The sequence below is a fragment of the Roseateles sp. L2-2 genome (assembly GCF_050613215.1).
Lineage (GTDB): Bacteria > Pseudomonadota > Gammaproteobacteria > Burkholderiales > Burkholderiaceae_C > Roseateles > Roseateles noduli.
In genome coordinates this window covers 1,509,959-1,566,480 of record NZ_CP192509.1, presented here as the reverse complement: position 1 = coordinate 1,566,480, position 56,522 = coordinate 1,509,959, and the positions used below count along the sequence as shown (strand labels likewise).

49 protein-coding genes and 1 tRNA gene (1 of these 50 cut by a window edge) are annotated in these 56,522 nt (G+C 66.5%); 28 read left to right on the top strand and 22 right to left on the bottom strand.

Translation table 11 applies throughout. The annotated features are described in order from the left end of the window. Positions 1-25 precede the first annotated feature (25 nt). From ACQZ13_RS07170 to ACQZ13_RS07160, 3 genes are all read right to left on the bottom strand, one after another. The gene (locus tag ACQZ13_RS07170) at positions 26-1,009 is read right to left on the bottom strand and encodes a cytochrome d ubiquinol oxidase subunit II (protein WP_431050551.1); all 984 of its coding nucleotides are present in this window, start codon (positions 1,007-1,009) and stop codon (positions 26-28) included. Then, positions 1,006-2,391, bottom strand: coding sequence for a cytochrome ubiquinol oxidase subunit I (locus tag ACQZ13_RS07165; protein ID WP_431050549.1), 1,386 nt, complete (start codon positions 2,389-2,391; stop codon positions 1,006-1,008). Before ACQZ13_RS07165 ends, ACQZ13_RS07170 begins: the two co-directional genes overlap by 4 nt. A gap of 144 nt (positions 2,392-2,535) precedes the next feature. Continuing rightward, a complete protein-coding gene (locus ACQZ13_RS07160; protein ID WP_431050547.1) occupies positions 2,536-3,450 on the bottom strand; it encodes a LysR family transcriptional regulator in 915 nt (304 codons plus the stop codon). A gap of 90 nt (positions 3,451-3,540) precedes the next feature. Between ACQZ13_RS07160 and ACQZ13_RS07155 the strand changes: the two genes are divergently transcribed. The 7 genes from ACQZ13_RS07155 (at position 3,541) to ACQZ13_RS07125 (ending at position 8,902) form a co-directional block, all read left to right on the top strand. Continuing rightward, a complete protein-coding gene (locus tag ACQZ13_RS07155) occupies positions 3,541-4,548 on the top strand; it encodes an alpha/beta fold hydrolase (RefSeq protein WP_431050545.1) in 1,008 nt (335 codons plus the stop codon). Then, entirely contained in the window at positions 4,545-6,038 is a 1,494-nt protein-coding gene (gene leuC, locus ACQZ13_RS07150) for a 3-isopropylmalate dehydratase large subunit (RefSeq protein WP_431050543.1), read from the top strand. The genes ACQZ13_RS07155 and leuC overlap by 4 nt, the downstream gene beginning before the upstream one ends. After that, complete coding sequence (gene leuD, locus ACQZ13_RS07145) at positions 6,035-6,670, top strand: 3-isopropylmalate dehydratase small subunit (protein ID WP_431050541.1); 636 nt, start codon at positions 6,035-6,037, stop codon at positions 6,668-6,670. Before leuC ends, leuD begins: the two co-directional genes overlap by 4 nt. Before the next feature lie 91 nt (positions 6,671-6,761). Beyond that, positions 6,762-7,004 (top strand): hypothetical protein, encoded by a 243-nt coding sequence (locus tag ACQZ13_RS07140; RefSeq protein ID WP_431050539.1) that lies wholly within the window; start codon positions 6,762-6,764, stop codon positions 7,002-7,004. A 50-nt stretch (positions 7,005-7,054) separates the two neighbouring features. Next, positions 7,055-7,849, top strand: coding sequence for a hypothetical protein (locus ACQZ13_RS07135; RefSeq protein ID WP_431050537.1), 795 nt, complete (start codon positions 7,055-7,057; stop codon positions 7,847-7,849). A gap of 76 nt (positions 7,850-7,925) precedes the next feature. After that, on the top strand, positions 7,926-8,363 hold the full coding sequence (locus ACQZ13_RS07130; RefSeq protein ID WP_431050535.1) for a hypothetical protein: 438 nt from the start codon (positions 7,926-7,928) through the stop codon (positions 8,361-8,363). Positions 8,364-8,638: 275 nt separating this feature from the next. Continuing rightward, on the top strand, positions 8,639-8,902 hold the full coding sequence (locus ACQZ13_RS07125; RefSeq protein ID WP_431050534.1) for a hypothetical protein: 264 nt from the start codon (positions 8,639-8,641) through the stop codon (positions 8,900-8,902). Positions 8,903-8,946: 44 nt separating this feature from the next. Here the strand turns inward: ACQZ13_RS07125 and ACQZ13_RS07120 are convergent, their stop codons facing one another. The 4 genes from ACQZ13_RS07120 to ACQZ13_RS07105 form a co-directional block, all read right to left on the bottom strand. Next, a complete protein-coding gene (locus ACQZ13_RS07120) occupies positions 8,947-11,262 on the bottom strand; it encodes a molybdopterin cofactor-binding domain-containing protein (protein WP_431050532.1) in 2,316 nt (771 codons plus the stop codon). Positions 11,263-11,273: 11 nt separating this feature from the next. Then, positions 11,274-11,732: a (2Fe-2S)-binding protein gene (locus ACQZ13_RS07115; protein WP_088408356.1), complete on the bottom strand. Its 459-nt coding sequence runs from the start codon at positions 11,730-11,732 to the stop codon at positions 11,274-11,276. Then, on the bottom strand, positions 11,729-12,565 hold the full coding sequence (locus tag ACQZ13_RS07110) for a hypothetical protein (protein WP_431050530.1): 837 nt from the start codon (positions 12,563-12,565) through the stop codon (positions 11,729-11,731). Before ACQZ13_RS07110 ends, ACQZ13_RS07115 begins: the two co-directional genes overlap by 4 nt. 201 nt (positions 12,566-12,766) lie before the next feature. Further along, the gene (locus tag ACQZ13_RS07105; RefSeq protein WP_431050528.1) at positions 12,767-13,636 is read right to left on the bottom strand and encodes a DMT family transporter; all 870 of its coding nucleotides are present in this window, start codon (positions 13,634-13,636) and stop codon (positions 12,767-12,769) included. Between the two features lie 139 nt (positions 13,637-13,775). Between ACQZ13_RS07105 and ACQZ13_RS07100 the strand changes: the two genes are divergently transcribed. Then, positions 13,776-15,110: a PLP-dependent aminotransferase family protein gene (locus tag ACQZ13_RS07100; RefSeq protein ID WP_431050526.1), complete on the top strand. Its 1,335-nt coding sequence runs from the start codon at positions 13,776-13,778 to the stop codon at positions 15,108-15,110. 134 nt (positions 15,111-15,244) lie between these two features. On the opposite strand, the gene ACQZ13_RS07095 is transcribed toward ACQZ13_RS07100, so the two are convergent. After that, complete coding sequence (locus ACQZ13_RS07095) at positions 15,245-16,195, bottom strand: class I SAM-dependent methyltransferase (protein WP_431050524.1); 951 nt, start codon at positions 16,193-16,195, stop codon at positions 15,245-15,247. 128 nt (positions 16,196-16,323) lie between these two features. On the opposite strand from ACQZ13_RS07095, the gene ACQZ13_RS07090 reads away from it, so the two are divergent. The 6 genes from ACQZ13_RS07090 to ACQZ13_RS07065 all read left to right on the top strand — a co-directional run bounded on the left by ACQZ13_RS07090 (position 16,324) and on the right by ACQZ13_RS07065 (position 22,563). Further along, complete coding sequence (locus ACQZ13_RS07090) at positions 16,324-16,800, top strand: DUF4124 domain-containing protein (RefSeq protein ID WP_431050522.1); 477 nt, start codon at positions 16,324-16,326, stop codon at positions 16,798-16,800. A 209-nt stretch (positions 16,801-17,009) separates the two neighbouring features. Beyond that, entirely contained in the window at positions 17,010-18,134 is a 1,125-nt protein-coding gene (gene fic, locus ACQZ13_RS07085) for a protein adenylyltransferase Fic (protein ID WP_431050520.1), read from the top strand. A 76-nt stretch (positions 18,135-18,210) separates the two neighbouring features. After that, the gene (locus ACQZ13_RS07080; RefSeq protein ID WP_088408361.1) at positions 18,211-18,495 is read left to right on the top strand and encodes an EF-hand domain-containing protein; all 285 of its coding nucleotides are present in this window, start codon (positions 18,211-18,213) and stop codon (positions 18,493-18,495) included. A gap of 393 nt (positions 18,496-18,888) precedes the next feature. Further along, entirely contained in the window at positions 18,889-20,121 is a 1,233-nt protein-coding gene (locus ACQZ13_RS07075; protein ID WP_431050518.1) for an HlyD family secretion protein, read from the top strand. Continuing rightward, complete coding sequence (locus ACQZ13_RS07070) at positions 20,073-22,208, top strand: peptidase domain-containing ABC transporter (RefSeq protein WP_431050516.1); 2,136 nt, start codon at positions 20,073-20,075, stop codon at positions 22,206-22,208. Before ACQZ13_RS07075 ends, ACQZ13_RS07070 begins: the two co-directional genes overlap by 49 nt. A 115-nt stretch (positions 22,209-22,323) precedes the next feature. Next, positions 22,324-22,563 carry a hypothetical protein gene (locus ACQZ13_RS07065; protein ID WP_431050514.1) on the top strand — a complete coding sequence of 80 codons (240 nt, stop codon included), beginning with the start codon at positions 22,324-22,326 and terminating at the stop codon, positions 22,561-22,563. A gap of 159 nt (positions 22,564-22,722) precedes the next feature. Here the strand turns inward: ACQZ13_RS07065 and ACQZ13_RS07060 are convergent, their stop codons facing one another. Together ACQZ13_RS07060 and ACQZ13_RS07055 are read right to left on the bottom strand one after the other, a co-directional pair. Next, entirely contained in the window at positions 22,723-23,514 is a 792-nt protein-coding gene (locus ACQZ13_RS07060) for a transporter substrate-binding domain-containing protein (protein WP_431050512.1), read from the bottom strand. Positions 23,515-23,611: 97 nt separating this feature from the next. Next, the gene (locus ACQZ13_RS07055) at positions 23,612-24,724 is read right to left on the bottom strand and encodes a porin (protein ID WP_431050510.1); all 1,113 of its coding nucleotides are present in this window, start codon (positions 24,722-24,724) and stop codon (positions 23,612-23,614) included. A gap of 249 nt (positions 24,725-24,973) precedes the next feature. On the opposite strand from ACQZ13_RS07055, the gene ACQZ13_RS07050 reads away from it, so the two are divergent. After that, the gene (locus tag ACQZ13_RS07050; RefSeq protein ID WP_431050508.1) at positions 24,974-25,966 is read left to right on the top strand and encodes an Abi family protein; all 993 of its coding nucleotides are present in this window, start codon (positions 24,974-24,976) and stop codon (positions 25,964-25,966) included. A gap of 59 nt (positions 25,967-26,025) precedes the next feature. Here ACQZ13_RS07050 and ACQZ13_RS07045 read toward each other — a convergent pair whose 3' ends face one another. Then, positions 26,026-27,678 (bottom strand): CPBP family intramembrane glutamic endopeptidase, encoded by a 1,653-nt coding sequence (locus ACQZ13_RS07045; RefSeq protein ID WP_431050507.1) that lies wholly within the window; start codon positions 27,676-27,678, stop codon positions 26,026-26,028. 131 nt (positions 27,679-27,809) lie between these two features. On the opposite strand from ACQZ13_RS07045, the gene ACQZ13_RS07040 reads away from it, so the two are divergent. Both ACQZ13_RS07040 and ACQZ13_RS07035 read left to right on the top strand, forming a co-directional pair. Continuing rightward, a complete protein-coding gene (locus ACQZ13_RS07040; protein ID WP_431050505.1) occupies positions 27,810-28,073 on the top strand; it encodes a hypothetical protein in 264 nt (87 codons plus the stop codon). Positions 28,074-28,341: 268 nt separating this feature from the next. After that, positions 28,342-29,121 carry a substrate-binding periplasmic protein gene (locus tag ACQZ13_RS07035; protein ID WP_431050503.1) on the top strand — a complete coding sequence of 260 codons (780 nt, stop codon included), beginning with the start codon at positions 28,342-28,344 and terminating at the stop codon, positions 29,119-29,121. 144 nt (positions 29,122-29,265) lie between these two features. On the opposite strand, the gene ACQZ13_RS07030 is transcribed toward ACQZ13_RS07035, so the two are convergent. Beyond that, on the bottom strand, positions 29,266-29,763 hold the full coding sequence (locus tag ACQZ13_RS07030) for a hypothetical protein (RefSeq protein WP_431050501.1): 498 nt from the start codon (positions 29,761-29,763) through the stop codon (positions 29,266-29,268). Here ACQZ13_RS07030 and ACQZ13_RS07025 point away from each other — a divergent pair. After that, positions 29,726-33,823 (top strand): hypothetical protein, encoded by a 4,098-nt coding sequence (locus tag ACQZ13_RS07025; RefSeq protein ID WP_431050499.1) that lies wholly within the window; start codon positions 29,726-29,728, stop codon positions 33,821-33,823. The genes ACQZ13_RS07030 and ACQZ13_RS07025 overlap by 38 nt on opposite strands. 15 nt (positions 33,824-33,838) lie before the next feature. On the opposite strand, the gene ACQZ13_RS07020 is transcribed toward ACQZ13_RS07025, so the two are convergent. Next, on the bottom strand, positions 33,839-34,651 hold the full coding sequence (locus ACQZ13_RS07020) for a hypothetical protein (protein WP_431050497.1): 813 nt from the start codon (positions 34,649-34,651) through the stop codon (positions 33,839-33,841). 101 nt (positions 34,652-34,752) lie between these two features. Here ACQZ13_RS07020 and ACQZ13_RS07015 point away from each other — a divergent pair, with 101 nt between their 5' ends. Further along, positions 34,753-35,424: a restriction endonuclease gene (locus ACQZ13_RS07015; RefSeq protein ID WP_431050495.1), complete on the top strand. Its 672-nt coding sequence runs from the start codon at positions 34,753-34,755 to the stop codon at positions 35,422-35,424. 285 nt (positions 35,425-35,709) lie between these two features. Here ACQZ13_RS07015 and ACQZ13_RS07010 read toward each other — a convergent pair whose 3' ends face one another. Genes ACQZ13_RS07010 through dcm form a run of 4 tightly spaced genes read right to left on the bottom strand, consistent with a single transcriptional unit; the run spans position 35,710 to position 43,041 of the window. Then, complete coding sequence (locus ACQZ13_RS07010; protein ID WP_431050493.1) at positions 35,710-36,768, bottom strand: PD-(D/E)XK motif protein; 1,059 nt, start codon at positions 36,766-36,768, stop codon at positions 35,710-35,712. Continuing rightward, the gene (locus tag ACQZ13_RS07005; RefSeq protein WP_431050491.1) at positions 36,765-39,605 is read right to left on the bottom strand and encodes a Z1 domain-containing protein; all 2,841 of its coding nucleotides are present in this window, start codon (positions 39,603-39,605) and stop codon (positions 36,765-36,767) included. Before ACQZ13_RS07005 ends, ACQZ13_RS07010 begins: the two co-directional genes overlap by 4 nt. Before the next feature lie 11 nt (positions 39,606-39,616). After that, positions 39,617-41,515, bottom strand: coding sequence for a DUF262 domain-containing protein (locus tag ACQZ13_RS07000; RefSeq protein ID WP_431050489.1), 1,899 nt, complete (start codon positions 41,513-41,515; stop codon positions 39,617-39,619). Positions 41,516-41,568: 53 nt separating this feature from the next. Further along, positions 41,569-43,041: a DNA (cytosine-5-)-methyltransferase gene (gene dcm, locus ACQZ13_RS06995; protein ID WP_431050487.1), complete on the bottom strand. Its 1,473-nt coding sequence runs from the start codon at positions 43,039-43,041 to the stop codon at positions 41,569-41,571. A gap of 327 nt (positions 43,042-43,368) precedes the next feature. On the opposite strand from dcm, the gene ACQZ13_RS06990 reads away from it, so the two are divergent. Continuing rightward, positions 43,369-44,235 (top strand): HNH endonuclease, encoded by an 867-nt coding sequence (locus tag ACQZ13_RS06990; protein WP_431050485.1) that lies wholly within the window; start codon positions 43,369-43,371, stop codon positions 44,233-44,235. A gap of 10 nt (positions 44,236-44,245) precedes the next feature. Here ACQZ13_RS06990 and ACQZ13_RS06985 read toward each other — a convergent pair. Beyond that, a tRNA-Ile gene (locus tag ACQZ13_RS06985) sits at positions 44,246-44,322 on the bottom strand. Positions 44,323-44,448: 126 nt separating this feature from the next. After that, positions 44,449-45,486, bottom strand: a complete 1,038-nt coding sequence (gene hrcA, locus ACQZ13_RS06980) for a heat-inducible transcriptional repressor HrcA (RefSeq protein WP_088408375.1) — start codon at positions 45,484-45,486, stop codon at positions 44,449-44,451. An 80-nt stretch (positions 45,487-45,566) separates the two neighbouring features. Here hrcA and ACQZ13_RS06975 point away from each other — a divergent pair, with 80 nt between their 5' ends. From ACQZ13_RS06975 to ACQZ13_RS06960, 4 genes are all read left to right on the top strand, one after another. Further along, positions 45,567-46,442, top strand: coding sequence for an NAD kinase (locus tag ACQZ13_RS06975; protein WP_088408376.1), 876 nt, complete (start codon positions 45,567-45,569; stop codon positions 46,440-46,442). Beyond that, positions 46,442-48,199 (top strand): DNA repair protein RecN, encoded by a 1,758-nt coding sequence (gene recN, locus ACQZ13_RS06970; RefSeq protein WP_431050483.1) that lies wholly within the window; start codon positions 46,442-46,444, stop codon positions 48,197-48,199. The genes ACQZ13_RS06975 and recN overlap by 1 nt, the downstream gene beginning before the upstream one ends. Further along, positions 48,196-49,122 carry an RNase adapter RapZ gene (gene rapZ, locus ACQZ13_RS06965; protein ID WP_431050481.1) on the top strand — a complete coding sequence of 309 codons (927 nt, stop codon included), beginning with the start codon at positions 48,196-48,198 and terminating at the stop codon, positions 49,120-49,122. The genes recN and rapZ overlap by 4 nt, the downstream gene beginning before the upstream one ends. Positions 49,123-49,247: 125 nt before the next feature. After that, on the top strand, positions 49,248-49,922 hold the full coding sequence (locus ACQZ13_RS06960; RefSeq protein ID WP_431050479.1) for a hypothetical protein: 675 nt from the start codon (positions 49,248-49,250) through the stop codon (positions 49,920-49,922). Positions 49,923-49,990: 68 nt separating this feature from the next. Here the strand turns inward: ACQZ13_RS06960 and ACQZ13_RS06955 are convergent, their stop codons facing one another. Continuing rightward, positions 49,991-50,338, bottom strand: a complete 348-nt coding sequence (locus ACQZ13_RS06955) for a hypothetical protein (RefSeq protein ID WP_431050477.1) — start codon at positions 50,336-50,338, stop codon at positions 49,991-49,993. A 165-nt stretch (positions 50,339-50,503) separates the two neighbouring features. Here ACQZ13_RS06955 and ACQZ13_RS06950 point away from each other — a divergent pair, with 165 nt between their 5' ends. Both ACQZ13_RS06950 and ACQZ13_RS06945 read left to right on the top strand, forming a co-directional pair. After that, positions 50,504-51,439 carry a hypothetical protein gene (locus ACQZ13_RS06950; RefSeq protein ID WP_431050475.1) on the top strand — a complete coding sequence of 312 codons (936 nt, stop codon included), beginning with the start codon at positions 50,504-50,506 and terminating at the stop codon, positions 51,437-51,439. After that, a complete protein-coding gene (locus ACQZ13_RS06945) occupies positions 51,436-52,578 on the top strand; it encodes a hypothetical protein (protein WP_431050473.1) in 1,143 nt (380 codons plus the stop codon). Before ACQZ13_RS06950 ends, ACQZ13_RS06945 begins: the two co-directional genes overlap by 4 nt. Here ACQZ13_RS06945 and mutY read toward each other — a convergent pair whose 3' ends face one another. Continuing rightward, a complete protein-coding gene (gene mutY, locus ACQZ13_RS06940; RefSeq protein ID WP_431050472.1) occupies positions 52,579-53,634 on the bottom strand; it encodes an A/G-specific adenine glycosylase in 1,056 nt (351 codons plus the stop codon). 62 nt (positions 53,635-53,696) lie between these two features. After that, positions 53,697-54,575, bottom strand: coding sequence for a bifunctional DNA-formamidopyrimidine glycosylase/DNA-(apurinic or apyrimidinic site) lyase (mutM, locus tag ACQZ13_RS06935; protein WP_431050470.1), 879 nt, complete (start codon positions 54,573-54,575; stop codon positions 53,697-53,699). 99 nt (positions 54,576-54,674) lie between these two features. On the opposite strand from mutM, the gene ACQZ13_RS06930 reads away from it, so the two are divergent. Together ACQZ13_RS06930 and ACQZ13_RS06925 are read left to right on the top strand one after the other, a co-directional pair. Beyond that, complete coding sequence (locus ACQZ13_RS06930; protein WP_431050468.1) at positions 54,675-56,504, top strand: tetratricopeptide repeat protein; 1,830 nt, start codon at positions 54,675-54,677, stop codon at positions 56,502-56,504. Beyond that, positions 56,504-56,522, top strand: the beginning of a protein-coding gene (locus tag ACQZ13_RS06925; RefSeq protein WP_431050466.1) for a lipoprotein insertase outer membrane protein LolB. It continues 563 nt past the right edge of the window; 19 of the gene's 582 nt are visible here — the first part of the coding sequence; its start codon is at positions 56,504-56,506; the stop codon falls past the right edge of the window. The genes ACQZ13_RS06930 and ACQZ13_RS06925 overlap by 1 nt, the downstream gene beginning before the upstream one ends.

Sequence of the window (56,522 nt, the reverse complement as noted above, 5' to 3'; positions counted from 1 at the left end):
GCCCCAGTGAGAGCCGGGCGTTCGCTCAATACGCGAGCGCGCGCACCTTGCCCCGGAACACGCGGTACGAGAACAGCGAGTAGGCGAGGATCACCGGCATCGTCAGCACCGCACCGACCAGCATGAAGCGCAGCGATTCGTCCGCGGCGGCGGCATCCCAGATCGTGATCCGGTCGATGACGACGAAGGGATAGAGGCTGTAGGAGAGTCCGAAGAAGCTCAAGGTCAGGACGACCACCATCAGCGCGAACGGCGCCCAGCTCAGCTTGCCGAGCACGCGGTGCGAGTTGAGCATCCCGCGCAAGGCCGCCAGCGCCAGCAGAGCCGTCAAGGGCAGCGGCGCCAAAGCGATGAGGCCCGGCAGGTCGAACCAGCGCGCCCGCACGGTGGCGCTCAGCCAGGGCGAGGCGATGGACACGACCAGCAGTCCCGCCACGACCGCGGGCCATGCACGCCTGGCCCAGTCGACGGCACGGCGCTGCAGGTCGCCCTCCGTCTTGATCAGCAGCCAGCCGGCGCCGAGCAGCACATAACAAGCCGCGAGCGCGATCGCGATGCCTGCGGCGAAGACCTGCGCCGCGGCGCTGTCCTCGAAGCCGGTCACGTAGCGACCGAGCATCCATCCCTGCGACAGCGAGGCGAGCGCGGATCCGCCCGCGAAGGCCGCATCCCACGCCCGCTTGTGGGCCGGATCGCCCTTGGCGCGGAAGTCGAAGGCGGCGCCGCGCAGGATCAGCCCGAACAGCATCAGCACCACCGGCACGTAGAGCGCGGTGAGCACCGCGCCCTGCGCCTTCGGGAAGGCGATCAGCAGCAGACCGACGGCCAGCACCAGCCAGGTCTCGTTGGCGTCCCAGAACGGGCCGATGGCCGCGACCATGCGGTCGCGATCGCCCTCCTCCGCCGTCGCGGACAGCATCCCGACCCCGAGGTCGTAGCCGTCGAGCACGACATAGATCAGCAGCGACAGCCCCATCAGGGCCATGAAGATCACGGGCAGCGCGCTCATGTGAAGCTCCTGGAGATCACCGGCGCGGCGACCGGACGCGGTGGGAATGTCGGAGAGAGTCCTGCCGGCGTGTCTGGTGCAGCCGCTCCTCCCTTCTCCGCCATGCGCTTGATCGCGGCGACGTAGGCGATCAGCAGCGCGAGGTAGACCGTCGCGTAGCCGGCCAGCGAGGCGGCGACCAGGGATCCCGGGTTGTGCGCGGCGACTTCCTGCGTGCGCAGCACGCCGTAGACGATGAAGGGCTGTCGGCCGATCTCGGTGACGTACCAGCCCGCCACGGTAGCGATCCAGCCGGAGAAGCTCATGAACGAGAGTCCCCAGAGCCACGGGCGGGGCAGCCGCTGCCATCCCGAGCGCCGGAACAGCCACCACCCGCCCCAGGCGAAGACGAGCATCAGCATCCCCACGCCGACCATCACGCGGAAGCCGAAGAACAGCGGCTTGACCGGCGGATGCGCGCCTTCGAATGCATCGAGCCCGCGGATCTCGCCGTCGACGTCGTGCTTGAGGATCAGGCTGGCCAGGCGCGGCACGCCGATAGCGAAGCGGTTCTCCTTCGCGTGCTCGTCGGGCAGTGCAAACAGCAGCAGCGGCGCGCCGCGTTCGGTGGTCCAGACGCCCTCCATCGCGGCGATCTTGGCGGGCTGATGCTTCAACGTGTTGAGGCCGTGCAGGTCGCCGGCGACGATCTGCAGCGGGATCAGCACCGCGCCCAGCGTCAGACCCAGGCGCAGCACGCGGCGCGTGTGCGGCTGCTCGCGGCCCTTGAGCATCTGCCAGGCGCTGACGCCAGCCAGCAGGAAAGCGGCCGTGAGTCCCGACGCGAGCAGCTTGTGGGTCAGCCGGTACGGGAAGGACGGGTTGAAGACGATCGCCCACCAGTCGACGGCGTGCATGACGCCGTCGCGGATCTCGTAGCCGGTCGGGGTCTGCATCCACGAGTTGAGGCTGAGGATCCAGAACGCGCTGAGCGTCGTGCCGAAGGCCACCGTCGCGGTGGCGATGAAGTGCACGCGCGGGCTGACGCGTTCGCGCCCGAACAGCATGATCCCGAGGAAGCCGGCTTCCAGGAAGAAGGCCGTGAGCACCTCGTAGCCGAGCAGCGGTCCGGCGATGTTGCCGGCGCGCTCCATGAAGCCCGGCCAGTTGGTGCCGAACTGGAAGCTCATGGTCACGCCGCTGACGACGCCCAGCGCGAAACTCAGCGCGAAGACCTTGGTCCAGAACTGGTAGGCCGCGAGCCACGGCGATTCGCCGGTGCGACGCCAGCGCCAGAGCATGAAGAGCACGATCCAGCCCAGCGCGATCGTGATCGTCGGGAAGAGGATGTGGAAGGTGATGTTGAGCGCGAACTGCATGCGCGCGAGGATCAGGGTGTCCATGGCCGCGAAGTGTTCCGAAGTCGGACCGTTCGCGGAAGGGACAGATCGTCCTAGGACAAGCTGCCCTAGGACAAAACGCCCTACCCTTCTTACTCCCTCTCCCGCTTGCGGGAGAGGGCGGGGGTGAGGGCCAGCGGCCGTGGATCACCACCCGCCGTCGTCGCCCTCGCGCTGAGACTCGAACCGCTCCAGCAGGAAGTCGACGAGCGCCCGTGTCTTCGCCGACAACTGCGCGCGCGGCGGATAGATCAGGTGGATGTCCGCCGGCGGCATCGACCACTCCGCGAGCACCGGCCGCAGGCGCCCCGATCGCAGCATCGGCGCCGCTTCCCAGAACGAGCGCATCAGCACTCCATGCCCATCCAGCCCCCACGCGAGCACGCTCTCCCCGTCGTTCGCGGCCAGCGGCCCGCGTACCTTCACCGTCTCCTTGCGCGCCCCCTGCTGGAAGTGCCAGGTGCCGAAGGTCTCGTCGCTCTCGCGGATGAACAGGCAGGCGTGGCGCGCGAGCTCCCTCGGCGTGGCCGGCTCGCCCGCCCGCTTCAGATACGCCGGCGACGCGCACAGCACGCGCCGGTTGCGCGCCAGCAACCGCGCCGTGAGCCGCGCATCGGGCGGCTCGCCGACATGGACCTCCAGATCGATGCCCTGCTCGATCAGGTTGACGGGCCGATCCGTCAGCTCAAGCTGCACCTCCACATCCGGGAACTGCCGCGCGAACTTCGACAGCGCCGGCGCCACATGCTTGCGTCCGAAGCCGAAGCTCGCCGCGACGCGCAGCAGCCCCTTGGGCGCCGCGCGGCTGCCCGCCACCGTGCGCTCCAGCGCCTCCAGGTCCTCCAGCACGCGCGCGCCGTCGACGAGGTAGGTCTCGCCCTCGGGCGTGAGTCCGATGCGGCGCGTGGTCCGCTGCAGCAGCCGCACGCCGAGCCGGCGCTCGATCGCCGCCAGCCGCTTGCTCACCGCCGGCGGCGTCACGCCCAGCTGCTGCGCCGCCGCCGCGAGGCTGCCCTGCTTCACCAGCAGCGCGAAGAAGGCCAGATCGGAGAAGCCGTCCATTGATGAACCTCCGGAACGAAAGAACTGCCGAAGCGGAAATTATGTGCCCTGCATTCACTTCCAGAATCGGGGCCAACGAGGAGTCTTTCCATGCCCGCTTCCCCCGGTCACGACGCGCCCGCAGGGCTCGACGCCCTGTATCCCGGCTTCCAGCACCTGAGCCTGCCCGCCGCCGACGGCGTCCGCATCCATCTGACGATGGGCGGCACCGGCCCCGCGCTGCTGCTGCTCCACGGCCATCCGCAGACGCGCGCGATCTGGCACAAGGTCGCGCCCGCGTTGGCCGAGCATTTCACCGTTGTCGCCGCCGACCTGCGCGGCTACGGCGATTCGTCGAAGCCGGAGGTGCCGGAAGCGCTGCAGGCCCTGCAGGCCTCGCCATCGCCGCCCGTCCCCAACGACCACGCCGCCTACAGCAAGCGCACGATGGCGGCCGACATGCTGAGCGTGATGCGCCAGCTCGGCCACGAGCGCTTCGACGTGCTGGCGCACGACCGCGGCGGGCGTGTCGCGCATCGCCTGGCGATGGATGCGCCGGCGGCGGTGCGACGGCTCGCGCTGCTGGACATCGCGCCGACGCTGGACATGTATGAGGGCACGAACGTCGCCTTCGCGCGCGCCTACTGGCACTGGTTCTTCCTGATCCAGCCCGCGCCGCTGCCGGAACGCCTCATCGAGGCCGATCCCGGCGGCTACATCCGCGACGTGATGGGCCGGCGCAGCGCCGGCCTGGCGCCCTTCGACCCGCGCGCGCTGGCCGAGTACAAGCGCTGCCTGGCGCTGCCCGGCACCGCGCACGGCCTGTGCGAGGACTACCGCGCCAGCGCCGGCATCGACCTGGACCACGACCGCGAGGACCGCGCCGCCGGCCGCCGCCTGCGGATGCCGCTGCTCGCGCTGTGGGGCCGCGAGGGCGTCGTCCATCGCTGCTTCGAGCCGCTGAGCCTGTGGCGCGGCGTCGCCGACGACGTGCGCGGCGAGGCGCTGCCCTGCGGCCATTACATCCCCGAGGAGGCGCCCGAGCTGCTGCTCGATCGCGTGCTTCCCTTCTTCAACGACCATGTCGTCGCCCCTGCGGGCGAGGAGAGCCAGCCATGACCGCCACGCTCACGGGCACCGCACCGCGTCCCCAGGATCGCACCCTGTACCGCAAGCTCGTCGACAGCCACACGGTGGCGGGGCTCGACGAGCAGAACGTGCTGCTGTTCTGCGACCTGCACCTGATGAACGAGTACACCAGCCCGCAGGCCTTCACCGGCCTGCACGAGCAGGGCCGCGGCGTTCCGATGCCGGGCCAGAACGTCGCGGTGGTGAGCCATATCATCCCGACGCATCCGGTGCCGTCCAAGCTGCGCGTGATCGCCGACAAGCCGTCGGCGCTGCAGGCCACCAACCTCAAGGCGAACTGCGACCGTCACGGCATCCGGCTGTTCGACACGACGGACGCGCTGCAGGGCATCGAGCACGTCGTGGCGCCGGAGCACGGGATGATCCGCCCCGGCATGGTGGTGATCTGCGGCGACAGCCACACGACGACCTACGGCGCGCTGGGCGCCCTGGGTTTCGGCATCGGGACCACCGAGGTGGAGCACGTGCTGGCCACGCAGACGCTGGTCTACCGAGTCGCGAAGGACATGCGCATCCGCGTCGACGGCGCGCTGCCGGTCGGCACGACGTCCAAGGACCTGATCCTCGCGATCATCGGCCGCATCGGCGCACAGGGCGCGCGCGGCTACGTCGTGGAGTTCTGCGGCGAGGCCATCTCCGCGCTGTCGGTCGAGGCCCGCTTCACGCTGTGCAACATGGCGGTGGAAGCCGGCGCGCGCGGCGCGCTGATCGCGCCGGACGCGACGGCGATCGACTACGTGCTGGCGCGCTGTCCCGACCTCGCCGGCGAGTGGCGCGCCCCCGCCCTTGCCCACTGGGCGACGCTGCACAGCGACGGGGGCGCGGTCTTCGACATCGAGCATCGCTTCGACGCGGCCGAGGTCGCGCCACAGGTGACCTGGGGCACCAGCCCCGACCAGGTCGCGGCGATCGACGGACCGATCCCCGACCCGAGACAGATGGACGAAGGCCCGACACGCGCGAGCGCGGAACGCGCGCTGCGCTACGCCCGCCTCGACGGCGGTACAGCTTTGGAAGGCACGCCGATCCAGCACGTGTTCATCGGCTCCTGCACGAACGGGCGCATCGAGGACCTGCGCGCCGCGGCCTCCGTGCTGCGCGGCCGGCACGTGGCGCCTGGCGTTCGCGCGATGGTGGTGCCGGGTTCCGGTGCCGTGCGCGCGATGGCGGAAGCGGAAGGCCTGGACCGCGTGTTCCTCGACGCCGGCCTCGAATGGCGTCAGCCGGGATGCTCGATGTGCCTGGCGATGAACGACGACGTGCTCGCCGACGGTATCCGCTGCGCGTCGACGACCAACCGCAACTTCGAAGGCCGTCAAGGTCGCGGCGCCATCACGCATCTAATGAGCCCCGCCATGGCCGCCGCCGCCGCGGTGACCGGCCGCCTCACCGACGTCCGCCGTCTTCCCCCCGCGCCCCTGGCGCCGAATGCAGCTGCCACGCAGGAGATCCCGCGATGAACCCCGTCCGCCAAGTCGAAGGCCGCACCGCGGCGCTGCGTCTCGAGAACCTCGACACCGACCAGATCATGCCCAAGCAGTTCCTGCGAGGCATCGACAAGAGCGGCCTGCGCGACGGGCTGCTCTACGACCTGCGCTTCGACGCCGACGGTCGCGAGCGCGAGGACTTCGTCCTCAACAAGCCGGCATACGCGGGCGTGTCGGTGCTGCTCGGCGGCAACAACTTCGGCTGCGGATCGAGCCGCGAGCACGCCGTCTGGGGTCTTCAGCAGGCGGGCATCCGCGCGGTGATCGCGCCGGGCTTCGGCGAGATCTTCTATTCGAATGCGATGGGCAACGGCCTGCTGCTGGTGGCGTTGCCGGAGGCGGATGTGCTCCGGCTGATGGCCGAGGCGGATCATGTGCCCGGCAACGCCGTCACCATCGATGTCGAGACCCTGACGCTGCGCAGCGCGGGCGGCGTCGAGGCGCGCTTCGACATGCTGCCGCGACATCAGCGGATGCTGCTGGAAGGGCTGGACGCGATCGGGCTGTCGATGACCTATCGCGAGCAGATCGAGGCCTTCGCCAAGGCGCACTGGGAAGCGCAGCCGTGGGTCAAGGACGTGGCGAGGCAACGACTGGCCCCGTGAGGGTTCTACTGGGATAGGTCATAGACGGGCGCGTTCGCCGGACCTAGCATTTGCTTCATCGATTCCGGTTTCCCCTGAAAGGAGTGAGCGAATGGCCAACATCACCAAGTTCTCCGACCTGCCGAATTTCAAGCATCTTGACGCGATGGCGCAAGAAGCCGCAAGAACTCTGTCTGAATCGAAGGAGCTGTGGGTAGCAGCGGAGGCATGGCACCAGCAACTCCAACAGCGATATTCCGGCAAACGCGACAGTGATTCGTCTTCCGAATTGCTTGCTCGACTGGTGAAGGCGAAAGACCCGTTTTACCTGTCGCGAATGTTCACGGATATCTGATCAATCTCTGATTCAGCAGAGGCACGGGCTGCCGTGCCATTCTTCCCGTCATGGACAGCTCTGACTTTGAACGCGGTGTCGGCCCACTGACCGTGGCCGCATCGGAAACGAGCGAATTCTGTCGCCTGATTTTCGTCCTGGGCAATGCGTTCGCAGACCCGGTGCCGTTGGAACTGGACTTCCGCGCTCTGAACGCGCACACGTCCATCTCCAACGCTGACGACGCGGGTGCGGCGGGTACCCTGACCGAGCTTTACATGGCGGGCGTCATGGGGTTCACCAAGGATGCCCTGATTACGGAGGCCAGTCCTCACTACAAGCTGGCATCGACTTGGGGCCTGATCGAACATTACCTGGCGTACTTCGAGATCCCGCCCGATGGACCGGACGTTCTGAAGTGCGCATTGGCCTTCGGCATGGCCCTTTCGCTGTACTTCAAGAGCAACGGTGAGCGACATGTCCTGAGCGCGCTCGCCCGAATGCGCACCCTGCGCGTGATGCGCTCCGCAGCGTCGGCAGCGCGTCCCGATCAAGCGGCTCCTGCCAAGGTGATGGTGGAGAAGCTCCAGAAGATCTGGAAGGAAGAGGAGCACGAACGTCTGACGGGCTTGTACGGCACCTACATGCTGTTCAAGACCTGGAGCTTGCCTGGCGAGGTCGGCGGTGCCGCCGAGCGCGATCAAGGCGAGGAGCAGCAGGAGAGAACGTCCGTTGCAATGTCGAGGCTCGATCCGTGGGAGGAAATGAAGTGGCGCCGTCGCCATGGGACTCTGGTCGCTCAGTCATGTGTCGATGGTGTAAGCACGCAAGGACTGGCCCCTCAGGACCACATGACCAACGTCTGACATCGCCCCCGCGCCCTGGTCAGGCGGCTGACGCATCGGCAGAATCGTTGCCTCATCACCAGGGGGCAGTGTCCGAATGAACAAGTTATTTTCTCGTGGCCTTCTTCTGGCCGGAGTCATTCTCTGGTGTGCCGGTTCAGCCCTCGCACAAGTGACCGCGCCGATCCACACCTCCCTGATCCAGCTGATCGCCCATCCCAAGGAATTCGACGGCAAGCGTGTGCAGATCGTCGGATTTGTCCGCCTGGAGTTTGAAGGCAACGCCATCTATCTGCACCGGGACGACGAGCTCCACGGCATCCTCAAGAACGGCTTGTGGCTGAATGTCGAGAAGCTGTCCAAGTCGGACCGACTCCAGTTCGACGGACGATATGCCTTCGTCGAAGGCACGTTCTCCATGGAGGACCAAGGTCACCTCGGGCTCTGGTCCGGAGCCCTCCGCGACATCACCCGCATGGAGCCCAGACGGAGCTCGCCGCTGCCGCCGGGCCCCGTGCCTGGTGAGCGCCGATGAATATCGAGATGAGACCTCGTCCCCCGGGAAACAGATCGTTGAGGTGGTCTACCGATGCGATTGCGGGCCTGTCGGTCTCAAGCATCTGACCGCGCAGATCGTTTTCGTGCAGAGCGGTCGAGACTGGCTGATCGACGACGTCCGTCGCGGAGGACACTCCGTGCGGGCGCTCACGTCGAGTTACTTTTCCAGTCGCTGATCGCGCTGGAGTCGCAGGCAGATCGTGCCCCCGGAGGGACGATCGTCAACAGCTGGTCCTGCTTGGGAAAACCAAAGTGCTCGATGTCTTCTTTCTGATCATGTGTACCCCCGCAGGTTGGCTGATCGGCCGCGGGATGAAAGTGCTCGATCGCGGTCGGTCCAATGGGCGATTCGGTCTGAAGGAATGGGCGATCGCTACTGGCATGCCGGGGGCCATGGCTCTGATCGTGCGGCGACCCTGGCTGGAAGAGATTTCTGTGCCCGTGCTCGTGATCGGTGTTGTCCTCATGTTCGTCATCGCAGGCTGGGTGTCGGAACTCTTCAACGGTTATGAATAGCCTCCGACTGACGAAGTCAACAGCGCCTGCCGACGCTGCCACCCTCACACCGGAAACGGCAGGCTCCGAATCCGCTTCCCCGTGAGCGCCGCCATCGCGTTCGCCATCGCCGGGGCGATCGGCGGGACGCCGCATTCGCCCATGCCCGTCGGCGGATCCGCCGACGGCACGACGTGCAGGTCCACCTTGGGCGCATCCACATGGATGGGCACGCGGTAGTCGTTCCAGTTGCCCTGCTCGACCTCGCCGTTTTTCAGGGTGATCTGCGCGCCCGGCAGCGTCATGCCGACGCCCATCACCAGCGCGCCCTGCACCTGCGCCTCGATCGTGCGCGGGTTCACCGCGAGGTTGCAGTGCACCCCCGCCGTCACCTTGTGCAGCACCGGCCGGCCATCCTTGATCGACACCTCCACCACGTACGCGACCACGGTGTTGAAGGACTCATGCACCGCCACGCCCCACGCGCGGCCCTTGGGCAAGGTCGTCTTCCCGTAACCCGACTTCTCGACCGCAAGGTCCAGCGCGGCGATGTGCCGCGCATGCTTGGCGAGCAGCTGCCGCCGGTACGCCACCGGATCGATCTTGCCCGCGCGCGCGAGCTCGTCGACCAGCGTCTCCATCACGAACGCCGTGTGCGTGTGCCCCACCGAGCGCCACCACAGCACCGGCACGTTGACCTTGGGGTGGTGGACGTCCAGCGCGATCGGGAACGGATAGGCGCTTTCGGCCACGCCTTCGGTCATCGTCGCATCCGCGCCGTTCTTCACCATGAAGTCCGCGAACGGCGTGCCCATCGTGATCGACTGGCCGACGATCACATGCTTCCACGCGAGCACCTTGCCCTTGCCGTCATGCGCGATCTCGACGCGATGCAGATGCGTCGGACGATAGAAGCCGCCGCGCACGTCGTCCTCGCGCGTCCAGATCATCTTGATCGGACCGCGCTTGCCCGCGGCGAACCGTGCCTTGGCCACCTGCGCGGCCTCGACGAGGTAGTCCGAGGTCGGCGTCGCGCGACGCCCGAAGCCGCCGCCCGCGGTCATCGTGTTCAGCGTGACCTGCTCCGGCTTCAGGCCGAGCACGCCCGCCACCTGCGCCTGGTCCACCGTCTGGAACTGCGAACCCACCCACACCGTGCAGCGATCGCCGCGGAAGTCGATCGTGCAGTTCAGCGGCTCCATCGGCGTGTGCGCGAGATATGGGAAGGTGTACTCCGCCGTGATGCGGCCCGGGGCAGCCTTCCCACCCTTGGCCTCCAGCGCCGAGGTGTCCGCCTTCTGGACCGACGCGCCCGGCTGCCTGGCCAGCGCGCGGAACTGTTCCAGCTGCGCGGCGCTGTCGACCCGCTCCAGACCGCTCAGGTTCCACTCGACCTTCACGAGCTCGCGCGCCTTGCGTGCGGGCCAGAAGCCGTTGGCGATGATCGCGAGGCCCGTCGCGCCGCTGCTGAGCGGGACCTGGATGATCTCCTCGACGCCGGGCACCGCGAGCGCCGCCGCCGCGTCGAAGGACGCCACCTTCCCGCCGAAGACCGGCGGGTGCACCATCACCACCGTGCGCAGGTCCGGCAGCTTGACGTCGATGCCGAAGTCCTGGCGACCCGTCGACTTCGCGCGCGCGTCGAGCCGGTTCATCGGCTTGCCGATCAGCTTGAACTGCGAGGGATCCTTGAGCTGCACCGTCGCCGGCACCGGCTCGGCGAACGCCGCCTTCGCCAGCACGCCGTAGCCGAGCCGTCGGCCGTCCGGCGCGACGACGCTGCCTGCCTCGGTCCGCAGTTGCGCGGCCGGCGTATTCAGCTGCTTCGATGCCGCCGCGACGAGCATCGCGCGCAGCCGGGCGCCGATCTCGCGGTACTGCTGCCACGACGCCTTCATGCTGGTCGAGCCGCCGACCATCTGGATGTGGAAGAACGGATCCTTGTAGGCCTCGCCCGCCGGCGCGAGCTCGCAGCGGACCTTGCTCCAGTCCGCGTCCAGCTCTTCGGCCACCAGCATCGGCAACGCCGTCTGCACGCCCTGGCCGAAATCGATCTTGCCGATCGTCACCGTCACGACGCCGTCGCCGTCGATCGCGACGAACGCCGACGGCTGCTGGAACGGCTTGAGGCCCTCCGGCGCACCGGACGCACCGGCGCCGCTCGCAGCGGAAGCGCCGCTCCCCGCAGCCTCCTGCGCACCGGCGCCGGTCGCGTACAGCGCGAAGCCGGAGGCCAGGCTCATCTTCAGGAAGACGCGTCGGCCAAGACCGCGCATCTCGCCGGCTTCGCCTGTCCCGGCGCCGGTGGAATCGGTGGAACCGATGGCATCGTCGATGCCTTCAGGCAACTCGCCGCTCAGGTACTGGAACATGGGTCGCATGTCGTGCTCCTTCAGGCCAGCGCGAGCGCGGCGTCCTTGACGGCGGCATGGATCCGCACGTAGGTGCCGCAGCGGCAGAGGTTGGCGCTCATGGCGGCGTCGATGTCGGCGTCGCTGGGCTTGGGATTGGTCTTGAGCAGCGCGACGGCCGCCATGATCTGGCCGCTCTGGCAGTAGCCGCACTGCACGACGTCGTGCTTGACCCACGCGTCCTGCACGGCCAGGCCGATGGGGTCGCCCCCGACGGCCTCGATGGTCGTGATCTGCTGGCCGGCCACCGACTCGATCGGCGTGACGCAGGCACGGCGCTGCTGGCCGTCGATGTGCACGGTGCACGCGCCGCAGACGGCGATGCCGCAACCGAACTTCGTGCCCGTCATGCCCAGCGTGTCCCGCAGGACCCACAGCACCGGCGTGTCGCCCGGGACGTCGACTTGTTGCGCCTGTCCGTTGAGACGGAACGAAATCATGGCTGGCTCCTCGAAGCTTGCTGAACGTTGGTGGCGCTGATGGCGCTGATGGCGCCGGTGGCGCCGGTAGCGCTGGTGGCGCGGGGGACGTCGCTGCCGTTGCCGGCGAGCGCGCGCAGGTGCTCGACCACGCCCTGCGTCGCGTCGGCCTTCGTCGTGCCGACGGACTTGCGCAGCGGCTCGGTGGCGTCGCAGGGCGCGCCGTTGCGGATCCAGGTCCTGACCTGCTCGTCGAAGCTCGCCTTGTCCAGCGGCGGCAGCGAGCGGCCGGGACCGGGCTTCCAGCCCCACGCGACCAGGTGGTCCGTGACCATGTGCTGCTCCAGCATCGCCAGCGAGCGGTTGCCGTTGGTCTTCGGCTCCCGGAAGACCTTGCACAGGGCCGCGCCCTGCAGGCCGACCCAGTTCATCTTCATGTTGGCCGGCGGCATGTGCCAGCCGGGCTTGCCGTCGGTCTCCAGTCCCGGCGGCGCGTGCGGCAGCGGGCTGTTCTGCGTCGAATGGCAGGTCGTGCACTGCAGCGGCGCGACGCCCTTGCCGTCCGCGCCGCGTTGCACCGGCGGGTAGTGCAGTCGGCTGAAGTCACCCTGCAGCGGGGAGTCCGGCACATGACAGTTCAGACATCGCGGATGCTTGAGCACGCGCTCCAGCTGCGCGAAGGCGGCGAGGCCGTCCTGCCGGTTCGGCGTGGCCGAGATCGGCGTCGGCGTGAACTCGCCCGGGCCGTCGGCCGCGTGGACGAGCGGCGTCGCGAGCGCCATTCCCAGCACCGCCGTGCACGCCATCGCGCAAGGCGATGACCAAGAAGAATCCCATGCGAAGCGAGCACCCATGTCGACCTCCTGTCTGCTGCGTCGTGACCCGGAGCAGTCTAGGAAGGCGACAGGGGTCACGGCTTGCCTGATGCGACGGGAAACTTGCCCGATCCGCCGGCTGCGGAGGCGGGCAAGGGAGGTTCCCGTCGTCGTCGACGCGCGTCCCCGGTTTGCGGCGGTGGCTGGGCGGCGGCCCGGTGGTGGCTCGCCGGCCGCGACTCAGCGTGCGCGCGAGAAATGCCGCGCGCCCGCGACGCACCCGATGACGGCGACGGTGACTGCAAGCATCGCCGGACTCACCGATTCGCGCAACAGCCCGGCGGCGAGCGCCAGGCCGAACAGCGGCTGCAGCAGCTGCAGCTGCCCGACGGCCGCGATGCCTCCTTGCGCCAGACCGCGGTACCAGAAGACGAAGCCGATCAGCATGCTGAACAGCGACACGTAGCCCAGCCCCACCCAGGCCGGCGCGCCCACGCCGGCGACGCTGTCCGGCAGCCGCCACAGCGCGAGCGCGAGCATCGCCGGCAGCGACAGCACCAGCGCCCAGCAGATCACCTGCCAGCCGCCCAGCGTGCGCGAGAGCTTGGCGCCCTCCGCATACCCGAGTCCGCAGACGAGGATGGCCGCGAGCATCAGCAGATCCCCGGCCGGCGAGGCGGTCAGCCCCTGCGCCGCCGCGAAGCCGATGACCAGCAGGCTGCCGAGGACGGAGAAGATCCAGAACACGGGCCGCGGCCGCTCGCCGCCGCGCAGCACGCCGAAGGCGGCGGTCGACAGCGGCAGCAGGGCGATGAAGACGACCGAATGCGCCGAGGTCACATGCTGCAGGGCGAGCGCCGTCAGCAGCGGGAAGCCGATGACGACGCCGACCGCGACGATGACCAGCGGCACCGCCTGCACGCGCGTCGGCCACCTGGCCCGTAGCAGCCACAGGGCCAGCAGCGCGAGCGCGCCGGCGATCGTGGCGCGAGCGGCCGTGAGGAAGACCGGCTCGAAATCCGCCACGGCGACCCGCGTCGCCGCCAGCGAGCCGCTGAAGATCAGCATGCCGATGAATCCGTTCAGCCAGCCTCGCGATGCGGTGTCCATGTCCTCGGTGCCTCGATGGGAAGTGAGGACGCAGCGTAGGCCACCGTCTCAATACAATCAAAGAATTGTCATGGATACAGGCGCGACCGGCGTTCGGAATCGGCTTTCGGACTCGGCGCGTGGAACGGAGACGGAAGACATGGCGCAACCCAGGTACAAGGCGGTGGTGGACCGCCTCGCGGCGGAGATCCGGACCGGCGTGCTGCCGCCCGGCGCGCGGTTGCCGACGCACCGGGAACTCGCCGGGCGCGAGGGCTTCGCGCTGGTGACGGCGACGCGGGTGTACGCGGAGCTGCAGGCGATGGGCCTGATCAGCGGCGAGACCGGCCGCGGCACCTTCGTCAAGGAGACGGCGCTCGCGACCGGCCTGGGCGTCGACCTGGACGCGGTGGCGGCGGACATGGTCGACCTGAGCTTCAACTATCCCTCGCTGCCCGGACAGGCCGAGCTGCTGCGCGGCGCGCTGCGTCAGCTGGCCGGGGCGGGCGACCTGGAAGCGCTGCTGCGTTATCAGCCGCATGGCGGCCGGCCGGCGGATCGTGCCGCGATCGCGCGGCATCTGACGCGACGCGGCCTGACGGTCGAGGGCGCCCGGGTGCTGATCGTCGACGGCGCGCAGCACGGGCTGGCGGTGACGCTGATGGCGCTGCTGGAACCCGGCGACGTCGTCGCCGTCGATGCGCTGACCTATCCCGGATTCCGGCTGCTCGCGGGGATGCAGCGGCTGGAGCTGGCGCCCGTCCCGTCAGCGGGCGCGGGGCCGGACCTCGACGCGCTGGAGGCGCTGTGCCGACGTCGTCGCGTCAAGGCGATCTACACGATGCCGACGCTGAACAACCCGCTGGGCTGGGTGATGGCGGCGACGCGGCGGCGCGAGCTGGTGGCGCTGGCGCGGCGGCACGACCTGCTGATCGTCGAGGACGGCGCCTACGCCTACCTCGCCGAGGATCCGCCGCCGCCGCTGGCCATGCTGGCGCCGGAGCGCACCGTCTACGTCTCGGGCTTCTCGAAGAGCGTCGCGGCGGGGCTGCGGGTGGGCTTCGCGGTGGCGCCGGCGGACCGGGTCCATGCGCTGGAGCGCGCGATCCGCGCGACGACCTGGAACACGCCGGGCGTGATGACCGCGATCACGGCCGGCTGGCTGGAGGACGGCACGGTGTCGCGGCTCGAGACTCAGAAGCGCGAGGATGCGAAACGCCGTCAGCGGCTGGTGGCCGAGCGGCTGGGCGCGATGAAGCGCGTCGGGCATCCTTCGTCCTACTTCGTGTGGCTGCCGCTGGGCGAGGAGGTCCGCGCAGATCAGGTCGCGATGGCGCTGCAGCACGAGCGGGTGTCGGTGTCCACGGCCGAGCCCTTCGCCACGTCGAAGCAGGTGCCGCACGCGATCCGGCTGGCGCTGGGCTCGGTGGACTTCGCACGGCTGCGTGTGGCGCTCGACCGCGTCAGGGAGGCGATCGAGGCGCGGAGCTTCTGAGGCGGGGGCAAGAGGAGTCAACGCCGCGGTCCGAGCCGGCCGGGCTCCCTCTCCCGCTTGCGGGAGAGGGTGGGGGGTGAGGGCCAGCAGACGCTGCAGTCAGCAGGCTTCAGCACTTCCACCGCCGCTGGCCCTCACCCCTGCCCTCTCCCGCAAGCGGGAGAGGGAGCAAGACGGCGGTAGACCAGCACCTTGAGCGAGCGTTCCTCCGACACGTCGGCGAAGGCCTCGGGGTTGGCCACGCGTTCGATGAATTCGAGCTCCGGCGCTTCCGCTGCGATCGTCTCGCGCAGGAAGTCGGTGCCGAGCTTGGGCGTGTTCAGGCAGACGAGCGCGTGGCCGCCGGGCGCGAGCAGCTCGGGCAGCTTGCGCGCGAGGCGCGCGTAGTCCTTGGTCGCGACGAAGCTGCCTTTCTGGTAGCTCGGCGGGTCGAGCACGACCAGGTCGTAGGGCGCGCCGCGGCGGATCTTTCCCCAGGAGTTGAAGATGTCGTGCGCGTGGAACGCGGCGTGGTCCTGCACGCCGTTGAGCTGGTGGTTGCGCCGGCCGGTGGCGAGCGGGCCGCGCGCCATGTCGTAGTTGTCCACGGTCCCGGCGCCCGCGTGCCGGGCGACGACCGAGAACGCGCAGGTGTAGGCGAAGAGGTTGAGCACCGATCCGCCCGGGTTCGCCTGCGCCCAGCGTCGCACCCATCGACGGCCTTCGGCCATGTCGAGGAAGAAGCCGTGGTTCTGCCCGTGCGGCAGGTTGACGTGGAAGCGCACGCCGTCCTCCTCGACGACGTGCTCGTCGGGCAGCGCGCCGGCCATCAGACGGTTGGCGGGGCGGTTCTCGTCGCGCTCCTGGAAAAGCCAGTTCAGCGGCTCGCCCGGCGCGATCTCGGCCCAGCGCGCGGCGAGCGCGTCGCCGATGCGGGAGAGTTCCTCCTCCGTGACCGGGGCGAAGCTGGTCAGCAGGAAGACCGGCGGATAAGCGTCGAGCGCCCACTGCTCGCAGCCGGGAAAGCGTCCGCCGCGACCGTGGAAGACGCGGCAGGCGTCGGTGGGCGGCGTGAGGGCAGCGATGGCGTCGAGGAGCGGTTGCATGTGGGGGCTCGGGGAAGGGCGTCAGTGTAGACAGCCTTGGCCCACCCCTTCCGGAGGGATGGGCCGCCTGGGTGAGACTGGCTACAGTCCCTCCCTCCAAAAGAACAATCGATTCCAGGGAGGGCGCCATGACAAGTCCGGCGCAGAAGAAGGTGCGGCGGCCTGCTTTCGAGCGCCGCCTGCGGATGTCGGCGATCGCCGTCGCACTGAGCCTGCCGGCCTTGGCCTCGCAGGCGCAGCAGGTCTACAAATGGGTGGATGCCAACGGCCGCGTCCAGTATTCGGAGCGCAAGCCCACGGCATCGGGCGTCCAGCCGACGGAGATCAAGCCGCCCCCGCCGCCCCAACCGGCACCCGCACCCGTGCCGATGTATCGATCGCAGACGGAGTCCTTGAAGCAGTCGCCCGTACCCGCTCCTGCACCGCGCCAGGAGCCCTACGTGCCGCGGTCGCTGTCGGCAGGACTCAATCGGGAAACCGACGCCTATCGATGCGCGTTGGCCAAGGATGTCCTGAGCGGCGCGGTCCAGCACTCGAACGGCGCACCCACCGACAACCACGACCGCCAGGTGGCGCAGAACGATCTGCGCTTGTTCTGCAAGTGATGGGAGTCCGTGGGAAGGACCCCGATCAGGCGCCCGCCTCATGTCGTCAGAAATCGGTTTTGGCGACACGTTCTTTCGATATGTCGCCGGCGGCGACATGAGATCCCGCTCATGTTCTCAAAAATCAATTTCGGCGACACGTTAGGTTGACGTGTCGCTGTCGGCGACATATGGTGTGGCTCATGTCGTCAAAAGTCGATTTCGAGAACATGACCGGATTGCCGGTCCCCTGGGCGCCCGAACGCCCATTCAACGATCTGCCTCCGCTGCCCCCCGTCGCCGAGCTGGAATCACGCGCCGTGCTCAAGCAATGCGTGGCCTCCCGAGCCGCGCTTGCCGGCCTGAAGCAGGCCGCCGAACTGATCCCCAACCAGACGATGTTGATCAACACGATCCCCATCCTGGAGGCCAAGGACAGCTCGGAGATCGAGAACATCGTCACCACGGCCGACAAGCTGTTCCAGTACGCCCAAGGCCCCGAGGCCGCCGCCGACGCAGCGACCAAGGAGGCGCTGCGCTACCGCACCGCCCTGTATGCGGGCTTCCAGTCGCTGGCGAGCCGGCCCCTGTGCACGACCACCGCGGTCCAGATCTGCAGCACGATCAAGGATGCGGACATGGACATCCGCCGAGTCCCCGGCACCCAACTCGCGAACACCATCACGGGTCAGATCATCTACACGCCGCCCGAAGGCGAGGCCCGCCTGCGCGACATGCTGGCGAACTGGGAGCGCTTCCTCCATGAGACGGTCGAGCTGGACCCGCTGGTGCGCATGGCTGTCGGCCACTATCAGTTCGAGGCGATCCACCCCTTCACCGACGGCAACGGCCGGACCGGACGGATCCTCAACATCCTCCACCTGATCCAGGAAGACCTGCTCTCGCTGCCGATCCTCTACCTCAGCCGCTACGTGATCGCGCACAAGAACGACTACTACCGCTTGCTGCTGGAGGTCACCCGCGACCACGCCTGGGAACCCTGGGTGATGTTCATGCTGAAGGCCGTCGAAGAGACGGCCCACTGGACGACCGCCAAGATCCTCGCGATCCGCGCGCTGTCTGAAGCGGCGGTGAGTCACGTCCGTCAGCACCTGCCGAAGATCTACAGCCGCGAGCTGGTCGATGCGATCTTCGAGCAACCGTACTGCCGCATCGGCACGCTGGTCGACAAGGGCATCGCGCAACGACAGGCCGCCTCGCGCTACTTGCAGGAACTGGTGGACATCGGTGTCCTGGAAGAGATCAAGGCCGGCAAGGAGAAACTGTTCATCCATCCGAGGCTGCTGGCGCTGCTCGCGAGCGACGCGAACGACATCCCCGGCTACACCCGTTGACGAAGCTTTACCGCGCCGTCATCGGCGTTCGCGCATGGAGCGGCGATCCTTCAGGCTCCACTTCAGCGGAGTTCACATGAAAGCAGTCCTGACCGCCATGGCCGGCGCCGTGATCGCGACCCTGGCCCTCACCGCCCTGCCCGCGCACGCCCAGAACGGCAAGGCCGCCCAGAAGCTCGAGGACCGGTTCGCCGCCGCGGACAAGGACCACGACGGCAAGCTCACCAAGGCCGAAGCCGAGGCCGGCATGCCCCGCCTGGCCAAGCACTTCGACGAGGTCGATACGCAGAAGACCGGCTCGGTCACCCTCGACCAGGTCAAGCAGTACGCCGCGGCCCAGATGAAGGACCGCAAGAAGTAAGACCGGCGTGGGCGCCGCGCCACATCCAGGCACGATCTTCGATCGCAGTCGCCGCGCGCCGCTCCCCCATCGCCATCAGCTGTTCGAGGGGATCCCCCGGATCCCCTCCCTCTTCCGAGGGGGTGCTCCCGCTCCGCGGCGACACCTCCGGAGCCCGCGATGACATGGACGTGCGGCTCATCCGCACATCCGCGCCATCGTCGACGCGGTCTCACTGCCATCGAGCACGTCGCTCGACGGAAATCAATCCTCTTTCGGAGCCCCCTCCCCGCCGATCGCCGCAGCGTCTGAATGCGCCGAAGAATCCGATCCATTGCCGCCAGCGCGGCGTCATGGACGGGTTCGCATCACATGTTCCGGGCAGCGGTCAGGGAATCTCAACAAGCCTCGTGGATGGGCAGCATCCGCGTCGCGCGGCGGCCGGAGGCCGGCCTCGTCGCGGCGGTCGCCGTCGGGCTGGCGCTCGCGCTCATCGCCTTCGCGCTGATCGGTCAGGTCTCGCGCAAGGCCCGCGTGCCCGGGCTACTGATGCCGGTCGGCGGCCTGCTGCAGGTCGCGGCGCCGCTGGCGGGACAGGTCGAGGATCTGCTCGTCGACGAAGGCGACGCGGTGCGACGTGGACAGCCCCTCGTGCGCATCCGCAGCGAACGCGTGGTCGACGGCGGCGACATGACCGCACTCAACCTGCGCGCGGTCGACGCGCGGCGCGACAGCCTGACCACCGAGCGCCGGCTGCAGCAGCGCCAGGCGGACGAGCGCCGCGAGACGATCGCCGCGCGCCTGCGCAGCCTGCGTGTGGAGACGGACCAGGCGACCGAGGAACTGGACATGGTCCGTCAGCGCGTCGCGCTCGCGCAGCGGAGCCGCCAGCGATACGCGGCGCTGGCCGAGAAGGGTTACGTGTCCGAGATCCAGGCCCAGCAGAAGGACGAAGAACTCCTCGACCTCCGCGCCCGTGAGCGCGGCGCGCAACGCGCGATCGAAGCGCTGGCGCGCGAGGCGCGCGTGCTCGATGCCGAGCTCGCCTCGATCCCGACGAGCCTGGCCACGTCGATGACGCAGCTCGACCGCGTCGTGGCGCAACTGGAGCAGGAGCGCGCCGAGCTGCAGGCCCGCGCCGGCATCGCCGTCACCGCGCCCCGCGACGGCCGGGTGAGCGCCCTCCCCTTGCGCGCCGGGCAAGCGGTGCAGATGGGACAGACGCTGGTCTCGCTCGTGCCGGCCTCCGGCGCCGCGCCGCCGCGCCTCCTCGCGCAGCTCTATGCACCGAGCCGCACGGTGGGCTTCATCCAGCCCGGCCAGCCGGTGTGGCTGCGCTACGCCGCCTACCCGTACCAGAAGTTCGGCATGGCCAGAGGCGAGGTCGCCCGCGTGAGCCCCACGCCGATCGCGCCGCAGGACCTGCCGGCCGGGCAGGCGCAGGCGCTGGCCAGTGCGGCGCAAGCGAACGAGCCGCTGTACCGGATCGATGTGCGCCTGGATCGCGAGGACATCGCCGCCTATGGCCGCGACCTGCCGCTGCGCGCCGGCATGGCGCTGGACGCCGACGTGACCCTCGAGCACCGGCGCATCTGGGAATGGCTGCTGGAACCGCTGCTCGCCACCGCCCGCCGGGTCCAGCCTTGACGGTCCGCCCCACGCTCCTCCTCCAATCCGAGATCGCCGAATGCGGCTTGGCCTGCCTGGCCATGATCGCGTCGGCGCACGGGACCGCCGCGACGCTGCCGGACTTGCGCCGCCGCTTCCCCGCCGCGCTGAAGGGCATGCAGCTGCGCCACCTGATCGAGGTCGCCGCCGGCCTCGGCTTCTCCGGCCGGCCGCTGAAGCTGGACCTGTCCTCCCTCGGCCATCTGACGCTGCCGTGCATCCTGCACTGGGACCTGCGCCACTACGTCGTGCTGACCCAGGTCCGCAGCCGTCGCGTCACCGTGCTCGATCCGGCGGTCGGCGAGCGTCGACTCACGCTCGACGAGGTCTCCGCGCACTTCACCGGCGTCGCGCTCGAACTGACACCCAACGCCGACTTCCGGCCCGCCGCGCCCGCCCCGCGCGTGTCGCTGGGCGCGCTCACCGGCAAGGTGCTGGGCCTGCGACGCTCGCTGCTGCAGATCGGGCTGGTCGCGCTGGTGCTGGAGCTCTTCGCGATCGTCGCGCCGCTGTGCCAGCAGCTCATCGTCGACGACGTCCTCAGCTCAGGCGACCGCGACCTGCTGAAGGTCCTCGTCCTCGGCTTCGGACTGCTGCTGGCGACGCAGACGGCGCTGGGCCTCGCGCGTTCGTGGCTGCTGATCCTGCTCACGCAGACGCTGTCGCTGCAGTGGCGCGCCAACGTCTTCGCCCATCTGCTGCGGCTGCCGGTCGCCTTCTTCGAGCGCCGCCACCTCGGCGACGTCAGCTCGCGCTTCGGCGCGGTCGAGGCGATCCAGAAGACGCTGACCAGCGCCGCGATCGAGGCCGTCCTCGACGGGCTGATGGCCGCGGCGGCGCTGGTCATGATGCTGGTCTACGCCTGGCAGCTCGCGCTGGTGGTGCTGGGCGCCGTCGCGCTGTACGGGCTGCTGCGCTGGGCCGCCTACCGGCCGCTGAAGGAAGCCGCCGCGGAGCGGCTGATCGTCGCCGCGCGGGAGCACTCCCACTTCCTGGAGACGCTGCGCGCGATCACGCCGCTGAAGCTGTTCGGCCGCGAGCAGGAGCGCCGCGCGCAGTGGCAGAACCTGGTCGTCGAGGTGCAGAACCGCGACGTCCGCACGGCGAGACTGTCGATGGCGATCGGCGCGGCCAACACCTGCCTCTTCGGTCTGGAGAACCTGCTGGTGCTGTTCCTGGGCGCCGGGCTGATCCTGGACGGCCAGCAGGCCGGCGCGGTGGCGATGACGGTGGGCATGCTGTTCGCGTTCCTCAGCTACAAGGCGCAGTTCACCGGGCGCGTGTCGGCGCTGATCGACTATGCGGTCGAGTGGCGCATGCTGGGCCTGCATGCCGAGCGCCTGGCCGACATCGCGCTGGAGCCGCCCGAGCCGGACGAGGTGCCGGCGAGCGACCTCGCGCACCTGGCGCCGAGCATCGAGCTGCGCGACGTCAGCTTCCGCTACGGCGCGCACGAGCCGTGGATCCTCCGCCATGTGAACCTGACCGTGCCGGCGGGCCAGAGCGTCGCGATCACCGGGCCCAGCGGCGCGGGCAAGACGACCTTGCTGAAGGTGATGCTGGGGCTGCTGGAACCGGTCGAGGGCGAGGTGCGCTACGGCGGCCTGCCGCTGCGGCAGCTGGGTCTGAAGAACGTGCGCGGCCGCATCGGCACGGTGATGCAGGAGGACGTGCTGCTGACGGGCTCGCTGGCGGACAACATCGCCTTCTTCGACGCGCGGCCGGACCCGGAGCGCGTGCGGGCCTGCGCGTCGCTGGCGCAGATCGACGAGGACATCGCCGGCATGCCGATGGGGTACCAGACGCTGGTCGGTGATCTCGGCAGCGGGCTGTCGGGCGGGCAGAAGCAGCGGCTGCTGCTGGCGCGCGCGCTGTACCGCGGGCCGGGCATCCTGGCGCTCGACGAGGCGACCAGTCACCTGGACGTCGCGCGCGAACGCGCGGTCACGGCGAACCTCGCCGGCCTGACGCTGACGCGGCTGATGATCGCGCACCGGCCGGACACGATCGCGGGCGCACAGCGCGTGGTGGTGCTGGAAGGCGGCGCGTTGCGCGAGGTGGCATGACCTGGCCCTTCTCCCCCTTTCGGTGGCCCCCGCCGGAACCCGCTCGCGGGGGAATGCTTCATCGGGCTCATCGCCCTAGAGTCGATTCATCCCAACCCCTGAACCTGAAAGGCTGATGATGTTTGAAGAGCTGACGACGCAGGAGATCGCGCTGGTGAGCGGCGGCGATCGCTGGGCGGGCACGCCGGAAGGCCGCATGCCGTGCCTGTACAGCGCGGCGATGAGCGTCCCCCTGCCGGGAGGCACGGGAGCGGCGGGCGCCGCAGGCGCTGTTGGCGCGGCGAGCGGTGCGCCGGGCTTGGCACCGTTGGCGGGCCCGTCCTTGCCGTCGAAGGTGGCGTTCATGAGCCGCTGATCGTGGTCTGGCGGCACGGACGTCTGCGAGAGGCTTGCAGACGTCCAAGAGAAAAGGGCCGGCGCGAGCATGTCGCGCCGGCCCTGCCGATGATCAACGACGACCCGGCGGCCACGGGCCGCAGGATCAAGAGGAGGTCACCGTGAGATCACGTGGCGATCACTTGTTTTCGATGGGCTTGCTGACGTCGCGTTCGAACCACTTGGTGGAGATCTTGGCGTAGGTGCCGTCGGCCTGGAGGTCGGCGAGGGCCTTGTCGATGGCGGCCTGGAACTTGGGGCTGCCCTTGCGGAACGGGATGGCGTTGGTGGCGGGTTTGCCGATGGCGGCGCCGGCCTTGACGGGCAGCTTGGTCTTCTCCTTGAGGTAGGGGATGAGCAGGCTGTCGTTGAGTGCGGCGTCGATGCGGCCGGTGGCGAGGTCCTGGAGGTACTCGGTGGCGCCGGGATAGGTGCGGACTTCGGCGCCGTCCCAGGACTTGGCGAGTTCAGCGAAGTTGGAGCCTTGGCCGACGCCGATCTTCTTGCCCTTGAGGTCCGCGGCGGTGTTGAGCGGGCGGGTTTCGTTGGCGCGGATGATCAGCTGCGGATACGAGGTGACGTAGGGCGCGCTGAAGTCGAAGGTCTTGCGGCGTTCGTCGGTGGCGGCGACCTGGTTGACGATGACGTCGTACTTGCCGGCCTGGAGGCCGGCGAGGATGCCGCTCCACTCGGTGGTGGTGAATTCGGGCTTGACGCCGAGCTTGGCGGCGAGGGCCTTGGCGATGTCGACGTCGAAGCCGTCGAGCTGGCCCTTGGCGTCCTTGAAGTTGAACGGCGGGTAGGTGCCCTCGACGGCGACGCGCAGCGTGCCGCGGGACTTCACGTCGTCGAGCAGGTCGGCGGCGTGGGCCGCGAGCGAAGCGCCAGCGAGCAGCGCGGCTGCGATCAGGGAAGTGCGGAGTGCTTTCATGGGGCCCCTCGTTGTTCGTAGGAAGGGCCGATGTTGCCACCAGTCGCCCCCGTCAACGGGCATATGGATATGCCGCGCAAGACATGAGGGACAGGGTTCAGAACGCGTGCCGCATCCCCAGCGCGAAGACGGTGGGTTTCTCCCCGGCGCCGACGCCCAGCGGATTGATGGCGAAGTCGTAGGCGGCGCGGGCCTGGTTGTCGATGCGCGAGACATAGGCGTAGAAGCCGGTGCGCTTGGACAGCGTGTAGTCCGCGCCCAGCGTCCACTGCCGCGAGCCGGTGTCGTCGCCGGCCGAGACGAAGCCGACGCGCGTGCCTGCGGGGCCCTTGCCCTCGCCCGCGTGGGTGAAGCTGGCGCGCAGGCTGGTCGCGCCGATCTGCCAGGTCGCGGCGACGAAGACGCTGTCGCGCGTCAAGGCGCCGATCGGCGTCTCGTAGCGCAGGCGCTCCACGGCGGTGGCGAGTCGCCCCGGCCCGAAGCGGTAGGCGGCGCCGAGCTTGGTGGCGGAGTCCGTGAGCTGCGGGCCCTGGTAGTCGCGGTGCTGCTCGTGGGCGAGCGCGAGGTTCCAGGGGCCTGCCTCCCAGGTGACGGAGGCGGACAGCAGCTGCGGCCGCGCGCCGTTCGGACCGACCTCGCCATCGTTGAAGGCGTAGGCGATGCGGCCCACGAGGCCGGCGAGCACGGAGTCGCCGCTCCACGCCGGGGTCCAGTACTGGACGATGTTCTGCTGCCGCCGGTCGAAGGACGCGGTGTTGCCGAGGTGGTTGGTGGTCGGCGCGGAGCCGTTGGCCATCAACGCCATGTAGCCGGCGGTCGTGGGATACCAGGGGTCGAGCGTGCTGGTCGCCAGCAGGTAGGGCGTGCCCCAGTGGCCGGCGAACAGCAGGCCGTAGGGTGTCTGCAGCCCGACGCGCGTATCGCGGTTGGCGAGGGACGGACCGACGCCGGTATCGAGGGCGAGCGAGCCCTCGATCTGGAACAACGCCTGGACGCCGTCCCCCAGGTCCTCGGCGCCGCGGAAGCCGATGACGGAGCGGTTGTTGGACTCGCGGTTGACGGCGCGGTCCCGCGGCGAATGGCTGGCATCGGCGTGCTCGAGCGAGACGTTGAGCCGGCCGTAGATCGTGACGGTGGATTGGGCGTGGGCGGCGGTCGCGATGAGCGCGAGGCTGCCCAGGGCCAAAGGAGGAAGGAAGCGGCAATGCATCGGAGCGAACGAGGTGGCGTCACCGCGATGTTGGCGCGAGCCGGCGGATTGCGGCTCTCTCCTTTGGGGTTGAAGGGCGTCGTTCGTGCGCAAGACCTGCCGCTGCCCCGGCGAGTCCTCCAGCGGCGCCCCAAAGGAAAACGGCCGCTTACGCGGCCGCCTCCTCGTTGCGTCTTGGGGCCCGACGTCCGTCCGGAGAGGGAACTGTCAGGTCATGGGATCCAAGCGTCTACAGCGAAATCATAACGCATGATCACTCTTACCAATCCTCATGCCGCAAGCCATTCGGGCCGGGCCCAGTCGTTCTCGCAAGCCCGGCTGAGCAGTTACCGCACGTTCCTCGGCGCAGTCGATGATGCCCAAGCGTTGGCACTCCACGAGTGGAACGACGAACTGAGTGTTTGCCTGTTCCGGCTCCTCCGAAAGATCGAGATTGTTCTCCGCAACCAGCTCCATAAAGCGCTCAGCGCTCGGTATGGCGCGTTGGGAGGACCTGGCAGCAAGGACTGGTACGCGCATGTGGCGCTCAGCACTTCCTCGATGGAGAAGATCCGGAAGATCACCCATCTCCACCAGGGCACCCAGCACCTGCCACGCGTGCCGCCGCCTTCTCCTGATGATGTTGTCTCCAAACTGACTTTCGGCTTCTGGCCGCATCTCTTGGACCTTGCACGGGATGCACAGCGTCGACCTGTCGATTGGGGATCGATGCTGCTCGACGTGCTGCCGGGGCACCGGCAGAGGCAGGCCAGCTACTGGGCAAAGCGCAAGCACCAGGACGCGCTGTTCGCACGCCTCGTCCTGTGCAACGATCTCCGCAATCGGATTGCTCATCACGAGCCGATCTGGAAGTTTGGGCCGTTGTTGAAAGAAGCTAGGTCTCGCCTTGGTAGTCCAGTGACGCATGAGGCACCTGCTCCGACCTCTGTGCCAGAGACATTGGCGCGCCTTCTCCTGATCTATGGTCGATTGACGGAGCTGCTCGGGTGGCTCTCGCCGGAAACGGCTGCGCATCACGCGGTCAGCGAGCTCGACCAGCGATGCAGGACCTTGATGCAGATCGAGGCCGTGTTGGCCCACCAACACGCGTTGCAGCCAGCCACGATCGACCTCGCCACCGTCTCCAACTTGCGGGTGCTGCGAAAGACGTTGCGACACGCCTCGCGTCGTCAGCAGCCGGCGTTGCTCAAGGATGGCCACCGCACGCTCGGCAACCTGACTTGCCAGTTGCTTCGGGAATGAAGCCAACGGCAAGGTCACTCATGCGGTGCTCGCTCAGCATGCGCGCGATCCGAACGGAGTCAGGCCGCTGTCGGCGCGGAGCCGGTGGAGCACGCTTCGTCGTTGGACGGATCACCCACCCGCTGGTCGCGCCTGCCTGCCGACATCCGCCAACACCACTCGAATCCCACGGCGAGCGCGAGCACCAGCGCGCCGAACAGGGTCCGCACGGCGGGCATGTCGTCCCTGGGAATGAACGTCGCGAGGGTGAACTGACTGCCTGAGAGCATGTTGATGGCGATGTTGAGCGTCACGTGCAGGACGGTGGTGCAGACGATGGATCGCGTGCGCATGAACACGATGGCGAAGAGCAGGCCGCCTGGGATGACGAATACGGCGCTCTCCGGCGGGTGAAAGGCGGCGAAGTGCAGCGCGCTGCCGACGACGCCGGCCCACTCGCTGCGGAAGAGGCGGGTCAGCAAGGGCTGGACGAGCGCGCGGTGGATCACCTCTTCGTCCAGCGCGGCAACGAAGATCGGAAGGACTGCGCCGAGCCAGAAGTACGGGCTGGTCGTGAACGGACTCAGGGGCGCGAAGAGTCCGTCGCTGAATGCATCCGGCACCGCGATGAATGCGGCCAGGAACGGCACGAACGCTGCCACGGCTGCCAGACCCAAGGTCGTCTTCAAACGAGGTAACAGGAGCTCGTGCAGCCTGGGCCCGAGCCCCAGCCACGCCAGTGCGATGACCGGGACGGCGCCTTGGGCCAGGAGAGCCAAGTGCGTCACCAACCGTGGCGTCATCCACTCGTTGCTCTCCAGCAGCGATCGCCACAGAGGATGGAGTAGCTTGCCGGTGACCTTGTAGAGCGCGTACGCCACAACGATCCACAGCACGCTCTTCGCCGCCGTCTTGGTCATCTGGATCAACCGAGGCGTACGTCGAACTCGGACCTCGACAAGGAATGCGAACAGCAGGAAGCCCAGGAGCACCAGGAGCTTGACGCCTTGCATCTGCCGCGGCGACAGGAAGCTCGCGACCATGAAGGTGCCGCCCTGCAGGATGCCCAACGAGAGCGCGATGACGATGTGAATCGCCGTCGTGCAGAGCACCGATTGCGTGCGGATGAAAACGATGCCCAGGAAGATGGCGGTGCAGAAGTTTTCTACCCGGTGTCCGGGCTGCTCCACCGCGAGCAGCACCACTGTGATGGCAAGCCCGACCCATCGGTTGCCAAACATGCGAGCGAGCGTCGACTGCAGGATCGCTCGATTCCAGATCTCCTGCTGGAGCGCTCCCAGCAGGAGCGCCACGATCGACATCGACCAGGTTTGGATGTGGGCGACGGGGTTGATCGGGCGGAATTCGGAGTGAATGGATTCGGGATTCACCGCGAATGTCGTCACGACAAACAGCACGAGCGTCGCGAGTATCAACGCGGCCGTGACTCTCGGCACGGGACGGAATAACCGACACCACGCCGGGCTGGCATTCCAATGCACGAATACCGCCAGCAGCGCGAATCCGGACAGCACCAGCTCGATATTGAGATAGAGGCGGAATTCGCCTCGATATCCGAAGTCGAGGAATGTCCAGAGGTGCGGTCCCTCGACGAACTCGGGCCAGTTTCTGAGGGCCAGCGCGAGGACGACCAGCGGGGTCCAGCGGGCGATGCGCAGGAGCTTCCGATAGAGGTACGGCAAGCGGGGCAGGCGCGCGAGAGGTCCAAGCATGGCTCTGATCGGAAGCGATTGGAGCCGCCGATGCTAGGCATGCAAATGGACCACCGATTGACGCAACTTTAGGCCGGTGTGTATGAGGAATATTCAATCACCCAGGGTGCGCGGTAGCGTTGAGGCCGTGGATGTTTCTCATGCACTCGCGCCGAGCGGATCTCGGAGAATTTGAAAGCGAAAATATGCAGGTCTTGACTGAGCAGGAGATTGACATGGTGTCCGGCGGCGACAGCTGGGCGGGTACGCCGGAAGGTCGTGCACCGGTTCCCACGCCGTCGCAGAGTTACGTCGATTGCGTCAATGAGCGATCCGACTGGCCCGGCGTGAGCGAAAGCTCCGCCATGATTTCCTGCGGCATGCAGAAGATCTGGGACCTGATCAACGAGATCTGACCAGCCGCGCTGATTCCTGAGCGATCCAATAACCAGAGGGGTGATTCACGCCCGCGTAGGTAACCACTCACAGGGCGCTTCGGCGCCCTTTTTTCTTTCCGCGGCCGCCGCTCAACGCTTCCTTCACCAAGTGTTCAACCATCGCGGGTAGCCTCGTCCGTCAAAGCCGGGCACACCGGCGACCAAGAAAGCGATCGTGGCCATGCAGCGCGTCGAGGGAGCGGGACCGGGAGTAGGACCGGGAGTAGGACTGGGAGAGGAGCTGGGAGTGAGCCGCCGGGCGATGGTGCTGGCGCCGCTGCTCGGACTGGCGGCGAATGCCGTGGCAGCGCCGGGGTCGCTGAACGCGTCGAGCGCGGCGAGCGCTGCCGGCGCCTCGAATGCGACGGCGGGCTCGACGGTCCCGCTCGCGCTGCCGGAGGGGATCAACTTCGCGAAGATCAAGCCGGTGCTGGAGCTCATCGGCCGCAACGCGGCGCTCGCGTGGGACTACCAGCTGGTGCCGGTGCCGCGCCTGCTGGCGATGGTGGAGAACGGCTGGACGCTGGGATTCGGGGCCGGGAGATCGTCGAGCCGGTCGTCGCGGCTGCTGTTCTCGGAGGAGGTGTTCATCAGCGGGCTGTGGCCGATCGCGCGCAGCGAGGTGGACCGCGACCTGCGCTCGGTGGAGGACCTCAAGGACCTGCGGGTGTGCATGGTGCGGGGGCTGGACTACGGCCGCGCGCTGGAGGAGGCGAAGGGTTCGCTCTACACGGCGGAGTACGTGTCCGGCGATTTCCGGACGCGGGTCCGGCAGCTGATGGCGGGTCGCTGCGACGTGCTGCTGGCCAATCACTTCAATGCGGATGTGCGGGCGCTGAGGCAGCGCATCGCGGACTCGGGCGGGAGCCTGGAGCGGTTGAAGGTCGGCCCGTCGCCGCTGGGCAACCTGGCGCAGCGATTCGTGACGGCGCGTGGGAGCAGCCTGGCGGCGCTGGTGCCGGTGCTGGATCAGGCGGTGCGGAGCAACAGGCGCGAGATCGGGCAGCTTCTGTCGACGGAGGAGTGAGCGCCGAGTGAGCATCGAGTGAGCGCTGCGGGAGCAGCCGAGCCTCGGCGGTGAGCCCTCGATTCGCTGACCCGAACGTCCGTCTGGTGCCGCGAAGCGACGCCGAGGCCAGACGGTCGCCGGCACGAACGCGTCACCGGAGCGTCATGGACGACACGGACATTCTTCGACAAGAAGGAAGCCGTCTGCCATGCCGAAAGAAGTCACGTCGAATCCGCTCACCTCGCTGGCGCTCCAGCAGTTGCCGGCGAGCACGAGCCAGCTGCCGCCGCCGTCGACCGGCAGTGCCTCGCGCCCGGCGTCCACCACCGGCAATTTCCAAGGCGGCGCGCTCTCGTCGCGCCGGGCCTCGAATGGCAGTCCGGGCAGCAGTTCGGGCAGCAGCTCCAGCAGCAGTTCCACCGGCTCGTTCGTGACGGCCAAGACTTCCGCCAGCGTTTCCGCATCGTCGTCGTCCTCCAGCTCGTCGAGCTCGTCGAGCGCTTCGACCTCGTCAACGCCGACGGCGCCCACGACGACCGCGGCCACCTCGGTGCCGCCGACTGCGCCGTCCTCCTCGCGCCTGGAAGCGGACAAGAAGCGCCGCGCCGCCACCACCGGCCTGATGCACGCCTTCAACGCGCGCCAGGTGAATGTCGGCACCAAGATCGTCGGCGCCGGCTTCAACCATGCGAAGGAGCGCGCCCGCATCACGGGACTCGGCGCGCCCCAGTCCGATCACGACGCCGACCCGGTGGCCAGCCTGGTCAAGGAGGGGCGTCGGCTCGTCGACCGCAGCAACACGCTGCTCAACGGCTCGCTCGAAAGTCTGCCCAGCATCAACGAGCGCCCGCAGCGCTCGGCGGGCATGCGCATGCTGATCGCCATCCCGGGCTTCCGCGGCTTCAAGCCGAAGCCGGCCATCGACCTGATCAAGCAGGATCCGGCCTACCGCGGCAGCGCGGCCGCGCCGAACCACCGCGGCCAGGCGCAGGTCGCCGATCCCCGGCAACGCCAGAGCGAGCTGCTCGAGCAGATGCAGTCGCTCTCCGACGCGCACCATCGCGCCGATCAGGACTTCGCGGAGAAGCGCGCGGCACTCGACCAGGCCAAGGCGACGCACCTCGACGACTCGCCGGTCGTGCAGGCGGCCCAGCGGGACCACGACAAGGCGTTGGCGACCTTGGAGAAGGCCACCGAGAAGCTCGACAACGCCGTCACGGTCAGCCATGTGCTGGAGACCCACCTGCAGGTGCTCGCGGTCGACCTGATCGACCAGAAGGTGAGCTTCGTGCACGCCGAGGTCCAGCAGCAGCAGGAGCGGCTGCGCGACATGAAGGGCAGCCTGGGCGAGGTGGTCAGCAACCTCAACCAGCAGCGCAGCCAGCTGGTCGGGGTGCATCAGGATGCGGTCGTCGCGCTGGCCGGGGCGGTCCATCAGCGCGGGCAGGCGCAGACGGCGCTCGCCGCCGCGACCGACGCCCTGCCCCAGCATCCCGACGAGAAGCAGCAGGCGGCGCTCGATCCGCTGCGCAAGGCGGTGTCCGACGCCGATCGCCACGTCGCCGCGCAGACCGCGCAGGTCGCCAAGACGCAGCACGCGATCGATGACCTCGCGCCCTACTTCGAGCAGCAGCTCCACCGGCTGGGCGAGCAGTCCCAGGCCGTCGAGGCCAGCCTCAAATCCCTGGAGGCGCCCGGCCAGCAGCTCAAGGCGCGCGCCGAGCAGGCCGCGACGCGCCTGGACGGCGCGCGGGAACTCGAAACCCGGCTCAGCCAGAGCGCCGTCAATGCCGTGGCGAACCTGGCGCCAGGTTTCAACAGCGCGGCGCTCGCCTCGAACGCGAGCGGCGGCGCGCTGCGCCACCAACTGAACGACATCGCACAAGCGCTGCCGCCGGAGGATCCGTCGGCGGAACGCGAGCTGCCGCGCGTCGCGGTGCTGGAGCTGCTCAGCCGCGGCCTGGCCGGCGCCTGCGACGGCGACGTCGGGCGTGCGCGCCAGTTGCTGACCGATCTGCGCAGCCGGCCGCTGGACCAGTGGATCGCGCCGCCGGCGGGCGCCACCGCCGCGGACGGCGCCGCGGTCCACCACGAGGCGCCCTCCGCGGACATGCAGCGCCTGCTGCGCGGCATGGCGCAAGTGCCGCGCGGCGGCGAGGTGCTGAACCTCGTCGCCAGCCAGGCCTCCACGCAGCCGGGCGACGAGAAGCCGGCCGCCCTCGGCCGCGGCCAGATGGAAGCGCAGCAGGCCTACTGGATGGCGCATCGGGCGCAGGCGCAGGAGACCGATCCGGCGGTCAAGACCTGGCTGGGCGACGCGATGAAGGTGGCGCAGCACGAGGTCCGCAATCCCAAGGGCGAGACGGTGTTCGACACCGCCGACCTCCCGCCCAAGCAGATGGCGGCCTACAACGCGGTGAAGAACGGGTTCCTGTCGAACGCTGCGGGTTCCGACTACGCCCTGACCGACCGCAACCTGCAGAAGGTCGGCGGCGACTGGGTGCGCAACGCGCAGGACGATCGCCATGCCTTGCTGCGGGTGCTGCCGAAGTCGATCAACCCGAGCAAGGGCAAGACGCCGTACGAAGCCAAGACGGTGACGCTGGCGCAGAAGCAGATGGAGGCGCAGGGCATGTCCACGACCAAGACGGTCGCGGAAGGCGCGCTGCAGGCGGCGGCGGCGGAGCTGAGCACCCGCGCGCGCCAGGGCGTGATGCGGGCGCGGCCGGGGCAGGCGGACAACGCCGACGCGCGCCGCTACGACGCCACGCTGGAGGCGATCGGCCAGCACCTGTCGGGCCACCATGCCGCGCCCACGCCGCTCAGCCGGATGGCCGGCACGTTGAAGATGAAGACGCCGGAGTTCCACCAGACCAAGCGGCTCTACGACGCGCAGCTGGGTCCGAAGGATGTGGCCGAGATCCGCGCGCGGGTGCAGAACATCCTGCAGCCGCCGGAGCCGCAGCAGCCGCCGGAGTCGCAACGGGCCGGGCCGAACAAGCTGAGCAAGCCGCATCGCAACCCGGTCCTGAATCCGACGGACCGGCCGCTGCCGCCCAGCATCGAGGCCCTGTTCCAGCGCACGCCGCTCCCGGTGACGGATCTGCTGAAGGCGCTGCATGCCGACATGGCGGCCGATCCGCAGGCGGCGCACCCGGCGCTGGCGGGGTTGCTGACGGCGCTGAACGACGACTTCGGCGGCGGAGCGGGCATCGATGCCAAGGTCGACAACGCCAAGCTCAAGCGGCTGGACAGCGCCGAGGACGTCAAGGCCTTCTTCACGCCGATGCTGCAGGACCTGCGGCTGCGCGACCAGGTGGCGATGAGCGGCGGCGGGGTCAAGGGGATCGGCATTCCTTTCGTGCCGTGGACGCCGATGCCGCCCATCCTGATGTCGGCGAGCGCGGACCTGCACTCGAAGAAGGACGAGGCCGCGATCCAGTTCAAGAGCCCGACCTTCGCGGCGGAGATCAAGGTCGAGGAGAGCACCGCGCGCACGCGCAACATCAAGGGCACGCTGGGGCTGGGGGTGGACCTGGGGGTGGCCAAGCTGACGGCGCCGTCGGTCTCGGCCAAGTACGAGTCGAGCAAGGGGCACGCGGTGTCGACGACGGTGCGCACCTTGCGGGACAAGGACGACCTGGGCGTGCGCAAGGAGCAGGACGCGATCGATCACAACCTGGCGGTGCTCGACACGCTGCTGCGGTGGGACAGCGACGACAAGCAGCCCAAGACCGCGGCGGGCCAGGTGGACGCGGCGCAGAAGTTCTCGGGGCCGCTGGAGGCGCTGCTCGCGCTGCATCCCAAGGCGCTGGTGGCGTCGGGCGAGCGCGACGTGAAGACCAGCCAGCTCGGGCTGGACCTGAGCGTGGCGGCGCGGCTGGGGTTCGGGGACGGGTATGCCTCGATGGGGGTGGCGTTCAACCCGGTCACGGTCAAGGCGGAGAAGACGCTGGAGCAGAGCACGGAGCGCACCGGCTACGCGCACCAGACGGTGCACGACCGGTCCGACCAGCGTCGTCAGCGGATGGCGATGACGGGGGGTGTCTCGGGCGCGTTGAGCTTCTTCAAGAAGCCGGTCGATGCGCAGGCGCACGAGGCGCACGACGACCGCAAGGGCAGCGTCCGGGTGGCGGGGGCGACCAACCTGCTGGACATCTCGCGCGAGATCGCCTCGAACTTCGAGAAGAACGGCGCCACGCGTTTCCCGATCGGGGACCGGGTGGGGGGCGCGGTCGATCGCAGCTACGGCAGTCCGAAGGATCTGCTGGCGGAGATCGACCAGCACCGCGAGGAGTTCCTGATGCGTTGCCTGGACACGCTGCCACGGGCGAAGGATGCGCCCATGGACACGCCGGAGCGGCGGCTGGTGGCGCACGACATGCTGCGGCAGTTCGAAGCCGACCTGCATGAGGCGAAGGACCATCCCAACCTGCAGTTCAACATCAAGTACGAGATGCAGCCGCGGATGAGCGGGCTGATCGATGCGCTGCGGGGGGTGGAGGCGCAGGCGATGCAGGCGGGGGACAAGGCGACGGCGCAGGAGGCGCGGGACGCGTCGCAGACCTTGCTGTCGTACCGGTCGTCGTGGGCGGTGAAGAACGCGGCGATCCGCAACAAGGGCAAGGACAGTTCGGAGACCGGTGTCGACTTCGTCGGCCGCTGGCAGCGCACGCACGGCGCGGAGACGAGCCGGGCGCTGGCGGCGTTTCCGGGGTGAGGGTCGCGGCGCTTGTCAGTGGGCAGGGAGTCTGCGTTTCAGCGCCTCGTTCGCGCGCTGGACGGACTTCGCCTGGGCTTCGTCGAAGGCCTGATCCTGAAGCGCGCTGCGGTCGAGCACGGCGTTGATGTGGTCGAGGTGCCGGTGGAACTGGTCCTCGAGCGCGACGTCGCGGAAGATCAGCGAGGGATCGTCGCCGCCTGAGAGGCGGAACGCCTTGGGGTGCTCGTCGAGGAACTTCAGGAGGTCGAGGAGGAGGATCTGGTGCTGGGCGCGGACGGCGGTGGCGGCGTGGAGGTAGTCGCGCATCCGCGAGGTGTATTCCTCCATGGTCCTGGTCTTGGCTTCCTGGCGGATCAGCGACGAGGCGATCAAGCCCTTGATCTCCTGCTCGGCGGAGTCGATGACGGTGGTGAAGCGTTGCCGGAAGGCGGCGTGCCAGGGCTCGGCGGCCTGCAGCGCGGCGCGGGCGCTGGCGCGGTTCTGCGGGTCGAGCAGGAACTCGGGGTCCAGCATCTCCTCGACGCCGAGGCTGCTCCACTGCGTTTCATAGTCGACCATGGCGCTGTCGATCGCGCGGCGGTAGGCGACCTGCGCCAGCAGCATCGATTCGAAGGCGCCGATGTTCGCGGCCTTGATCTCGGCGTCGGTGGGGAAGACGCCGCGCTGCATGGACTCGAAGAACGGCGCGGCCTTGACGATGGAGGCGTCCTCCTGATGCGCCAGGTACGCGACGTAGGGGTTGCAGGCGCTGAGGCCGAGGGCGCCCACGAGCGCGGCGGCGATGACGACCAGGCGCGGGCGCCGGGCGAAGACGGTGGTGAGCAAGAGCCCCTCCCTGGGGATGCGCGATGCGGCGCTGTTGTTGTGCGGGGGGATTCTCGCAAGGCTTGCGATACTCGCGGCACGTCTTCAGGGAGAGAGCCGAAATGGCCAGACAGAAGAAGGGATCCTCGGGAGAGGGTTTGTTGGGACGGCTCGCGGCGATGGGCGCGGCGGTGGTGTCGGCGTTTCGTCCGGGGGCGGGAAGGCAGCAGCGTGAGCGGAACGCTCATGGCGAGGAGGACGCCGCGATCAGTGGCAAGTCCTGGCACCAGTTCGAGGTCGAGCTCGGCGAGGCGTTCCGGCACAAGGGATTCACCGTAGTCGAGATCGGCGGCGGCGGCCCCGATGGGGGAGTGGACCTCGTGCTGCGCAAGCCTGCCAAGACCGGGAACGAGACCTTCCTCGTCCAGTGCAAGCACTGGAAGGCGCGCAAGGTGGGCGTGGGCGCGCCAAGGGAGCTCTACGACGTGATGGCGGCGCGCGGGGCTGCGGGTGGGTTCGTGGTGACGGCGGGAAGCTTCACGGAAGAGGCGTTGTCGTTCGCGGAGGGGAGGAGCATCCGGCTCATCGACGGGCCGAAGCTGACGGCGCTGCTGTCGGCCTCCCCTCCCCCTCAACCCGATCCGAAGCGCGCAGCAGCGGACGTCACGATGGTGGTCTGCCCGGCTTGCTCGCAGCCGATGGTGCTAAGGACGCTCAAGCGAGGGCCGACGGCCGGGCAGCAGGTCTATGCGTGTTCGACGTATCCCGTCTGCAAGGGGACGAGGGCGGTGTGAACGGCTCGCTTCGCGAGCGGGTCGAAGTCCCAATCACAGCGATGCGCTGTAGTTGAGCACGGCATCGGCCTCGTGGGACCAAGTGAGGAGCAGTGCTCCCCTTGACATCGCCAATCGCTACTGCCTCGTCATCCGGCGAAACCTGTCAAGTTCTTCGAGATCTTTAGCACTAGCGTCGAAAACGCTGATCGCGTGCGTCCCATACATAACTACAGGTTGAGCCTCCCGTCCTTGGAATCGCAGTGCTGACCGGTGGCATTCGTGGGCGCATTCAAAGACGCACACCTAAATCGCATTCTGAATCAGTTGGCGTAAGTCGGACGAAGGATTTAGATCCCCGTCGATTGTCACGGGCAAATCGATCTCAAACTTAACAGATCCCTCCGCAACGTGAATGCGCTGCAAAACGTCTTCAAATCGGAGCACCCTAATACCCGGATCGCACATGTCGTAGATTCTAAGGAAGGTTCTCGAAAGCCGACCTGCGTAGGCATCCCAATCTTTCATCTCCTCGTGAATATATCCCTGCCCACTCTCGGATCCGTATTTTGATACACGAAGCAGGAACTCATCCTTTAACGAGCCACTCGCGCCTAAAGACTTCAAACGCTCCACTATATTGGCAACAATCTGCGGCAAAGAGCGGCCGCCACCCAACTCCGACGCGTGCAGCCCCACACTGATCAAATAAAGCCTTTCAAGCGGCTTACCCAATTCATCCTTTCGCACGTCCACCTGTGAAATACCACTAACCGCGTGCCTGGAAGAACTACCTCCCGTTGATTTGACCTCAAAGCAAGCATTGGGATAAACGAAGTCGCGATTAGACTGAGTCCAGCCCTGCCAACCTTCAAGAATCCTTGCGGCCATCGCTTCAGTTGAAGCAAGCTGGAATCCGCTCTCAAGCAAAAGAAGTTCGGCATAGAGACCCTGAATCGTCTGCTCATCTAGAGCGGACCTTCTCAAAAACAACTCAAAGATTGGCTCGCATTTTTTGAAAGCGTGCTGCGGAGAATTAAGTACGCCGCTTCTAAACAACTCTTCGACCAAAAATGCAGCAGACGCGAGGAAGTGCTCATCGGACGGCAACACGATTCGATTCGCAACAAATGCCGCTCCATTTTGTCCCGTCCAAGTATCACTTCGAAGGTGTCTTCGGACGAGTGCACTCGCTGCATTGAGTGGCTCACCTACAATAAAAATCTCAACTCTGCCCGTTGACTGCCGTGCAATACCGATGCTTGATTTGGGGTCGAACCAATGAACGTTTCTATTCAACTCGTCCGTGCTTTGAACGAGCTTTATAGTCGCCGCTAACAAATCTTCAAATTTCGGATTGGTCAATTGAGTGCCCTCAATGCAGCGATGTGATCAGGCCCCCCCAACGGAATGGCGAGGCCCGCCGTAACAATGTCATTCGGTTCCCCAGACGGTGGGGCAACAACGTGAAAAAGCAGAAGACCACCGTCACCTCTCGGCCGCCAGAGTGGCTCACCATCAACTCGCTTAGGCGGTGACCTCTTGGTAACGTGATAGTCAAAGAGTTGATCACCCAAATAGCTGTCTATCGCTGATCCAGGATTGCGGCTCCCCCAAGTCGAAATAAACCTTCCTTTTGCAACGGATCGATCCATGCGCTGAACGCCACGCGCCTTCAAATCTGGGTGCTGAGCATCACCGGATGATCCATACCGAACGCCGATTGTAAATTTCGGCGCTGTAGCCCGGTAACTTGCGAGGTCTATCATTGACCACGGGACATCGCGCTGATCGGTGGGAGAGATTCCCCGTGCGCGTCTCGTTAAAAGGGCATCCCAAAGCCGAAGATATGCCGCAATAGAGAACGGACAGGCGTTTGGCGGAACCAGATCAATGCTCGAACCGGTAGATGTGGACCTGAAAAGTGGACGTTTGCCAACGTCAATTTCGTGCTGATATTCGAGTGACCGCCAGCGTCGATGCGACACTCCGTTCGCAGTCGGCTTATGATTGTCGTAACGAAACTCCTCGAGCAGTTCGGCGACTTCCAGCAACGACAGCGTTCGCGTCATATACAGGCCACGTTCAGTCCCTGCAACTGAAAGATTCAGCCACTTCTCTTTAGCTAGAAGCCGAACCAGTAGTAGCTCATTGTCTGGAGATTTAGTTCCAGTTTCCGCAACTCGCAGAAAGACCTCAGCTCCGGGGCTCAGCGGCAGTGCGTGCAAGTTTGCGATTTTCCCAGTAGCCTGAAAATCGACTCCTTGGAGAACCGTCGGTCTTGGAGCCGATAAGGCGGGATCGTTCATATAACCGAGAATCTCTCTCCGCAGAGCCTCATCAGCCTCGTGATATCCGGAGAAAAGGTCATACTGTTCGCGATATAAGAATACACGACAGAGATTCAGATAGCCCCCACGGTAGCCAAACCAGCGCTGCATTTGCATCTGCGAATCAGCAACCGGACTACGCGAAGATCGAAGAAACAGTGTCGTTGTCAGACCCTCGAGCGTAAGCCCCCGAGCCATGACATTTCCGGACACAAATATCGAATAAATGTTTGCAGGCTTCTGGGCAGAACCGTCTTCAGCCTCAAAAGGCACAAACACCGGGCTATCGTCGGACCTTGGATCGCTATTAATTACCGCAACTCGGGTCGATGGAAAAACTTCCGATCGAAGTAATTCCCTGATCTCCGGCCAATCATCATCTTCAGGCGCAGGAAGATTATGGCCGCCATCGCGGTCCATCAAAAATGCCTTTGAATCTCTAAATCGACGAAGCCACTCCTTCCAAAGTGACTCTTCTTCCTCAAGCCGCAGGCTCAACCGATCTGCACGTATCTTGAAATCGTCGGATTCAGCGGGCTCGCCATCTCCATTCGTCCATCTGCTGACAAGTTCTGCCATCTCAAAATGCGTAAGAACTTGCGCTCCGGGATGAATCAGCATCGAATGAGGGGCTGGTAGCTTCGCCCTCAGTTCCTGCAACGAAGGTTCCTTCAACGATGCAATGTCAGAAAAGCGCCGCCCGGATTGAAACAGACGAATCGCGCCGGCAACGAAGTATGCGCGTAGTGCATTCCCCAACTGCTGCTCACACACCCGCTCTTCGCGAGCAAAAAAACTCTCGTCACTCTCTTCAAGTTTCTTCTCAGTTTTTTCCAGCAACTCGCAGAACGGCGTATTTTCACCATTCCTGCTATAGAAAATATCTCCACCCGTATACTGCGATTCCAGCCCAGTCAACTCCAAATAAGTTGGATTTCTGGGGGATAGCTCACCTTGCGCACCCGGAACTCTGAGGGCGCATATAAAATCGTTCGGGGAGAGTGGATTGTGGTCTGCTTGAAGAATATTGCTTTGCGGCGTCGCAGTATAAGCAATGTAGGTGCAGAAGATTTTACAATTAAAAGTTTCAACCCCAGGATCCTGATCGCTCCACAATCTCGCAATTCTGCGGGGAATTTGCTTCCTCAGCGCTGACTCAATCGGTTCACCTGCCTCGGTGTCGCTATCTAATATGGATCCGTCATCCGCTTCATCGTCAATGACGACTATATGGACTGGACGATCTCTTCCGAGCGCAGCCTCCTCCGCAATTGGCTTCATGAAGCGAGAAAACTTCTCCAAGTGATCAGGCTGCTTCATCACTACAGCGATCAACGGTCGATCGTTTAACAACGATCGCTTAACCAGATTCGGAGTCTCGAAATAAATAGACTCAAGACTCTCTGCCAGATCGATCAAGTGCGGCGCTGGCAGCAGAGTTCTTCTGCGCCTGCAGAGTCGATCGGTGCCCGGAGTCCAACCGTCAAGTTGAGTGGCTAACCGACGGAATGTTTGCTTCCAAAGGGCCGTCCGCGTACCACCAAGTACGACCACGATGTCCGCTTTTGCGTCGAGAGCCTTAGCCGCCACTGCGAGCAAAGATGCAGTCTTTCCAGACTGCACTGCACCCATTACTAAACCCTTACGCAAGCGCCCTGGAGGCCATTGAGAGAAGTCTCCGTCAGCTCCGCCCACGCCAAAGATGCCGTTATCAAGAATATATTGAGAATCTGCATCCAGCACCGCCAGCGATGTTGATGACAACCCCGAGAGCCCGGCTGCGTACCTCCCCCACCAGCCCGTGCCAGTCGAAGACCCGTCGATCGATGCCCTTGACGCGTTTGGCGTCAACATTATGGTTTCGATTTGCAAACCAAGCTCCTTCAGTCGACCGGATTCTTGGCTGCGGCAACGAGAGTAGGTACGCAACTCTGCGCATAGCGCGCTATCAAAGCGCTCTCAATATCGGGCAACGGAACTCCTGCCGCTTCCACTATCCCGAGGGCGGCTTTTCCGATAAACGCCCACTGCGTTTTATTCTGAGCTTTTCTTGGCCGGGGACATTTTTTGGTGAAATCGTAGATTTCTTCGTTGCGCGTGTCTAAGAGGCTTTCCACGTCATCGACTACTTGTGCCAACAGGAATACAGCGACCAGGCTTGCCACCAATTGCAGTTCAAGCCATTTCTCACCATTATTGTTGTCTTTAAATGCCTCGTTCCAGCAGCTTGCCGATGAATGCGCAGTTAGCGCCTTACTCAAGTCGAGAACCAGGAGGTCCAATGTCTTCTTCTTTGCCAACAGATGATTGTCTACATCCCGGATCTTGGCAAACAGTCCGTCGATTTGCTTTGCGGTGGAACGGACAGTCAACTCCCCATTTTTTTCCGCAGGCTCAAAAAGCAAAGACAAGAACCAGCTAAGAACTTTGGTTCTTTTATATCTCGAAGTGCCAAATCGATACCCATCGAGCGTTTTGGATACGCCTGGCAACCGAGCTCTGGATTCCTGATCGAGGAAATCCGCAAGTTTGAGATCACGATTATCTCCCGCGGCCACTAGAAGAAGTCGAACCAGATCCACCTCGTGGAACAGTGCATTTCTAATCTCTTCAGCATTTAGATGCTTGCCCTGCTTGTTGTAGAGATTGAAAACTTCCTGAATCTGTCGTGGAGTCGCCTCGATGTATTCGATAATTGGAACTAGGTACTGACTTGTCTGCTCGAAGATCTCTTGCACTGACTCAGAATTCGCTCCTACCGCCACACGCTCATCGTGAATTTCACAGTAATATCTACCCCACATTGATTCATCAAGTGCGCGGGCTTGCGAACGTATAGGGAACGGAAAATAATACTGAGACTCCAACTTTTCGGTAAGAGACACCCCGACGACACGCTTCCAAACTGTTCGAAATTTTCGATAATCGTTCCGGAACAGCGTGAGTAGGCCATGGCCAGGATATTTTTTATCCATTTCAGTCACATGACGAATGGCTTCTGGATGTTGCCCCGTGAATCTCAATATCGAAGTTAGGCGCTGTTTTCCATCCACCACTTCATACCCTGCCGCCTCTTTCTTCCCTTTAGGCTTTGGCGTCAGAAGAATGATCGAAGGCAACGGAATACCACGAAGAACCGATTCAATCAGTTTTTGTGCATCACTGGTGGGCCATACATCGCCACGCTGGTAGGAAGGAGTCAGATTCAACTGATTCTTCTTCGCATAGTATGAGAACTGATTTAGTGGCCATGTCTTACTATTCGCTTGAATTTGTCCCCCGACCTCGTCTACATCGAGCGCAGCCTCTTCCCAAGCCGCTTCCCAATCTTTCGTTGCCTTTTGTAAGGGGTTAATTTCGTGCGACTCTGTGAAGACTTGCTGCAGCCGCTGAGCGATATCAAGCCGGGCGCCAAAAACTTCGGCACCCTTTAGAGTGGGGGTCGGGAAACCAAACTCCTCGCTGATCAATGAGTCGAGATCACCCAGTTGGGAAAATACTTCCGCAGCGCAGGCCTTGCAACCTTGCTCTTTAGGGTCGCCAAGTTTGAGGGTTCCATTGAGGCCAAGCCATGCTTGCACATGCAATACCTTCAATACCCATGCGCCAGACGAAAAATCAACTTCATCCGGCTCAAACGAACCCAAGAAGGATCCATATCCGTGCGGCACGACCTCAGATTGCGAAAGCTCAGAAAGCTGCTGTGCTACTTTCAGTCGCGCCCGGTCAAGTTCCTCTTGATATTCTTCGGCGGCAACTTCATTGAGGATATCGTTCTTCATTTTTCCACTCCCCTTTTAATTGATTATTGAAAATTAGTTCTTCTCAGACCCACTCACAACACAAGGTTCTCTTGCGCTCGTCTTGTTTTTCCTATGGATCGCGCACCCGCGGCGCCGCCTAAGAGGCGCTCCGCGATTAGCTTAACGATACCAACATGCACGCCATTTCCGAGCGCTTTGAATGAGCGAGCCCTGGAAACCGAAAGTAGATGATCGTCTGGAAATCCCTGAAGCCTAAGCCCCTCTACTTTTGTAAGAAATCGACGCTCTGGGCCTAGTATCGGGATCTGGGTGGTAGTCATGGCAACTAATGCAGGAATGCTGCTGTAGCGCTTTACGCGCAGGCCAGATGGACGAAACTGGAGTACGTATTTCCAGATATCCCGCTCCCCATCCTTCACATTCCATTCTAATTTTCGAAGCGACGGTGGCATCTCAGAGATCTCGCCTAGCCACCCCGATGGTGCGAGCCCTTCAATACGTCGCCACCAGCTTCTATTTTTTTCTATATAGTTAATCTTCCACTGCCTAAACTGATCAACTGGCTCGCGCGCATAGTTTGGCAGCATTTCCAGGAGTGCTTCGCGGCTGTCGTTTTTTCCAGCCCTTCCCAAAGCACGCTTCAATTGGTGAAGTGGAGCGGAGAATGGGGTATTAGATTCGAAGGGATATGGGAACCGGAACTCATCCGACCAAATGGGTGCTGCCGGAAACGGAATCCTTGACGGTATGCGCTGCACTAGTTTGTTCCACGCTTCAATGCAGGCCACTTGCTGAAGCGTCAAGCTGACCTCTGCTCGTTCTGCCTTTGCTATTTCCGACTGACGCTGAACTACAGAGGCCACCGTCGTGTCGGCATCTTTCTGTCTCGGCGGAAATGGCATATCGGGCAAGCCCTTTAAGGACGCCACGATAAAGAATCGCTCGCGATGGTGTGGAAATCCGAAGTGGTGGGGAGAGAGCAAGCCTTGGCCCAATTGGATTTCAGTTTCCGGAAGCGCCAAGCGCTTGGCATCCGCGCCAAGCCCGCTGTCTCGCCAGTCTGTCGAACTTGGCGGTGTGGAATGTTCGGTGCCGGCCACCTCATACCCGAGCGCTTCCAAACGGCGTTTGACGATCTGCCAAGTCCGCCCAAGATCGTGACGCCCGAAGTTCCCGACGTTCTCGAGGAGCACGTAGGTTGGCCTGTGTTTTTCTAAGATTTCTAGAATCTCATGAAACAACGTCCCGCGAGTTTCATCCTGTGTGCCGAGCTGTGCACCTGATTTGGAGAATGGTTGGCACGGAAACCCTCCACAAAGGACATCGTGCCGTGGCACGTGCTGCTTGGCTTGTCGAATATCCCCAAAAACCTTCCCGGTCATGGATGGGAAATTTTTTAGGTACAGCTCACGCAATTCCTCATCCAATTCAGAGGCCATCACGCATTCATGACCAAGCGCAGCAAGCGCTCTATGGAATCCTCCCATTCCAGCGAATAGATCGATGAATCTTAGAGATTTTGTCGCGAACGATTTCGCCTGCATGAAACTTCTATCTAATTAGTTTTTTGACCCTGGGGCAGCTGCACCCAGCTGCTTAGCTTTCCCAAGCTTAGGAAGAGCCTCTATTGGCTAGCCAGCGAGCTTACCCTGCCCGCCGTTGCACCGTGGCAGCATCAATCGCCAGAGCGGGCGCGTCGCCGCAGTTCGCACAACCGCCGGCAGTACGGACTCGTTTGCAACGCTCATCGACTCTGATCGAGACGGCGAGACTGCAGAGTCGATCGATCTTCCTAGAGTCAATTGGCTAACTCAGGCCAGAACATGACTCAAAGTTGCTAGGCTAGCGCAATGTCAGCCGCGGCGCCCCACATGCAACTTTCAGCAGAACATTTGGCAGCCCTTGCCTGGTTCCGAGCACATGCGTCCGAGACCATCGGTTGGCCCCAACCGCTGGAAGGACTCTTCCTTGCGAACAGGGCCAAAGGGATCCACAAGCCTGCTGGATGGAGGTACGCCTTGAGCATTCGCTTAGCACTTGATGGCCCCTACCCCGATGCACATCGAGGCGAGGGCGGCGATGCTTGGTCGATCGAGTACAGCCAAGAGGGCGCGGATTCGAATTACTTCACCAACAGAGCCTTGCTCGCCTGCATGGCAGACGCTGTGCCAATCGGCGTCCTCAAGCAGGTGAGAGACTCACCTCGCTCTGAATACCGTGTACTCGGTCTGGGTTACGTGACGAGCTTTGATGGCCAGAGCTTTCAGATCAGCTCGGCGCCGCCCGGCGACGTGGATGGCGAAATTCGAACTGTCTTCGTCGAATTTGATGCATTTGATCAAAGTGATCGGAGACGGCAACGTCAAGGAATGATCGCGGATCGCATTGGGCAACCAGATTTTCGCGATCGGTTGGTTCGCGCCTATTCGGGAAGGTGTGCAATTTCCGAGTGCAACGTTTCGGCAGCCCTTGAGGCAGCACACATATTGTGTTATCGCGGAACGCACACGAACCACGTGCAGAATGGGCTACTTCTGCGCGCAGACATTCATTCGCTATTTGACGTCGGATTGATCTCGATAGATCCCGACTACACGATTAGCGTTGACGCGACTCTGGTGAATTCCGAATATTTCCAGTACAACGGAAAACGGATTCGAATGCCGATCGACGAAAGATTCCGACCCCACCCAGAAGCATTGAGGCGTCGCCAGCGCGACATGGAAATTTCGACATGACGCGATGAATTGGTAGGCCGTACAGGACTTGAACCTGTGACCAAAGGATTATGAGTCCTCTGCTCTAACCAACTGAGCTAACGGCCCCCGGGGGTAATCGCATATACGAACCCTGGCGGGTTCGTTGGTTCCGGCGTTGCACCGGAGGGGCGGATTGTAAGCACGGTTGCGGCCTTCGCTTAGGCACGCCTACCTGTTCGTCGCTAGGTCTACCTACTTCTGCGACAACGCGTTGCTCACCATCCTCGACGTGATGTCGACGATCTCGATCATGCGGTCGTAGGCCATCCGGGTCGGTCCGATGACGCCCAGCGTCCCGACCACCTCCCCGTCCACCTCGTACGGCGCGGACACGATGGAGAGCTCCTCCACCGGCACCACATGGCTCTCCCCGCCGATGTAGATGCGCACGCCCTCCGCCCGCTCCGACACATCCAGCAGCCGCATCAGCTGCGTCTTCTGCTCGAACATGTCGAACATCCGCCTCAGGCTCCCCAGGTCGTGGCTGAAGTCCTGCACCGTCAGCAGGTTCCTCTCCCCGGAGATGATCATCGGCTCGTGCTCCGTCACCCCCTGCTGCCCGACGTCCACCGCCGCGCTCATCAGCTTGGCGATCTCCCCGCGCAGCTGATCCACCTCCGACCTCAACCGGTCCCGCACCACATCCAGGCTCAGCCCCGAGTAGTGCGCGTTCAGCCGGTTGCTCGCCTCCACCAGATCCGCCTGGGTCAGGTCTTGCGCCGTGAACACCAGCCGGTTCTGCACATCCCCGTCCGGCGACACCATGATCACCAGCACCCGCCGGTCCCCCAGCTTCAGGAACTCGATGTGGTGGAACACCGCCGTCTTCCGCGGCGACGTCACCACCCCCACAAAACTCGACAGGCTGCTCAGCAGATGCGCTGCGCTCGCGATCACCTTCTGCGGTTGGTCCGGCAACAACTGGCTCTCGAACGAGCCCGAACCCTCCCGGGCCAGCCCCGCACCCTCCCGGGACATCCCCGGCTTGGCCGTCAGCAAGGTGTCCACGAACAGCCGGTACCCCCGCGCCGTCGGAATCCGCCCCGCGCTGGTGTGCGGACTGGCGATCAGCCCCAGCTCCTCCAGGTCCGCCATCACGTTGCGGATCGTCGCCGGACTCAGCTCCAGCCCCGACGCCTTCGACAAGGTGCGCGAGCCCACCGGCTGGCCGTCGGCGATGTACCGCTCCACCAGAGCCTTCAGCAGTGTCTTCGCGCGATCGTCGAGCATGTTTTTCATTCTAAAGAACCCGGCGGCGCTACCCCCTCCGCACCCCGGTCCCAGCACATCGCTGTGGTGTAATTCCCGCCATGTCCAAGCGCTTCCGCCACGTGGCCATCGTCGGAAAACCCCAGTCCCGGGGCATCCGACCCATCCTGGAAGAGATTGCCGATTTTGTCGCCTCCCAGGGATTGGATGTTTCCCTTGAACAGGAAACCGCCGACAGCACCGGCATCACCGCCCTCCCCGGCCTCTCCCACGCCGAACTCGGCGCCCAGTGCGACCTCGCCATCGTCGTCGGCGGCGACGGCACCATGCTCGGCTTCGCTCGCCAGGTCGCCCGCTACAACCTCCCCCTCGTCGGCATCAACCAGGGACGCCTCGGCTTCATCACCGACATCTCCGCCGACCAGTTCAAGGAATCCCTCGCCCCCATCCTCGCCGGCGACTTCGAGATCGAGCACCGCTCCCTCCTCGAAGGCGCCGTGATCCGCGACGGCGAACAGATCTTCTCCGGCGTGGCGCTGAACGACGTCGTCGTCTCCCGCGGCGCCACCGCCGCCATGGTCGAGCTGCGCGTCGACGTCGGCGACGAGTTCGTCGCCAACATGCGCGCCGACGGCGTCATCGTCGGCACCCCCACCGGCTCCACCGCCTACGCCCTGTCCGCCGGCGGACCCATCCTCCACCCCGGCATCGCCGGCTGGGTCCTCCTGCCCATCGCCTCCCACGCCCTCTCCAACCGCCCCATCGTGCTGCCCGACAACGGCGAGGTCCGCCTCACCATCGTCGCCGGCCGCGACGCGTCGGTGAACTTCGACATGCAATCCCTCGCCTCCCTGCTCCACGGCGACTGCATCACCGTGCGCCGCTCCCAGCACCGCGCCCCCTTCCTCCACCCCAGCGGCTGGTCCTACTACGCCACCCTGCGCCGCAAGCTCCGCTGGAACGAGGGCAACACCTGATGCTGCGCCGCCTCGAACTCAAGGACTTCGTCATCGTCCCGGCGCTCGAACTCGACTTCGCCGCCGGGTTCTCCGCCCTCACCGGTGAAACCGGCGCCGGCAAGTCCATCCTCATCGACGCCCTCCAGCTCGCCCTCGGCTCCCGCGGCGACGCCGCCGTCGTCCGCGAAGGCGCCTCCCGCGCCGAAATCTCCGCCGAATTCGACCGCCCCGCCCTCCTCGCCCCCTGGCTCGAGGAAGCCGGCTTCGACACCGGCGTGAACGGCTCCGAAGAGTCGCTCCTGCTGCGCCGCGTCATCGACGCCCAAGGCAAGAGCCGCGCTTGGATCAACGGCGGCACCGCCACCGTCGCCCAGCTGCGCGAGCTGGCCGAACACCTGCTCGACATCCACGGCCAGCACGCCTGGCAAGGCCTGACCCGCCCGGTCAGCGTGCGCGCGCTGCTCGACGACTTCGCCCAGATCGACGGCAAACCCATGGCCGCCGCCTTCTCCGACTGGCGTCAGGCCACCGAGGCGCTCGCCGCCGCGCAATCGAAGCAGGCCGACCTCGCCCGCGAGCATGAGCGCCTGAGCTGGCAGATCGGCGAGCTCGGCCGACTCGCGCCCGGCGCCGATGAGTGGGACGAACTGAACGCCGAGCACCAGCGCCTGTCGCACGCACAGTCGCTGATGGACGCCGCCCGCGGCGCGCTCGAACGCATCGCCGAGGCCGAGATCAACGCCGAGTCGCTCACCGATGAAGCGCTGTCCGCGCTCCAGGACGTGCTCCGCTACGACGCCGGCCTGCAGGACACCGTCACCGCGCTGCTCGGCGCGCAGGCGCAACTGCAGGACGCCGCACACAGCCTCAGCTCCTACCTCAACGCCGCCGACCTCGACCCCGACCGGCTGCAGCAGCTCGACGAACGCGTGTCCGCCTGGGTCACGCTCGCGCGCCGCTACCGCCGTCAGCCGGCCGAGATGGCCGCGCTGCTCGTCGAATGGAAGGCGGAGCTCGCGCAGCTCGACGCCGCCACCGACCTCGACGCGCTGCAGGCCAAGCAGGCCGCCGCGCTGAAGCGCTACCAGAAGGAAGCCAAGACCGTCAGCGCCGCGCGCGCCAAGGCCGCGCCGACGCTGTCCGACGCCGTCTCGCAGGCGATGCAGCAGCTGGGCATGTCCGGCGGCCGCTTCGAAGTCGCGCTGCTGCCGCAGGACGAGCCGCAGAGCTTCGGCCTGGAGTCCGCCGAGTTCCTCGTCGCCGGCCACGCGGGCTCCACGCCGCGGCCGCTGGCCAAGGTGGCGTCCGGCGGCGAGCTCTCGCGCATCGCGCTCGCCATCGCCGTCACCACCAGCCAGCAGAACAGCGGCGCCGGCACCCTGATCTTCGACGAGATCGACGCCGGCGTCGGCGGCGCCGTCGCGGAAACCGTCGGCCGGCTGATGAAGCAGCTCGGCCAGCGCGCGCAGGTCCTCGCCGTCACCCACCTGCCGCAGGTCGCCGCCTGCGCGGATCACCACTTCCTCGTCGCCAAGGCGCTCAAGGACGGCAAGACCAACTCCGACGTCCGCCCCATCGCCGGCGAGGCCCGCACCGCCGAGATCGCCCGCATGCTGGGCGGCGAACGGCTGTCGTCCACCTCCCTCGCCCATGCGCAGGAAATGCTGGAGCTGTCCGCCAAGGGCGCACCGGTCGCGCCGTCGTCCAAGGCCTCATCCAGCGCTTCCTCCAGCGCCTCCTCCAACACAGCGTCCAACAGAAAGGTGAAGCCGTGAGCGCTCCCCACACCGCTCCGGTTCCCCCGACCCAGGCCACGCCCACCCTCACCTCCCCGCGCGGCGAGGTCGTCATCGTCACCGGCATGTCCGGCGGCGGCAAATCGATCGCGATGCATGCGCTCGAGGACGCGGGCTTCTTCTGCGTCGACAACCTGCCGCCCGAGCTGCTGCCGCAGTTCCTCGACCTCGAACGCCAGCGCGGCTGGCGCCGTGTCGCGATCGCGGTGGACGTGCGCAGCGCCGGCTCGCTGCCGCAGCTGCTGCTGCACATCAAGGAAATGCGCCAGGAAGGCGTGACCCTGCGCGCCATCTTCCTGGACGCCGACGACGACACGCTGCTGCGCCGCTTCTCCGAGACCCGCCGCCCGCATCCGCTGCGCGTGGGCAACAACGAGGCGGACACGCACCGCGCGCTGCAGGAAGCGATCGCGCTCGAACGCGAGCTGCTCACCCCGCTGCGCATGGAGTCCACCGTCATCGACAGCAGCCAGCTGCGCCCCGCGCAGCTGCGCCACTGGCTGCGCGACCTGGTGCACGTCAGCGGCTCCTCGCTGACGCTGGTGTTCGAGTCCTTCGCGTTCAAGCACGGCGTGCCCAGCGACGCGGACTTCGTCTTCGACGTCCGCGTGCTGCCCAATCCGTATTACGACCGCGAACTGCGTCCGCTCACCGGCCGCGACGAGCCGGTCGCGGCCTACCTCGAAGGCCAGCCCGAAGTGCGGCTGATGCTCAGCCAGATCGGCGCCTTCATCGCGCAGTGGCTGCCGAACTTCGCGCAGGACCAGCGCAGCTACCTCACCGTCGCCATCGGCTGCACCGGCGGGCAGCACCGCTCGGTCTACCTCGTCGAGACGCTGGCCAAGCAGTTCGCCTTCCACGGCCAGGTGCTCAAGCGGCATCGGGAACTGGACGCGCGCTGAGCGACCGCCGGCCGTCCGGCGCACGCGTCGTCGCTTCCGAGCCGCCTGCGCCGGACCACCGGATTTCAAGAGCACGCCAGGACGCAAGGGAACACGGAGCGGTTCTCCCCTTGACGTGATGGCCCATGCATTCCCTCTCCCAGTTCTTCTCCGCGGCCTTCCCGGCCGCCTCTTCCGGCGCCTACAACATCCCGGCAGGCTCGGCTCACCACCGCGCGGCGTCTGAACAGCAACAGCGTGTCCAGTCCGAACGCGACGCAGTACTCTCCACGCTCGACGAGGTCAGCCGTCACCTCGGCAGCTCCGCGACGCCCGCCGCCTGCAGGCTGCGGCACGACGTCGACCAGGCGCTGAGGAGTGCCGACTTGAGCGAGTGCTCCGGCGCGCCCGCGCACCTTCCCTCGCTGGCACAGGCGCAGGAATGGCTGCTGGAGGCGCGCTTCGACGAGCGGGTCAATCCGGGCGCGCTCACCCGGTTGCGAGGCGCCCTGGCCGCGACGCATAGGCAATGGCAGGAGTTCGAACTGCCCCAGGAAGGACCGTTGTCAAGATCACTGCACCAACTGCGGCAAGAGGTTGACGCCGCCAGCACCCGGTCAAAGGGACAGATCGACGCGAAGCGATTGCACCAGTTCGATCAGCGGCTGGAGGCGCTCAAGGTGCAGGCCTTGGATTTCGTCGCGGACCGGGGGGCGATGATCAACGCCCGTCTGCGCTCGCAGCAGCTGGCCAACGCCACGCTGCCCCCGGGCTGCCCGTACATGCCGCCGCTACCGCGCAAGGAACTGCGCGATGAATAGTGCATGGTCGACGCGTGGCCTGTCGCCTTGCGACAGCGCTGAGGAGGTCCGCCTGGGCGGCTCGACGGTCAGCTCTGCTCGACCGCCTGGTGCTCGATCTCCTGCACCTGGTTGAACAGCAGGATGCCCAGCACCACCGACGTCAGCGGCATCAGCACCAGCATCAGGATCAGCCACAGCGTGGGGCTGCGCCCCGCGCGCTTGGCCGCGATGGTCATGTAGGCGAAATGCGCGCACAGCCCGGCGGCCAGGCCGATCGCGAACATCGTCAGCTTGGCCGGCTCGCCCTCGCCGGGCACCTGGGTCTCGCTGATCAGGAACCACAGGCACACCCCGCTGACCAGCAGCGCGATGAAGGCCGATTCCAGTGCGCTCTTGATGGCCGCGGCGCGGCCCGGCTTGACGTCGTTCGACATGGTGTCCCTGCAGGCGGTGGAGGCGCACGCGGAGCCGTCCCGCGGTCCCCGTCCGTGCCAACGCGCGAAGCATAACGGAGCGGCGCCGCGCGGCAACGCGCGCAACCCCTGAACCGCGAGGTGTCGACGAGGACTGAAGGCATCCCTGTCCAACCGCCTGCCTGAATGCCGTCCCAGTCATCGTTCACCTCCGCCTTCACCGCCTTGTTCGGGCGCTGCATCGCTGCCGACGATCATTCCCCGAGCCCGCCCACAGGCGTCGCGCCGAGTCGTCCAGCGGACCGGCCCGAGGGCGCGATCTCCCGCACCCGGCGCGAATGGCTGGAATCGCTCGCCGACGTGGTCCGTCGCGACCTGATCGCCCTCCCGAACAACTGCGCGCTCAAGCACGATCTCGCCGCGCTGCTCAGCCGGAGCCGGGAGCGCCGCCCCTCCGACGAGGACGAGTTCGCCCATCCTTGCGCCGACATCCGGGACCTGATGGTCCGCACCGTCGCGTGCGTGCAGCGCGTGCGTCGATGGGACACCGCCAGCGCGTGCACCGACCGGCTCGGCGCGGGCACCGGCGACCGCTCCGCGTACGCGCCTCTGCGCGACGCGCTCGCCGCCTGCCACCCCGACATCGCGGGGGAACGACACCTCAAGTTCGACCTCGCCCTGGCCTCGATCCACGAACGCCTGGTGGCAGCGGGGCCGCCGCAGGTCGCGAGCTTCCTGGCCGTCGAGCCCGACCGACCGTCGCCGAGACTCAAGCGCATGCGCGACAACCTCGACTGGGCGGAGCTGTCGGACGCCACCGCGACGGAGTCGCGCAGGCGGCTGCGAGAGACCGCCGAGATGGCGGAGATCCTTCACCAGTTGCGCCCCGACGACCTCGAGCGACGCCTCGACGCCTTGGCCGCGGAATCGGAGCATGTCGTGACCACGGAGCTCAGCCGCCTCGGCTGGCATCAGGTGCCCCTGCGCAGGCAGGGCAATGCCCCGCAGGTCCGGCCGCCGCTGCCGGCACACCCGCCGGTGGGCAAGCCTGCGGACTGGCCCTACCGCGCCCCACCGACCATCGCCACCCACCACCCCGACCTCAAGGCAATGACACCATGACCCTCCTTGCGACACCCCTGCACGTCCACCCCGTCCTCTCCAGCATCCCGACCGATCCTGCGCCGCTCGACACCGACGTCCGGAAGGACGCGGTCCCCACCAGCACCGCGCTGAGCAGCCGCGCCTCGCAACTGCACGCCGCCGCCCGCTTCTGGCCCGGCGCAGACGACGCGCTGCGCGGACAGACCCAGGCGATCCTGCAAACAGCCAACCGCTTTCATGCGGATCCGCTGACCCACCCCCAGCAGTTGGCCCAACTCGACCGCCTGATCTCGGCGCTGCCGCAGGACCTGCTCCGCGTCGCCGGGCACTTCGCCGCCCTGGACGCCGATCGGCAGGAAGCCGACCGGCTGACCGCGGCGCTGGACGGGATCGTGCGGACGCGGCGCGTCTCCGGCGCGGAGCTCTGCACGATCCGCAATCGCGTCGAGGGCGCGCAACTTCGCATCGACGCGGCGCGCAAGGACCTGGAGGCAGGACAGCTGAAACCCATGGGCGAACACGCCGCGACGATCCGTGGCCAGCTGGCTTTCGCACGCACATTCCTGGAGCGCCACCAGTTCATCGAATCCCGCAGCACGCATGCCGACGTGCCGCATCCTGCGCAGGCGCCGCAGCCGGGCAAGCCCAAGGTCTCTCCCTCCACCCTGCTGCACAGCGCACTCTCCCATCTGGCGCGGACCGCAAAGTCCGCGCGCAAGGCCCTGGTCCGTCAGTTGCCGTCCACGCCCCCCCAGCAGATGAAGGCTGCCGCCAAGCAGGATCGCAGCGCCGCCCTGTCGCCGCTGCGCGCCGAGCTGTCGGAGCTGACTCGCGACATCGAATGGGCCGAGCAACGCCGGGACCTGCTGCTCCACACGCCGGCGAGCGCCTCTGCCGCGGGTCAGTCCGGTCGACCAGGCTGGGCCCGTCATACGCTGGGGGTCCTGCTGAAGGACGCACGCAACGCCGAGCACAAGGCGCTTCAGGCCCTCGGCCGGGGAGACGCCAAGGCCGAAACCGTCGCCAGTCGGGCATCCGAGACGATCCGTTCGAAGCTGAAGGTCTTCAATGAAACCCTCCGCATCGCCGATCTGGACACCCTGGACTTCAAGTTCCTGCAGCGGGACCGGCCCGCCGGCACCACCGTGCCGGGCTGATCAATCCAGCAGCTTCTTCAACGGCGCCGGCAGCGCGTACTCCGCGAGCCGCTCGCGCGCGACCCACACGCCGTCGCCCGCCGGACGGGTCTCGCGCGGCAGCAGCGCGCGGCGCGGATGCAGCAGCCAGTCGAAGTGCGTCAGCACGTGCTTCACCCGCGGCAGCGTCTCCGGCGCCGCCACGCCCAGCGCCGCGCTCTGAGCCGTCAGCGCGGCCTCGTCGTCGAACAGCGGCAGCGTCCACAGCCCGCCCCAGACGCCCTCCGCCGGCCGCTGCTGCAGCCAGATGCGGCCCTCATGCTCCAGCCACAGCCACCAGTTCTCCCGCTGGCCGCGCTTGAGCTTCTTGGTCTTGATCGGATACCGCGTCGGATCGCCCTGCGCCAGGCCCGCGCACAGCGAGGCCACCGGGCACAGCAGGCACTGCGGACTGCGCGTGGCGCACAGGCTCGCGCCCAGATCCATCATTCCCTGCGTATAGGCCTGCATGTCCGCCGCCGACGTCGGCAGCAGCGCCTCCGCCTGGCGCCACAGCCGCTTCTCCTGCGCCGCCGAGGCCAGGTCGCCGTCGAAGGCCAGCAGCCGGCCCAGCACCCGCTTGACGTTGCCGTCCAGGATGGCGACCCGCTCGTCGAAGCAGAACGAGGAGATCGCCGCCGCCGTCGAGCGGCCGATGCCGGGCAGCTCCGCCAGCACCGCCGCGCTGCGCGGGAAGGCGCCGCCGTGGCGCTCCACCACCGCCTGCGCGCACTTGTGCAGGTTGCGGGCGCGGCTGTAGTAGCCCAGGCCCGCCCACGCGGCCATCACCTCGTCGCTGGGCGCGGCGGCCAGCGCGGCCACGTCGGGGAAACGCTCCAGGAAGCGCCGGTAGTAGCCCAGCACCGTCGTCACCTGCGTCTGCTGCAGCATGATTTCCGACAGCCACACGCGGTACGGATCGCGCGTGTTCTGCCACGGCAGATCGTGCCGCCCGTCGCGGCGCTGCCAGGCGAGCAGCCTCGGCGCGAAGTCGCCCCGCACCGCGTCGACGCGGGCATCCAGTTGGTCGTCGGTCATCGGGGCGCTCGTCGCAAGGGTCAGGTCTCTCAAGGCTGGCGGTCCGGCTCGCTTCACAGGGCTCATCGCTTCTGACAACCCGGACAGAAGAACGTCGACCGCTGCCCCTGCACGATGCGCCGGATCTTCGTCCCGCAGATCCGACACGGCTCGCCCTCGCGTCCATAGACGCGCGCCTGCATCTGGAAGCTGCCCGCCACGCCGTGCGCGTCCTTGAAGTCGCGCAGGGTGCTGCCGCCGGCTTCGAGCGCCTCGCCGAGCACTTGCCGCAGCGCGCCCGCCAGTTTCTCCGCCTTCGGCTTGCTGAGCTTGCCGGCCGCCGCACGCGGATCGACACCGGCCATGAACAGCGCCTCGCACGCATAGATGTTGCCCGCGCCGACGACCACGTCGCCGGCCAGGATCGCCTGCTTCACCGCGACGCGCCGGCCGCGGAAGCCTTCATGCAGGTAAGGGCCGTGGAACTCGATGTCGAAGGGCTCCCGCCCGATGCGCGACAGCAGCTTCGCGGCCGGCTCGACGTCCAGTCCGTCCGACCACACCACCGCGCCGAAACGCCGCGGATCGGTCAGCCGCAGCACGCCGCGGTCGGTGACCAGTTCGAAATGATCGTGCGGTCCCGCCGGCGGCTGCTGCTCGCGGAAGGCCAGCGAGCCCGACATGCCCAGGTGCAGCAGCAGGCCGCCTTCCTCCTCGTCGGCATGGCCGGGCGCGCCCGGCTCAACGGCGCCCCCGGGTTGTTCGGCCGTCGCCCGCAGCGGCAGCCAGATGTACTTGCCCCGCCGCTGCGCCTCGCCGACGCGGCGGCCGACCAGCCGCTCGGCCGCCACGCCCAGCGGCCAGCGCAGCGGCTTTCCCAGCCGCACGTCCAGCACGCGCGCCCCGGCGATGGCCGGCGCAAAACTTCGTCGTGTAACTTCAACTTCCGGTAACTCGGGCATCCCGGGATCATAGGCGCGCGCTCCTTCCCGGGTCCCTAGAATGGTCCGCGGCTCACGGTTTGCCCCACGAGCCTTCCCGCCCAGTTCAGGAGTCACGACATGCCCGCCCTTGTGCGCCACCCCTGGTGGCTCTCCGCCGCCCTCGCCCTGAGCTGCGCCGCCCACGCCCAGTCCGATCAGACACCCCCGGCCCCGCAGACCGAGGCGCCGCCGGCCGCCGCCTCGGCGCCCGCCGAAGCAGCCTCCGCCCCCGTGGTCAATTCCGACCTCGACGCGCCGATGTTCTATCAGCTGCTGATCGGCGAGATGGAACTCCAGGGCGGCGAACCCGGCGTCGCCTTCCAGGTGCTGCTGGATGCCGCCCGTCGCAGCGGCGACGAGGAACTCTTCCGCCGCGTCGTCCAGATCGCCCTGCAGTCGCGCGCCGGCGATCAGGCCGTGATCGCCGCCCGCGCCTGGCGCGAGGCGCTGCCGACCTCGGTCGAGGCGCACCGCACGCAGATCCAGCTGCTCGCGCTGCTGAACCGCCCGGCCGAGATCCCGCCGGTGCTGCGCTCGCTGATCGCGATGACGCCCGCCGACGGCCGCGGCGCGCTGATCGCCGCACTGCCCGCGCTGTTCCAGCGCGCGCCGGAACCGGTCCGTGTGCTGGAAGCCTTCGAGCCGATGCTGCGCGAGACCGCCGCCAAGCCCGAGACCCGTTTCGCCTCGCTGCTGGTGCTGGCCGAGTTCGCCAAGAAGGCCGACCGCTACGAGACCGCGCTGATCCACGTGCGCGCCGCCGCCAAGGACTTCCCGGACCGCGAGGAACCGCTGCTGATGGCGCTGGAGCTGCTGCCCCGCCGCCCCGAGGCCGAGGCGCTGATCACCGCCGAGCTGCAGGCCAAGCCCGACAAGCAGTCGCTGCGACTGGCCTACGCCCGCGCGCTGGCCCGCGCCCAGCGTCCCGGCGACGCGGCACGCGAGTTCCGCACGCTGACGCAGCAGTCGCCCGACGAGGCCGGCCACTGGCTGGCGCTGGGCTCGCTGGAGCTGGACCTGCAGCATCCCGACGTCGCCGAGGAGGCGCTGCAGCGCTACATGAAGCTGGTCGAGAAGCCGGCCGTCTCGCCGCTGGCCGAGCGCGCGATCGCCGCCGCCGGCCTGGACAAGGCCGACCGGGAAGCCAACCAGCAGGGTCAGTTGTTGCTGGCGCAGGCCGCCGAGATGCGCGGCGACTTCAAGACCGCCGAGAAGCGCCTGGCCGCGATCGAGGCGGCGCCGGGCAACCTCGACATCGCCTACCGCCGCGCCTCGCTGCTGGCGCGCCAGGGCAAGCTGGAGGAAGGCCGCAAGCTGCTGCACCAGCTGCCCGCCGACCGCGAGCAGGACCGCCGCGCCCGCACGCTGGCCGAGTCGCAGCTGCTGCGCGACAACAAGCAGTGGCAGGCCGCCTATGACCTGCTGGGCGCCGCCGCCGCGCAGGCGCCCGAGGACGCCGACCTGCTCTATGAGCAGTCGATGATGGCCGAGAAGCTCGGCCGCGCGCAGGAGATGGAGGCGCTGCTGCAGAAGGTGATCCAGCTCAAGCCGCAGCACTACCACGCGTACAACGCGCTGGGCTACTCGCTGGCCGATCGCAACGAGCGGCTGCAGGAAGCGCGCGACCTGATCTCGAAGGCGCTGAGCTTCGCGCCCGGCGAGCCCTTCATCGTCGACAGCATGGGCTGGGTGGAGTTCAGACTGGGCCGCCTCGGCGAGGCCGAGCGGCTGCTGCGCCAGGCCTACGGCTCGCGCCCGGATCCGGAGATCGCCGCCCACCTGGGCGAGGTGCTCTGGGCCGCCGGTCAGCAGGACGAGGCCCGTCGCGTCTTCGCCGACGCCAAGCGCCGCGATCCCGCCAACGAGGCGCTCCAGTCGGCGATGCAACGTCTGCAGGTCCGTCCCTGATGCGGCGCAGGCAGTTCG

Excerpts from the sequence above, each read along its gene's own strand:
- ACQZ13_RS07070 (WP_431050516.1), top strand. The coding sequence starts at position 20,073 with ATGGCTGCTGGAACCGCTGCTCGCCACCGCCCGCCGGGTCCAGCCTTG.
- ACQZ13_RS07105 (WP_431050528.1), bottom strand. The coding sequence starts at position 13,636 with ATGGACACCGCATCGCGAGGCTGGCTGAACGGATTCATCGGCATGCTG.
- ACQZ13_RS06960 (WP_431050479.1), top strand. The coding sequence starts at position 49,248 with ATGCATTCCCTCTCCCAGTTCTTCTCCGCGGCCTTCCCGGCCGCCTCT.
- ACQZ13_RS07170 (WP_431050551.1), bottom strand. The coding sequence starts at position 1,009 with ATGAGCGCGCTGCCCGTGATCTTCATGGCCCTGATGGGGCTGTCGCTG.
- ACQZ13_RS07155 (WP_431050545.1), top strand. The coding sequence starts at position 3,541 with ATGCCCGCTTCCCCCGGTCACGACGCGCCCGCAGGGCTCGACGCCCTG.
- ACQZ13_RS07135 (WP_431050537.1), top strand. The coding sequence starts at position 7,055 with ATGGACAGCTCTGACTTTGAACGCGGTGTCGGCCCACTGACCGTGGCC.
- ACQZ13_RS06945 (WP_431050473.1), top strand. The coding sequence starts at position 51,436 with ATGACCCTCCTTGCGACACCCCTGCACGTCCACCCCGTCCTCTCCAGC.
- mutM (WP_431050470.1), bottom strand. The coding sequence starts at position 54,575 with ATGCCCGAGTTACCGGAAGTTGAAGTTACACGACGAAGTTTTGCGCCG.
- ACQZ13_RS07090 (WP_431050522.1), top strand. The coding sequence starts at position 16,324 with ATGACAAGTCCGGCGCAGAAGAAGGTGCGGCGGCCTGCTTTCGAGCGC.
- ACQZ13_RS06950 (WP_431050475.1), top strand. The coding sequence starts at position 50,504 with ATGCCGTCCCAGTCATCGTTCACCTCCGCCTTCACCGCCTTGTTCGGG.
- fic (WP_431050520.1), top strand. The coding sequence starts at position 17,010 with ATGACCGGATTGCCGGTCCCCTGGGCGCCCGAACGCCCATTCAACGAT.
- ACQZ13_RS07075 (WP_431050518.1), top strand. The coding sequence starts at position 18,889 with ATGGGCAGCATCCGCGTCGCGCGGCGGCCGGAGGCCGGCCTCGTCGCG.
- leuC (WP_431050543.1), top strand. The coding sequence starts at position 4,545 with ATGACCGCCACGCTCACGGGCACCGCACCGCGTCCCCAGGATCGCACC.
- ACQZ13_RS07140 (WP_431050539.1), top strand. The coding sequence starts at position 6,762 with ATGGCCAACATCACCAAGTTCTCCGACCTGCCGAATTTCAAGCATCTT.
- ACQZ13_RS07045 (WP_431050507.1), bottom strand. The coding sequence starts at position 27,678 with ATGCTTGGACCTCTCGCGCGCCTGCCCCGCTTGCCGTACCTCTATCGG.
- ACQZ13_RS07060 (WP_431050512.1), bottom strand. The coding sequence starts at position 23,514 with ATGAAAGCACTCCGCACTTCCCTGATCGCAGCCGCGCTGCTCGCTGGC.
- ACQZ13_RS07065 (WP_431050514.1), top strand. The coding sequence starts at position 22,324 with ATGATGTTTGAAGAGCTGACGACGCAGGAGATCGCGCTGGTGAGCGGC.
- ACQZ13_RS07165 (WP_431050549.1), bottom strand. The coding sequence starts at position 2,391 with ATGGACACCCTGATCCTCGCGCGCATGCAGTTCGCGCTCAACATCACC.
- ACQZ13_RS07130 (WP_431050535.1), top strand. The coding sequence starts at position 7,926 with ATGAACAAGTTATTTTCTCGTGGCCTTCTTCTGGCCGGAGTCATTCTC.
- leuD (WP_431050541.1), top strand. The coding sequence starts at position 6,035 with ATGAACCCCGTCCGCCAAGTCGAAGGCCGCACCGCGGCGCTGCGTCTC.
- dcm (WP_431050487.1), bottom strand. The coding sequence starts at position 43,041 with ATGCAGGCGAAATCGTTCGCGACAAAATCTCTAAGATTCATCGATCTA.
- ACQZ13_RS07080 (WP_088408361.1), top strand. The coding sequence starts at position 18,211 with ATGAAAGCAGTCCTGACCGCCATGGCCGGCGCCGTGATCGCGACCCTG.
- ACQZ13_RS07055 (WP_431050510.1), bottom strand. The coding sequence starts at position 24,724 with ATGCATTGCCGCTTCCTTCCTCCTTTGGCCCTGGGCAGCCTCGCGCTC.
- ACQZ13_RS06930 (WP_431050468.1), top strand. The coding sequence starts at position 54,675 with ATGCCCGCCCTTGTGCGCCACCCCTGGTGGCTCTCCGCCGCCCTCGCC.
- ACQZ13_RS07000 (WP_431050489.1), bottom strand. The coding sequence starts at position 41,515 with ATGAAGAACGATATCCTCAATGAAGTTGCCGCCGAAGAATATCAAGAG.
- ACQZ13_RS07120 (WP_431050532.1), bottom strand. The coding sequence starts at position 11,262 with ATGCGACCCATGTTCCAGTACCTGAGCGGCGAGTTGCCTGAAGGCATC.
- ACQZ13_RS07115 (WP_088408356.1), bottom strand. The coding sequence starts at position 11,732 with ATGATTTCGTTCCGTCTCAACGGACAGGCGCAACAAGTCGACGTCCCG.
- ACQZ13_RS06990 (WP_431050485.1), top strand. The coding sequence starts at position 43,369 with ATGCAACTTTCAGCAGAACATTTGGCAGCCCTTGCCTGGTTCCGAGCA.
- ACQZ13_RS07100 (WP_431050526.1), top strand. The coding sequence starts at position 13,776 with ATGGCGCAACCCAGGTACAAGGCGGTGGTGGACCGCCTCGCGGCGGAG.
- hrcA (WP_088408375.1), bottom strand. The coding sequence starts at position 45,486 with ATGCTCGACGATCGCGCGAAGACACTGCTGAAGGCTCTGGTGGAGCGG.
- ACQZ13_RS06975 (WP_088408376.1), top strand. The coding sequence starts at position 45,567 with ATGTCCAAGCGCTTCCGCCACGTGGCCATCGTCGGAAAACCCCAGTCC.
- mutY (WP_431050472.1), bottom strand. The coding sequence starts at position 53,634 with ATGACCGACGACCAACTGGATGCCCGCGTCGACGCGGTGCGGGGCGAC.
- recN (WP_431050483.1), top strand. The coding sequence starts at position 46,442 with ATGCTGCGCCGCCTCGAACTCAAGGACTTCGTCATCGTCCCGGCGCTC.
- ACQZ13_RS07050 (WP_431050508.1), top strand. The coding sequence starts at position 24,974 with ATGATCACTCTTACCAATCCTCATGCCGCAAGCCATTCGGGCCGGGCC.
- ACQZ13_RS07160 (WP_431050547.1), bottom strand. The coding sequence starts at position 3,450 with ATGGACGGCTTCTCCGATCTGGCCTTCTTCGCGCTGCTGGTGAAGCAG.
- ACQZ13_RS07025 (WP_431050499.1), top strand. The coding sequence starts at position 29,726 with ATGCACGCCTTCAACGCGCGCCAGGTGAATGTCGGCACCAAGATCGTC.
- ACQZ13_RS07040 (WP_431050505.1), top strand. The coding sequence starts at position 27,810 with ATGTTTCTCATGCACTCGCGCCGAGCGGATCTCGGAGAATTTGAAAGC.
- ACQZ13_RS07015 (WP_431050495.1), top strand. The coding sequence starts at position 34,753 with ATGGCCAGACAGAAGAAGGGATCCTCGGGAGAGGGTTTGTTGGGACGG.
- ACQZ13_RS07095 (WP_431050524.1), bottom strand. The coding sequence starts at position 16,195 with ATGCAACCGCTCCTCGACGCCATCGCTGCCCTCACGCCGCCCACCGAC.
- ACQZ13_RS07110 (WP_431050530.1), bottom strand. The coding sequence starts at position 12,565 with ATGGGTGCTCGCTTCGCATGGGATTCTTCTTGGTCATCGCCTTGCGCG.
- ACQZ13_RS06955 (WP_431050477.1), bottom strand. The coding sequence starts at position 50,338 with ATGTCGAACGACGTCAAGCCGGGCCGCGCCGCGGCCATCAAGAGCGCA.